Origin of the sequence: Polyangium sorediatum, from assembly GCF_029946465.1 — a bacterium.
In the GTDB taxonomy this organism is placed as follows: domain Bacteria; phylum Myxococcota_A; class Polyangia; order Polyangiales; family Polyangiaceae; genus Polyangium; species Polyangium fumosum.
In genome coordinates this window covers 1-56,911 of the sequence record NZ_JARZHI010000064.1, presented here as the reverse complement: position 1 = coordinate 56,911, position 56,911 = coordinate 1, and the positions used below count along the sequence as shown (strand labels likewise).

50 protein-coding genes and 1 pseudogene (1 of these 51 cut by a window edge) are annotated in these 56,911 nt (G+C 67.9%); 28 read left to right on the top strand and 23 right to left on the bottom strand.

Translation table 11 applies throughout. The annotated features are described in order from the left end of the window. The 7 genes from QHF89_RS39870 to QHF89_RS39840 form a co-directional block, all read right to left on the bottom strand. Positions 1-1,201: the 5' portion of a serine/threonine-protein kinase gene (locus tag QHF89_RS39870; protein WP_136971637.1), read on the bottom strand. Its footprint begins 281 nt before the window's first position; the window shows 1,201 of its 1,482 coding nt (coding positions 1-1,201); its start codon is at positions 1,199-1,201; its stop codon lies off the left edge, out of view. A gap of 219 nt (positions 1,202-1,420) precedes the next feature. Beyond that, positions 1,421-2,518: an STAS domain-containing protein gene (locus tag QHF89_RS39865; RefSeq protein ID WP_136971636.1), complete on the bottom strand. Its 1,098-nt coding sequence runs from the start codon at positions 2,516-2,518 to the stop codon at positions 1,421-1,423. A gap of 89 nt (positions 2,519-2,607) precedes the next feature. Continuing rightward, positions 2,608-3,513, bottom strand: coding sequence for an RpnC/YadD family protein (locus tag QHF89_RS39860; RefSeq protein WP_136971635.1), 906 nt, complete (start codon positions 3,511-3,513; stop codon positions 2,608-2,610). A 467-nt stretch (positions 3,514-3,980) separates the two neighbouring features. Further along, a complete protein-coding gene (locus QHF89_RS39855; protein ID WP_136971634.1) occupies positions 3,981-4,982 on the bottom strand; it encodes a hypothetical protein in 1,002 nt (333 codons plus the stop codon). A 338-nt stretch (positions 4,983-5,320) separates the two neighbouring features. Beyond that, a complete protein-coding gene (locus QHF89_RS39850; protein ID WP_136971633.1) occupies positions 5,321-6,307 on the bottom strand; it encodes a hypothetical protein in 987 nt (328 codons plus the stop codon). Between the two features lie 234 nt (positions 6,308-6,541). Further along, positions 6,542-7,000, bottom strand: a complete 459-nt coding sequence (locus QHF89_RS39845; protein ID WP_136971632.1) for a hypothetical protein — start codon at positions 6,998-7,000, stop codon at positions 6,542-6,544. After that, positions 6,990-7,835 carry a hypothetical protein gene (locus tag QHF89_RS39840; RefSeq protein ID WP_284721534.1) on the bottom strand — a complete coding sequence of 282 codons (846 nt, stop codon included), beginning with the start codon at positions 7,833-7,835 and terminating at the stop codon, positions 6,990-6,992. Before QHF89_RS39840 ends, QHF89_RS39845 begins: the two co-directional genes overlap by 11 nt. Positions 7,836-7,967: 132 nt before the next feature. Here QHF89_RS39840 and QHF89_RS39835 point away from each other — a divergent pair, with 132 nt between their 5' ends. Both QHF89_RS39835 and QHF89_RS39830 read left to right on the top strand, forming a co-directional pair. Then, positions 7,968-9,641, top strand: coding sequence for a DUF1592 domain-containing protein (locus QHF89_RS39835; protein ID WP_136971630.1), 1,674 nt, complete (start codon positions 7,968-7,970; stop codon positions 9,639-9,641). Next, positions 9,638-10,978 (top strand): DUF1552 domain-containing protein, encoded by a 1,341-nt coding sequence (locus QHF89_RS39830; protein WP_136971629.1) that lies wholly within the window; start codon positions 9,638-9,640, stop codon positions 10,976-10,978. Before QHF89_RS39835 ends, QHF89_RS39830 begins: the two co-directional genes overlap by 4 nt. Positions 10,979-10,985: 7 nt before the next feature. Here QHF89_RS39830 and QHF89_RS39825 read toward each other — a convergent pair whose 3' ends face one another. Then, complete coding sequence (locus QHF89_RS39825; RefSeq protein WP_136971628.1) at positions 10,986-11,558, bottom strand: hypothetical protein; 573 nt, start codon at positions 11,556-11,558, stop codon at positions 10,986-10,988. A 125-nt stretch (positions 11,559-11,683) separates the two neighbouring features. Between QHF89_RS39825 and QHF89_RS39820 the strand changes: the two genes are divergently transcribed. The 4 genes from QHF89_RS39820 to QHF89_RS39805 all read left to right on the top strand — a co-directional run bounded on the left by QHF89_RS39820 (position 11,684) and on the right by QHF89_RS39805 (position 18,624). Continuing rightward, the gene (locus tag QHF89_RS39820; protein WP_136971627.1) at positions 11,684-13,642 is read left to right on the top strand and encodes a L,D-transpeptidase; all 1,959 of its coding nucleotides are present in this window, start codon (positions 11,684-11,686) and stop codon (positions 13,640-13,642) included. Then, on the top strand, positions 13,635-14,264 hold the full coding sequence (locus QHF89_RS39815; protein ID WP_136971626.1) for a DsbA family oxidoreductase: 630 nt from the start codon (positions 13,635-13,637) through the stop codon (positions 14,262-14,264). Before QHF89_RS39820 ends, QHF89_RS39815 begins: the two co-directional genes overlap by 8 nt. A gap of 179 nt (positions 14,265-14,443) precedes the next feature. Next, positions 14,444-15,703 (top strand): MFS transporter, encoded by a 1,260-nt coding sequence (locus tag QHF89_RS39810; protein WP_284721533.1) that lies wholly within the window; start codon positions 14,444-14,446, stop codon positions 15,701-15,703. Between the two features lie 38 nt (positions 15,704-15,741). Then, positions 15,742-18,624 (top strand): COR domain-containing protein, encoded by a 2,883-nt coding sequence (locus QHF89_RS39805; protein ID WP_136971624.1) that lies wholly within the window; start codon positions 15,742-15,744, stop codon positions 18,622-18,624. Here the strand turns inward: QHF89_RS39805 and QHF89_RS39800 are convergent. From QHF89_RS39800 to QHF89_RS39790, 3 genes are all read right to left on the bottom strand, one after another. Next, complete coding sequence (locus QHF89_RS39800; protein ID WP_136971623.1) at positions 18,621-19,478, bottom strand: phosphoinositide-specific phospholipase C-related protein; 858 nt, start codon at positions 19,476-19,478, stop codon at positions 18,621-18,623. The two genes, QHF89_RS39805 and QHF89_RS39800, sit on opposite strands and share 4 nt — an antisense overlap. 71 nt (positions 19,479-19,549) lie before the next feature. Then, entirely contained in the window at positions 19,550-19,891 is a 342-nt protein-coding gene (locus QHF89_RS39795) for a helix-turn-helix domain-containing protein (RefSeq protein ID WP_136929187.1), read from the bottom strand. Between the two features lie 238 nt (positions 19,892-20,129). Then, positions 20,130-20,474, bottom strand: coding sequence for a helix-turn-helix domain-containing protein (locus tag QHF89_RS39790; protein WP_136929186.1), 345 nt, complete (start codon positions 20,472-20,474; stop codon positions 20,130-20,132). A 287-nt stretch (positions 20,475-20,761) separates the two neighbouring features. On the opposite strand from QHF89_RS39790, the gene QHF89_RS39785 reads away from it, so the two are divergent. From QHF89_RS39785 to QHF89_RS39775, 3 genes are all read left to right on the top strand, one after another. Continuing rightward, on the top strand, positions 20,762-21,184 hold the full coding sequence (locus QHF89_RS39785) for a SpoIIAA family protein (RefSeq protein ID WP_136971621.1): 423 nt from the start codon (positions 20,762-20,764) through the stop codon (positions 21,182-21,184). Positions 21,185-21,335: 151 nt separating this feature from the next. Beyond that, the gene (locus QHF89_RS39780) at positions 21,336-22,604 is read left to right on the top strand and encodes a hypothetical protein (RefSeq protein WP_284721532.1); all 1,269 of its coding nucleotides are present in this window, start codon (positions 21,336-21,338) and stop codon (positions 22,602-22,604) included. Further along, entirely contained in the window at positions 22,601-23,251 is a 651-nt protein-coding gene (locus tag QHF89_RS39775; RefSeq protein ID WP_136971620.1) for a solute carrier organic anion transporter, read from the top strand. Before QHF89_RS39780 ends, QHF89_RS39775 begins: the two co-directional genes overlap by 4 nt. A gap of 12 nt (positions 23,252-23,263) precedes the next feature. On the opposite strand, the gene QHF89_RS39770 is transcribed toward QHF89_RS39775, so the two are convergent. Beyond that, entirely contained in the window at positions 23,264-23,971 is a 708-nt protein-coding gene (locus tag QHF89_RS39770) for a hypothetical protein (protein WP_136971619.1), read from the bottom strand. A gap of 128 nt (positions 23,972-24,099) precedes the next feature. Here QHF89_RS39770 and QHF89_RS39765 point away from each other — a divergent pair, with 128 nt between their 5' ends. The 15 genes from QHF89_RS39765 (at position 24,100) to QHF89_RS39695 (ending at position 40,211) form a co-directional block, all read left to right on the top strand. Further along, a complete protein-coding gene (locus QHF89_RS39765; protein ID WP_136971618.1) occupies positions 24,100-24,927 on the top strand; it encodes a hypothetical protein in 828 nt (275 codons plus the stop codon). A gap of 317 nt (positions 24,928-25,244) precedes the next feature. Further along, complete coding sequence (locus QHF89_RS39760) at positions 25,245-26,075, top strand: hypothetical protein (protein WP_136971617.1); 831 nt, start codon at positions 25,245-25,247, stop codon at positions 26,073-26,075. A 104-nt stretch (positions 26,076-26,179) separates the two neighbouring features. Further along, positions 26,180-27,613 (top strand): NADP-dependent phosphogluconate dehydrogenase, encoded by a 1,434-nt coding sequence (gndA, locus tag QHF89_RS39755; RefSeq protein ID WP_136971616.1) that lies wholly within the window; start codon positions 26,180-26,182, stop codon positions 27,611-27,613. Between the two features lie 207 nt (positions 27,614-27,820). Next, a complete protein-coding gene (locus QHF89_RS39750; RefSeq protein WP_136929180.1) occupies positions 27,821-28,468 on the top strand; it encodes a cytochrome c3 family protein in 648 nt (215 codons plus the stop codon). Between the two features lie 10 nt (positions 28,469-28,478). Next, entirely contained in the window at positions 28,479-31,526 is a 3,048-nt protein-coding gene (locus QHF89_RS39745; protein ID WP_136971615.1) for a TAT-variant-translocated molybdopterin oxidoreductase, read from the top strand. 1 nt (position 31,527) lies between these two features. After that, entirely contained in the window at positions 31,528-32,877 is a 1,350-nt protein-coding gene (gene nrfD / locus QHF89_RS39740) for an NrfD/PsrC family molybdoenzyme membrane anchor subunit (protein ID WP_136971614.1), read from the top strand. A gap of 1 nt (position 32,878) precedes the next feature. After that, positions 32,879-33,475 (top strand): DUF3341 domain-containing protein, encoded by a 597-nt coding sequence (locus QHF89_RS39735; RefSeq protein WP_136971613.1) that lies wholly within the window; start codon positions 32,879-32,881, stop codon positions 33,473-33,475. Continuing rightward, complete coding sequence (locus QHF89_RS39730) at positions 33,472-34,086, top strand: c-type cytochrome (protein WP_136971612.1); 615 nt, start codon at positions 33,472-33,474, stop codon at positions 34,084-34,086. Before QHF89_RS39735 ends, QHF89_RS39730 begins: the two co-directional genes overlap by 4 nt. Continuing rightward, positions 34,083-35,267 (top strand): hypothetical protein, encoded by a 1,185-nt coding sequence (locus QHF89_RS39725; RefSeq protein ID WP_136971611.1) that lies wholly within the window; start codon positions 34,083-34,085, stop codon positions 35,265-35,267. Before QHF89_RS39730 ends, QHF89_RS39725 begins: the two co-directional genes overlap by 4 nt. A 1-nt stretch (position 35,268) precedes the next feature. After that, positions 35,269-35,649, top strand: coding sequence for a hypothetical protein (locus QHF89_RS39720; RefSeq protein WP_136971610.1), 381 nt, complete (start codon positions 35,269-35,271; stop codon positions 35,647-35,649). Positions 35,650-35,724: 75 nt separating this feature from the next. Then, positions 35,725-36,522 carry an SCO family protein gene (locus QHF89_RS39715; protein WP_136971609.1) on the top strand — a complete coding sequence of 266 codons (798 nt, stop codon included), beginning with the start codon at positions 35,725-35,727 and terminating at the stop codon, positions 36,520-36,522. Next, positions 36,519-37,610 (top strand): cytochrome c oxidase subunit II, encoded by a 1,092-nt coding sequence (coxB, locus tag QHF89_RS39710; protein WP_136971608.1) that lies wholly within the window; start codon positions 36,519-36,521, stop codon positions 37,608-37,610. The genes QHF89_RS39715 and coxB overlap by 4 nt, the downstream gene beginning before the upstream one ends. Then, on the top strand, positions 37,607-39,274 hold the full coding sequence (locus tag QHF89_RS39705) for a cytochrome c oxidase subunit I (RefSeq protein ID WP_136971607.1): 1,668 nt from the start codon (positions 37,607-37,609) through the stop codon (positions 39,272-39,274). The genes coxB and QHF89_RS39705 overlap by 4 nt, the downstream gene beginning before the upstream one ends. Then, positions 39,252-39,884 (top strand): cytochrome c oxidase subunit 3 family protein, encoded by a 633-nt coding sequence (locus QHF89_RS39700; protein WP_284721531.1) that lies wholly within the window; start codon positions 39,252-39,254, stop codon positions 39,882-39,884. Before QHF89_RS39705 ends, QHF89_RS39700 begins: the two co-directional genes overlap by 23 nt. 6 nt (positions 39,885-39,890) lie before the next feature. Next, positions 39,891-40,211: a cytochrome C oxidase subunit IV family protein gene (locus QHF89_RS39695; protein WP_136971606.1), complete on the top strand. Its 321-nt coding sequence runs from the start codon at positions 39,891-39,893 to the stop codon at positions 40,209-40,211. A gap of 10 nt (positions 40,212-40,221) precedes the next feature. Here QHF89_RS39695 and QHF89_RS39690 read toward each other — a convergent pair whose 3' ends face one another. Then, complete coding sequence (locus QHF89_RS39690) at positions 40,222-40,962, bottom strand: arginyltransferase (RefSeq protein WP_136971605.1); 741 nt, start codon at positions 40,960-40,962, stop codon at positions 40,222-40,224. A 154-nt stretch (positions 40,963-41,116) separates the two neighbouring features. Between QHF89_RS39690 and QHF89_RS39685 the strand changes: the two genes are divergently transcribed. Together QHF89_RS39685 and QHF89_RS39680 are read left to right on the top strand one after the other, a co-directional pair. Further along, on the top strand, positions 41,117-41,629 hold the full coding sequence (locus tag QHF89_RS39685; RefSeq protein WP_136971604.1) for a hypothetical protein: 513 nt from the start codon (positions 41,117-41,119) through the stop codon (positions 41,627-41,629). 4 nt (positions 41,630-41,633) lie between these two features. Continuing rightward, positions 41,634-42,497: a hypothetical protein gene (locus tag QHF89_RS39680; protein WP_136971603.1), complete on the top strand. Its 864-nt coding sequence runs from the start codon at positions 41,634-41,636 to the stop codon at positions 42,495-42,497. A 10-nt stretch (positions 42,498-42,507) separates the two neighbouring features. Here QHF89_RS39680 and QHF89_RS39675 read toward each other — a convergent pair whose 3' ends face one another. The 6 genes from QHF89_RS39675 to QHF89_RS39650 all read right to left on the bottom strand — a co-directional run bounded on the left by QHF89_RS39675 (position 42,508) and on the right by QHF89_RS39650 (position 49,421). Next, positions 42,508-43,134, bottom strand: a complete 627-nt coding sequence (locus QHF89_RS39675; protein ID WP_136971602.1) for a hypothetical protein — start codon at positions 43,132-43,134, stop codon at positions 42,508-42,510. Next, complete coding sequence (locus QHF89_RS39670; RefSeq protein WP_136929166.1) at positions 43,131-43,484, bottom strand: hypothetical protein; 354 nt, start codon at positions 43,482-43,484, stop codon at positions 43,131-43,133. Before QHF89_RS39670 ends, QHF89_RS39675 begins: the two co-directional genes overlap by 4 nt. Before the next feature lie 493 nt (positions 43,485-43,977). Next, entirely contained in the window at positions 43,978-44,565 is a 588-nt protein-coding gene (locus QHF89_RS39665; RefSeq protein ID WP_136971601.1) for a hypothetical protein, read from the bottom strand. 130 nt (positions 44,566-44,695) lie between these two features. Further along, positions 44,696-45,703 carry a hypothetical protein gene (locus QHF89_RS39660; RefSeq protein WP_136971600.1) on the bottom strand — a complete coding sequence of 336 codons (1,008 nt, stop codon included), beginning with the start codon at positions 45,701-45,703 and terminating at the stop codon, positions 44,696-44,698. 810 nt (positions 45,704-46,513) lie between these two features. Next, positions 46,514-47,572, bottom strand: a complete 1,059-nt coding sequence (locus tag QHF89_RS39655) for a hypothetical protein (RefSeq protein WP_136971599.1) — start codon at positions 47,570-47,572, stop codon at positions 46,514-46,516. Between the two features lie 58 nt (positions 47,573-47,630). Next, on the bottom strand, positions 47,631-49,421 hold the full coding sequence (locus tag QHF89_RS39650; RefSeq protein WP_136971598.1) for a M61 metallopeptidase family protein: 1,791 nt from the start codon (positions 49,419-49,421) through the stop codon (positions 47,631-47,633). A 110-nt stretch (positions 49,422-49,531) separates the two neighbouring features. Between QHF89_RS39650 and QHF89_RS39645 the strand changes: the two genes are divergently transcribed. Continuing rightward, positions 49,532-50,137, top strand: a complete 606-nt coding sequence (locus QHF89_RS39645; protein ID WP_136971597.1) for a hypothetical protein — start codon at positions 49,532-49,534, stop codon at positions 50,135-50,137. Positions 50,138-50,153: 16 nt separating this feature from the next. Here the strand turns inward: QHF89_RS39645 and QHF89_RS39640 are convergent, their stop codons facing one another. From QHF89_RS39640 to QHF89_RS39625, 4 genes are all read right to left on the bottom strand, one after another. Continuing rightward, on the bottom strand, positions 50,154-51,233 hold the full coding sequence (locus tag QHF89_RS39640; protein ID WP_284721530.1) for a DNA-methyltransferase: 1,080 nt from the start codon (positions 51,231-51,233) through the stop codon (positions 50,154-50,156). 61 nt (positions 51,234-51,294) lie between these two features. Beyond that, positions 51,295-53,550, bottom strand: a complete 2,256-nt coding sequence (locus QHF89_RS39635) for a TonB-dependent receptor family protein (RefSeq protein WP_136971595.1) — start codon at positions 53,548-53,550, stop codon at positions 51,295-51,297. Then, on the bottom strand, positions 53,535-54,959 hold the full coding sequence (locus QHF89_RS39630; protein ID WP_136971594.1) for an HTTM domain-containing protein: 1,425 nt from the start codon (positions 54,957-54,959) through the stop codon (positions 53,535-53,537). The genes QHF89_RS39635 and QHF89_RS39630 overlap by 16 nt, the downstream gene beginning before the upstream one ends. Then, positions 54,952-56,265, bottom strand: a complete 1,314-nt coding sequence (locus tag QHF89_RS39625) for an imelysin family protein (RefSeq protein ID WP_284721529.1) — start codon at positions 56,263-56,265, stop codon at positions 54,952-54,954. Before QHF89_RS39625 ends, QHF89_RS39630 begins: the two co-directional genes overlap by 8 nt. Positions 56,266-56,675: 410 nt before the next feature. Here QHF89_RS39625 and QHF89_RS39620 point away from each other — a divergent pair. Next, positions 56,676-56,911, top strand: a pseudogene (locus tag QHF89_RS39620) (hypothetical protein); the annotation flags it as partial.

Below are 56,911 nucleotides of genomic sequence, written 5' to 3'. Positions count from 1 at the left end.
CGCTCAGCGCGAGAACGATCGCTGCCGCCGCGAAATGCCGCACCAGGGCGCGCCGTGGCTTGGCGACGTGTGTCCCCGTCGACCCGCCGGCCACCGACGCGAGCATCGTTCCTTCGATCGGAGACGTCATGGGCATCCCCGCGCGTGTCCATGGCGTCGGCGTGCAGGTGATATCGACGGCGTGCGCGGGCTCCGGCGTTCGAGCCTCCAGCTCCGGGCGCTCGGGCGTGTCGGTCGTGTCGGCGTGTGGCTCCGCGGCGGTCGACATCGAAGCCGTCTTCGTCGCCATCGCGTACACGCGCTCGATGCGCGCGACGAGCACCGCCGGCGGGTCCGGCTCGGAGCGCGCGAGCGGCGCGAGGTCTCGCGCCAGGGCCACCACGTCCGGGTAGCGCAGCGCGCGGTCCTTCTCCAGGCAACGCAGGATCACCGCGTCGAAGGAGGCTTTTAGCTCCTCGCGCAGCGTGGAGGGCGGAGGCGGCTTCTTGTTTGCGATCTGCGCGAGGATCTCCAGCACGTTGTTCCCGGCGAAAGGGCATTCCCCCGTGACGAGCTGGAAGAGGATGATCCCCATCGCCCAGATGTCGCTGCGCCCGTCGATGTCGTGCGCGCCGTTGATCTGCTCGGGCGACATGTACAGAGGCGAGCCCACGATCGCGCCCGTGCTCGTGCGCGCCCTGCCTTCGCCTTCGTCGTGGAGGAGCTTCGACACGCCGAAATCGAGCACCTTGACGCAAGGCGAGCCGTCGTGGGCCTGGGTCAGGAAGAGGTTGTCGGGCTTGAGGTCGCGATGCACCATGCCGAGCGCGTGGGCCTCGGCGAGCGCCTCGCACGCGTGCAGCACGTACGCTGCCGCCTCCTCCGCGGGCAGCGGGCCGCGCTGCGCGAGCCGCGCGAGGAGCGTTTGTCCTTCGAGGTACTCCATGACCATGAAGGGCGCGTCGTTCGGCAGGCGACCGACGTCGTAGACCCGCGCCACGTGCGCGCTGCGGAGCTCGGAGAGGGCCCGCGCCTCGCGCAGGAAGCGCTCGACGCCGAGCGGCGAGCCGACCCCGTGGGGCCGCATCACCTTGATCGCGCGGCGTGTGCGCAGCGTGAGGTGCGTGGCCGCCACGACCACGCCCATCCCGCCGGAGCCGAGGAGGCGATCGACGCGGTACTTCTCGGCGATCACGTCCCCGATTGCGATCGGCAAACTCATGGCGCGCTCGCCCCCCTGCGTCGACGCGCTGTCTTGGCCAATTTCGCCCCGTCCGGCCCCACCCGCCTGACGCAAAATGCAGCGTCAGTATGGCATGGCCTCCCGATTCTTCAAAAGCGGGCGCTCAAAACGTGCCGCCATCGACCCGGACAGAGCCGCGTCGCCGAGGCGCGCCGTGAACACGAGCGCCTCGGGGGCGTCAGCGCCGGAGCAGCCGCATTACCGCCGCGCCGCGCGCGGGCTCGCGAGCGCGTCCCGCAGCGACCGCATCACCGCCGCGCCGGCGAGGTCCGCGCCGCTCTGCACGAGCTCCCTCGCCAGCGTCGAGCGCACGCCCGTCACCATCGGCCGCGCGCCGAGCAGCCGCACGGCGTTGATCAGGCGCACGAGCTGCGAGAGCCCCTCGCCCTCCGACGCCGTCGCGCCCGTCAGATCGAACACGACCACCCGCGCGCCGCGCTCCACCAGGCCGGGCAGCAGCCGCCGTTCGAGCTCTGCGCAGCGCGCCTCGGTCAAGGCCGCGATGATCGGCACGGCGACCACCCCTTCGGCCACGTCGAGCAGCGGCGCCGAGAGCTCCAGGATCTCGCGCTGCTGCGCCTCGATCAGCGCCTCGCGTTCCCGCCGCTCCGTCACGTCCACCTGGTGCACGACGATCGCGTGCTTCCCGGTGACCGGATCACTCGTCCGGCGCGCCTCCACGGCGTGCCAGCGCGGCCCCTCGCTCGTGAGCGCGACGAGCTCCTCGTCGAGCACCTCCTGGGTCTCGGCGACCTTCAGGATCCGCGCCTCTGCGCCTGCGTCCTCGAACCAGGCCGAGGGCGTGCTCGACCCGCCGAAGGCGTTCTCGGCGGCCGGGTTCCTCACGAGCACGGCGCCTTCGGGGGAGAGGAGCGCGACCATCGCGGAGACGTGCCGCAGGGCCTCGTCGCACCGCAGGATCCTCGGGTCTTGCGCCTCGGTCCGCACCTGGCCTTCGATGAGCTGGGCGAAGCGCCCGTCGTCGAGCTCGATGCCGGAGATGAAGCACCGCAGGTGCAAGGGTTCGCCGCGTGGATAGAACGTGAAGGCGTGCTCGATGTGCGCGTCGTGGCCCTCGCGGAGCCGGCGGAGGAAGCCCTCGTTGCGCGTGCGTGTCGCCGTGGAGGCGTCCGAGTAGTCCCGCGAGAGGAACTCGTCGAGGCTCGGCGAGCGCCAGATCGTCAGCGCGGCGGCGTTCCCCCAGGCCATGCGGGCCCGCTCCACGTCGAAGACCCAGACCGGCAGGCAGAGCCGCTCCAGGCCACGCAGGCGCTCCGCGAGGGAGAACTGAGGCATACGTCCCCGGCGGTATACCTCTGATCGGGGTGGGGTGTGGAGACCCTTGGTACCAGGCCTGCACGAGGCGTGGTTGCCGGTTGGCTACGTCACGCGAACACGTCGCGCGTGGTCTTCGCTCCGAGGACGTTCTCGACCCACCGATCGAGGGTCTCGGTGTCCATGCAGGCCTCGATGCGCGCGCGATCGTCCTCCGCGAGCGAGAGCCCGGCCCGCGCGAGCAGGCGGAGCAGGGCGTCGCGTCTGCCCTTGAGCATGCCCTTGAGCTCCCCCTTGAGCTCCCCCTCTTGCATGCCGCGGTCGAAGATCTGCTGTGCGAACGGGGGGAACGTGGCTTTTCCTTCGCTCTGCCGTTGCATGATCAGCGCCTCCAGGGCCCTCCGCATGGGCTCGCGCAAAGCATTGTAAACGATCTGAAAGTACACCGCAGCGTGTTCCCGGTCGAACCGCCCGAGCGCGCCGAGCGCCGTCAACGCCACGTCGAGCCCGTTCGGGCCGTTGCCGTGCGCCGCCGCCGACAGGATGGCCAACTCCGTCTCCTGCTCCGCCAAGGACGGGTCCGTCACCACGGGCACGCTGGCCGGGCCGAGCACGAGCGGCTCGATGCGCCCGCGCCCCAGCCCGAGATCGATCATCTCGGCGGCCCAGGCCGCCACGTCGGCGTCCGGCGCGACGACGAGCACGACGGTCGGGCATTCCTTCTGCGCCCGCACGACCCCGACGTACACCGGCCACGCGTACTTCTTGCGCGTGTCCTTGTCGCGCTGGACTTCGAGCACGATCGCGAACACCAGCGCGCCCCGCTCGTCGCGCAGCTCGAGCACGAGATCCGCGCGGAACTCCACGGGCACGAGCTGATCGAGGGCGGTCTCGACCACCGTGACCGTCGCGTAAGGCGGGAGGTCCATGCGGAAGAGCAGCTCGACGAGGTGCGGCGCGAGGGCCGGGTTCTCGCGGAACATGTCGACGAGACCGTTGTGCTCGAGCGTCGGCATCGAGCCACCCTAGCGCGGGGGACGCTCCGCGGGCAAACCTGGGGCCGACGCATCACGCGTCCGTTTGCGTTCGGCGCATCGCCAAGGAGCGATCGGAGCCGTCCTCCCCGCCTTCGGCGCCTCGCCAAAGAGCCCCCCGAGCGGTCGTCCCCGCCTTTGGCGCCTCGCCGAGGCGTCCCCGGAGCGGTCGTCCCCGCCTTTGGCGCCGCGCCAAGGCGTCCCCGGAGCGGTCCTCCTCGCGCTTGGCGCCTCGCCAAGGCCCCCCCGGACCGGTCGGAGCCGCCGTTGACGCCTCGCCAAAGACTCTCCGGGCCGCGTGGCCTAGCCGTTGACGCTTCGCCAAAGACCTCCGGACCGGTCCGAGCCCTCTTTGCCGCCTCGCCGAAGCCCCCCCGGCCCACGCCGACCGCTCTTCGACGCTTCGCCGAGCCTCGGGAGCCCCCGTCAGGGCGCCCTCTGCGCTCGCTTCAGCCGCCGCCGCCGATGTCGCCCCCCGTGTGCTTCGACCGCCAGACCACCGCGGCCTGATCCTGGCACTCTGTGTCGGCGGTGGGGCTGGTGTCGTTTTCGGCATTGAACACGGCGGCGATCTTGTATTTGCGCGCGCCGCCCCCGGTGTTCGTGGCGTTCGAGCGGAAGCGAGCGCCCTCGCCGAATGCGTTGAGTTCGATCGTGCTCTCTGCCACGAACGTCCCAGATGCGTTCGTCCGGTACAAGGTGACGTTGACCAGAACGCCATTGCCGTTGCAGCTCCCCGGCTGGCCCCACCGGACGGCCTTCGACGCGCAGATTGCCATTTCGCGTTCGTGACCCCACGCGGTCTCGCGCTCGCCGCCGTTCTCCCCCATGCTGCTCGTGACCGAGTACAGGGTGTCGGCGCCGTTCGAGACCATGATTGCGGATCCGGTGATCTGCGAGTTGGCGAGGAAGCCGCTCTGGAACGTCGAGAGATTGAAGCTGCCGTAGCCCGTGGACGCGGTGTAGGTGCCCGCTCCTGCCCAGCCCCAGCAGTTGACCCCCGAGCCATGGTTGCCGAAGGATTCGTTCGTGAAATACTGGACCTCGGGCATCACGAACATCGGCGCGAGCTTGCGCGGCACCGCAGGCACCGTGCCGGTCCGGGCGACGACCTCCGCGTGGTGCTCCACGAGCCGCGACGGGACGGGCGTCCCTTCCGGCGCGAGCGCGAGGAAGACCTCGAGCGCGGAGGCATTTGGCTCGTCGAGCAGGGACGAGATATCGACGTTCCCGATCTCCCAGAACCCGACGCCGTCGCCCTCGTCGACGAACACCACTCTCCCGCCGGACATCTCGAGCGTCGCAATCGTCGTGTCCACGGGGGCGCTTGCGGGCGACGCGCCCGGCATCTCGATGCCGTCCTCGACCTCCGTCGTCGAATCGACGACGCAGCCCGGGAGCAGGCAGGCGAGGAGGGCGAATGCGGGCACAGCAAATGTCTTTTTCATCATGGCTTCCTCAACTCTTTTTCGCGAAGGCGGATGTCCTTGCGACCCTCCGTCGCGTCGGGGGGTGACGAAGCCTCATCGCAATGCCGATGCCAGGCGGCGCGCGGGGGCCCATGCGGCCTTTCTCCGCGGCGCGGCGGCGCGCGCTCCCTCTCCGTGACACGGCGCCGTGACGGGTGTCATTTCCGCGTGACGCCCGCTATCACGGCCGCGTGACGCCCCGTCGATGCCTTACGGCTCGTCCCCGCCGCCCGTCGGCGCCTCGCCGACCCTCCGGAGCCCCCATCTGGGCCCTCCGCATCGGCCGGCTCGCGGAACCCACGGCGAACGCCGCGCCCGCTTCACGGGTTGCCGATGGAGCCCCCCGTGTGTTTCGACCGCCAGACCACCGCGACCTGATCCTGGCACCAGGTCGGGTCGACGCTTTGCAGGGTTTCGTCGTCCGTCGCGGAAAACGTGACCGTCGCGGTATACCGGCGCGCGACGCCGCTGCTGTTCGTGTAGTTGGAGCGGAAGCGAGCCCCCTCGCCGAAAGCAGAGAGGGTCACGCTGCCAGCGGACACGAGCGTGCCGGAATCGTTCGTGTACTTCACCTCGATCCACGCCTGGATGCCGTTGTCGTCGCAGCTCCCCGTATTGGGGAGGGCCTGCGACGCGCAGAACGCCATCGCGCGCTCGTGGCCCATCGAGGTCGATACGGCAGGCGAGCTCCCACCGGCCGCGGGCGAGCTCACGAGGGTCGCGCCATTCGAAACCTGCGCGACATTCCCGGTGATCTGCGAATAGGTATTTCGGAAGCCGGTCTGGAACGACGACAGGCTGAAGCCAGACAAGCCCGTCTCGGCGGTGTAGGTCCCGGATCCTCCCCAGCCCCAGCAGTCAGGACCCGCGCTCGTGAGAGGGTCGTTCGTGAGAGAATGGACCTCGGGCATCACGACCCTCGGCGCGAGCTTGCGCGGCGCCGCGGGCACCGCGCCGGTCCGGGCGACGACCTCCGCGTGGTGCTCCACGAGCCGCGCCGGGACGGGCGTGCCTTCCGGCGCGAGCGCGAGGAAGACCTCGAGCGCGGAGGCCTGCTGGGCGTCGAGCAACGACGTGAGATCCACCTTCCCGACCTCAAAGAACGCGACGCCGTCGCCCTCGTCGACGAAAACCACCTTCCCGCCGGACAGCTCGAGCGTCGCAATCGTCGTGTCCATGGGGGCGCTGGCGGGAGCTACGCCCGTCCTCTCGATGCCGTCCTCGACCTCCGTCGTCGAATCGACGCAGCCCGGGAGCAGGCAGGTGAGGAGGGCAAATGTGGGCACGGCAAAGGTCTTTTTCCTCATGGCATCGTCACTCTTTCTTTCGCGCGAAGGCGAAGGCGGAGGTCGCTTGCGACCCTCCGCCGCGTCGGGGGGGACGAAGCCCCATCGCAAAGGCGATGCCTGCGGTGTGTGGGGGCCCATGCGCCCCTTCCGCGGCGCGGCGGCGCGCGCTCCCTCTCCGTGACACGGCGCCGTGACGGGTGTCATTTCCGCGTGACGCCCGCCGTCACGACCGCGTGACGCCCCGTCGATTCCTTACGGCTCGTCCCCGCCGCCCGTCGGCGTTTGCGCCGAAATCCAATCCCGCACGCACGCGAGCTCGTCCGGCGTCAGCGTCGGCTTTCCGATCGGCATCGGCGACCCGCAGCTCGGCAGCGGCAATAACTTCTCGTAGAGCAGGCTGGACTCCGGGTCCACCGGGTCCACCAGGATCCCCGGGCAATCACGCCCCATCTTGTCGACGAGCCGCGACACCACGCCCGGCGCAATCAAATCGAGCCCCGCCGCCGGCTCGGCGCCCTCGTGGCAAATCGACCCGCCGCAGCTCTTTGGAAAGAGCTCCGTCACGACGTCCGGGCAGGTGAAGCCGCCGCCGTCGAGGAAACGGTCGGGGTCTTCGAGCCGCCCGGGGCAACCCGCGGCGAGCAGCGTGAGCGCGAGCGGAAAGAGCGCAGCGGCGAGCGCGCGCCGGAGGGCACGTGGGTTAGGGGGCATAGTCGATCCCAAGCTTCACTCCGCCGAATTGATCGAGCGCCCCGCCGGCCACGTACGCGTCGCCCGGGACGGGCACGAACGTCGAGAAGAACCGCGTGTACCCGAACGAGAGCGAGAGCTCGGCCCCCTTCGCGAACGCGAAGGCGACGCCGAGGTCCACGTCGATTCCGCCAATCGTCGCGTCGCGAAACCGCTCGTAGACCGCGCCGCCCGAGAGGGGCTCCAGGTATTCGAACGCCGCCACCAGCGCGATCGGCCCCGCGAGCCGGATCCGCCCGTCGAGGCCCACGCGGACGAGCCTGTAGCCCACCGTCGGGATCTCCGCCGCGAGCGGCCCTGTCTCCTGGAACGAGAAATCGAGCCAGCCATACCCCACGCGCGGCGCGACCACCGGCGCGCGCGCCCCGCGCCCGAGCCGGATCGGCACCCGGAGCCCCACGTCGCCACGATCCCAGCTCGTCTGGATGTCGCGCCCCTCGGTCACGGAGGACGTGAGGGACGGCGCGAACGTGTACGCCCCGGTGATCCCGACGTCCGCGAGCACCGGCACGCCGGTCCACCGCAAGGGCTGGAGCTCGCCGCCGAGGGAGAGCATCGGCACGCCGACGGTGTCGTAGGGCCGGAGGTTCGTGGCGACCTTCAGCGGGTCCGAGTACACGAACCAGCGCGCCGCGACCTCCACGCCGAAGTGCAAGTGGCCCCCGACCGGCGAGGCGGACGCGGGAGCGGAGGCGGGCGCGGAAGCGGGACCGGAAGCGGACGCAGGCGCGGAAGCGGTGGCGGCCGCGAGGGCGACGAGCATCCCAGCCGCGCGGCGATTTCCCCTGGAGGGCACGGCCCGCAGGGTAGCGATCTCTCCCTCGGCGTCGAGCCGAAGCACGCGTACGGCATCAGGAAAAGGTCGACGGCCGGCCCCCGTTCTTTTACGCTCGGAGGACCGCGGCCAAGCCCCCGCGGATCCTTCCTCATGATTCACGCTGTGCGCTTGCCCTGGCTTCTTGGTGGCGCCCTCGCCCTTGGTGCGGCGGCGTCCCTCGCGGCATGCTCGGGTCACATCGGCGACCCGCCGGGTGAAGGGATCGGGGAGGCCCCTGCCTTCCAGTGCATCGGCACGATCCCCGGCAAATCGCCCATCCGGCGCATGACGCGCTTCGAGTACAACAACACCGTCCGTGACCTGCTCGGGGACGACACCCAGCCCGCCTCGAACTTCGTGCCCGAAGAAGAGGCGATGGGGTTCGACAACCAGGCCACGGCCCTCGGCGTCACGCAGATCCTCGCCGAGCAGTACATGGTCGCGGCCGAGCACATCGCCGCCCGCGCCGCGAAGGATCTCGGCGCCCTGCTCCCCTGTGATCCCGCGACGGCCGGCGAGCAGGCGTGCGCCACCACGTTCATCCAGTCCTTCGGCCGCCGCGCGTATCGCCGGCCCCTCACGGACGACGAGGTCGCGCGCCTCCAGAACGTCTTCTCGTGGGGCCGCGGCGAGGAGGGTTTTTCCAAGGGGATCGAGCTCGTCCTCCAGGTGATGCTCCAGTCCCCGCACTTCCTCTACCGCGTCGAGTTCGGCATGCCCGACCCCGTCGAGGCCGACGTCGTGCCCCTCTCGCCCCACGAGATCGCCTCGCGCCTCTCGTACATGCTCTGGGGCTCCATGCCGGACGAGGCCCTCTTCGCCGCCGCGGACGAAGGGCGCCTCGGCACGAAGGAGGAGGTCGCGAGCGAGGCGCGCCGCATGCTCGCGGATCCGCGGGCGCGCGAGGCCGTGGCGAACTTCAACGCCCAGTGGCTCGGCCTCTCCCACCTCGACAACATCAAAAAAGACAGCTCCACGTACCCCAGGTTCTACGAGGGCATCCGCCCGCTCTGGCGGGCCGAGACGCTCGCCTTCCTCGAAGACGTCATCTTCGAGGGCGAGGGCGACATCGGGAGCGTCTTCACCGCGAACTACTCGATGCTGAACGCCGAGCTCGCCTCGTTCTACGGCGTCGAAGGTGGCCCGGCGACGCAGAGCTTCGAGCGGGTCGAGCTGGATCCGACGAGGACCTCCGGCATCCTCACGCACGCGAGTGTCCTCGCCGCGACGGGCAAGCCGAACCAGACCTCGCCCGTGCATCGCGGCAAGTTCGTCCGCGAGCGCCTGCTCTGCCAGATCCTCCCCCCGCCGCCGAACAACGCCGCCTTCAACGCGCCCGACATCCGGCCCGACGCCACGACGCGCGAGCGCTTCGCCGAGCACTCGGAGAACCCGGCTTGCGCGGGCTGCCACGTGAAGATGGATCCCGTCGGCTTCGGCTTCGAGCACTACGACGGCATCGGCCTCTACCGCGACACCGACCAGGGTTTGCCCGTCGACGACACCGGCGAGCTCGTCGACACCCGCGGCATCGACGGCCCCTTCGAGGGCGTCGTCGAGCTCGGGCAGCGCCTCGCGCAGAGCGAGGAGGCGCGCCAGTGTGTCGCCACGCAGTGGTTCCGCTTCGCCTACGGCCGCGTCGAAGGCGAGGACGATCGTTGCTCGATGAGCGAGATCCAGCAGACCTTCGCGGCGAGCGGCTTCAACGTCAAGGAGCTGCTCGTCTCCCTCACCCAAACCGACGCGTTCCGGTACCGCCGGGCCGTCGTGACGCAGGCACCATGAAACAGAGGACCCTGAGCCGTCGCACGCTCCTTCGCGGCCTCGGCGGCGTGGCCGTCGGCCTGCCGTTCCTCGGGGCCATGGCCGACGCGGCCCGCGCCACCGCGTTCCCGAAGCGTTTTGTCGTTTTTTTTACGGGCCTCGGCACGGTCCGGAACGCGTGGATCCCCACGGGCACCGAGACCGACTTCTCCTTCGGCCCCATCCTCGCCCCGCTCGAGCCCTTCAAGAAGAAGACGCTCGTCCTCGAAGGCGTCGACTACGAGTCCGCCTACCACGGCCCCGGCGATCCGCACCAGCAGGGCATCGGCCACGCGCTCACGGGCACCGAGCTTCAAGAGGGCTCGCTTTTCCCGTACGCGTGTAACCCCGGCAAGATGGTCGGCTGGGCCGGCGGCATCTCGCTCGACCAGTTCCTCGCGGACCAGCTCGGCCAGACCACGCGTTTTCCCTCGCTCGAGTTCGGCGTGCAGGTCCAGTACGCCAACGTCTCGGCCCGCATCTCGTACCGCGGCCCCGGACAACCCGTCCCGCCCGAGGACGACCCGTACCAGGCGTACACGCGTATTTTCTCGGACCTCGGCACGGACCCCGAGGCCCTCGCGCGCCTGCGGGCGCAGAGGAAGACCGTGCTCGACGCCGTGACCGGCGACTACAACCGCCTGTCCACGCGCCTCGGCGCGAGTGATCGGATGAAGGTGGACGCGCACCTCGAAGCGGTCCGCGAGATCGAAAAGCGCCTCGACGCGCCCGGCGTGATCGGCGGCTCGTGCAACCCGCCCGTCCTCGGCGCGCCCGTCGAGCCGCTCGAGAACGACAACTACCCGGAGATCGCCAAGACGCAGCTCGACCTGCTCGCGATGTCGCTCATCTGCGACCTCACGCGGGTCGCGAGCATCCAGTGGACCACGGTGCAGACGGGCAAGGTCTTCACGTGGCTCGGTCTGGACGAACCCCACCACACGCTCTCGCACTCGAGCGACTCCGACACGAAACGGCAGCAGGCGCTGATCGACATCGGCCACTGGCACGCCCAGCAGCTCGCGTACCTCTGCCAGAAGCTCGACAGCGTCCCCGAGGGGGATGGAACGGTCCTCGACAACACCGTCATCCTCTGGTGCAGCGACATCGCGCAGGGCAACACGCACGCGCGCCGCGACGTCCCGCTCGTCGTCGTCGGCGGCGCGGGCGGCGCGATCAGGACCGGGCGACACCTCAAGTATGCCGGCGCGTATCACAACGATCTGTTGATCGCGATCTCCCACGCGATGGGCGTGCCGGTCTCGACGTTCGGCAATCCGCTCTATTGCAATGGGCCGCTCGCGGGGCTGCTCGTGTAGCCATCCTTCACGCGGCCGCGCCGCGCGCCACGTCCGCTCGAATCGCGTCCACGCGCCGCGCCGCGAGGAGCCCGCGGACGAGCATGACCACCACGATCGCCTTCGCGAAGAGCCATGTGATCCCCGTGGCGGACAGGAACGCCAGGAAAAACTGGGCCGGCAGCGCCACGTAAACGAGGGTCTGCGTGACGAGCCAGAGCGCGAGCGCCACCACGAACGCCGCGTTCGGCGATCGCCGGGACCATGCCGCGCAGGTGATGAGCAGCAGGCCGAGGACCCCGTTGGGCAGCAGCGGGGCCGCGTCCGCCAGCGAATCGACCGGCGCCAACACGGGGTCGGCCACGAGCACGTAATAGATGATCAGCGCGACCACGACGTGGAGCGCTCCGAGGACGATCATCGCCGTCGCCGCCCGGCGCACGCTCTGCTTCGCCTCGCCGTACTCCGTGTGCGCGTGCTCCAGCCGCGCTTCGAGGTCGTCGCGCAGCGCCCGCGACACGGGCGTCTTGCAGGCGGGGCATGCCGCGTCCCGAAACGCGATGTCGGCACCACATGGGCACGGCACGCTCACCTGGATCATGCGCGCAGCCTCGCACGGCGCGGCGGCCCACGGAAGTACGTCGCGTCCCACCTCGGGCCGAGCGTTCTCCGTCCTCCCCGCACCTTCCCTTTGCATCCGGCCGCATCTTTTGGCATCCATCCCCCATGCTCCCGCGCGCTCGCCCCTCTGCATCCCTGCGCTCCGTGGGCTCGGATCGCGCGCGGTTCGTGGCCTTCACCCTCGCCGGCCTCGTGGCCCTCGCGGCCCTCGGCTGCAAGCGCCCCGGCGCGGCCGCGCAGGCCGACGGCGGCGTCCCCGACGACGCGGCCGCCCCGCCTCCCGTGGTGCAGGGCGAGAACTCCCACCCCGATCCCCCGCCGCCGCCGGACAAACCGCTCCTCGGCATCACGGCGTTCGTCACGACCGTCTACGCCGAGCCACGCGACACCTCGAAGAAGCTCGGCTACCTGCGCGTCGGCGCCAAGGTCGCCCGCTCGGACGAGCCCGTCGGAAAGGCCGGTTGTCCGGGCGGCTGGTACGAGATTTACCCCAAGGGCTTCGTGTGCGCCGGGGACGACGCCACGACGGACCTCGAGAGCCCCATCCTGAAGGCGGCGGCCAAGCGCCCGGACCTCAAGGCGGCGCTGCCGTATCGTTATGCATTCGTGCGGGCCGTCCTTCCGCTCTACGTCAAGGTCCCCACGGCCAAGCAGCAGTACGACTCCGAGTTCAAGCTCCAGGAGCACCTCGACTGGTACAAGCAGAACGAGGCCACGGTGAACCAGGTCGTCCTCGGCGCGCCCGACGTGCCGATCGACGACCGCGGTGTGCCCGTCCCTGGCAAGCATCTCGGTGAGATGGGCCTCGGGAAGAACTCGCAGGAGCTCGCGCTCGGCCAGCTCCTCGGCGGGGAGACCGACGCGGATCCCATTCCTTTCTGGCTCGAAGGCGGCAAACGCCTCGTCCCGAACATCAGCGATTTCAAGGTGCCGGATTTCGCGGTCTTCGCCGACCGCGCGCGCCGCCACACGGGCCTCTCGCTCATCGGCTCGTTCCCCACGGGCGAGGACAACCTCAATCGCCGCTTCGCGATCACCACGGATCTACGCCTCGCGCCGAATACCAAGATCAAGCCCGACCTCGGCTCGCCGTGGCACGGGATCGAGCTCACGGACGAATTCTCCCTCCCGCTCGCGTTCGTCCGCACGCAGGGCGCCAAGACGTACCGCATCTCCAAGGGCAAGGCCACGCCTGAAGGCGACGTCGAATGGCGCAGCATCCACGCGCTCGCCGGCACGATGAAGACCGTCGAGGGCGTGAAGTATTACCGCACGAAGGACAAACGCTGGCTCAGCCAGCTCGACGTCGGCCTCGCCGTCCCGCCCGCCTCGTTCCCGGAGGACGCCGAGAAGGGCAAGAAATGGATCGAGATCTCTATCACGAACCAGACCTTCGTGATGTGGGAGGGCAAGCGCCCCATTTACGCGACGCTCGTCTCCACGGGCAAGGCCGGCCTCGACGATCCCAAGAAGACCACGGCCACCGTGCGTGGCGTCTTCAAGATTCGCAACAAGCACATCACGGCCACGATGGACTCGAACGAGGGATCGAGCGTGGGCGGCGCGAAAATCACGACCGTCGCCGCCTCGCATTCGCCCGACGGCGGCGGCGGCAAGCCCGCGGCGCCGAAGGCCGGTGACAAGAACGCAAAGCCGGGCGGCAAGCCCGATCCCAAGGCGCCGAAGGGCGGCAAACCCGCCGCCAAGCCGGCCGCCCCGAAGCCTGGCGCGGCGAAGGCCAAGCCGACCCCCGCGGCGGCGGGCGCGGAGAAGATCCCGACGAGGGGCGACGGCGAATATGGCGTCACGCGGCGCCGCGGCGAGGGCACGTTCCAGCTCCGCGACGTCCCGTACATCCAGTATTTCGAGAGCGGATACGCATTGCACACCGCGTACTGGCACGACGTCTTCGGTACGCCGCGCAGCCACGGCTGCGTCAACCTCTCCCCCGTGGACGCGCATCGCGTGTTCCTCTGGACCGACCCGCCCGTCCCGGAGAGCTGGCATGCGGTGAACGCGGGGGAGGATTTCGGCGAGGGGACCACGGTGATCATTCATGAGTGAGCCGGCCCAGGGCTCCGCGTCGGGCGGGCCTTATCTCTTTTACGGCGACCTCAATTGCCCCTTTTGCCACGCGCAGAACGAGCGGCTCCTCGAGCTCGGCGCGGAGCGCAAGGTCGAATGGCGCGGCGTCCGCCACATGCCGCACCTGCCCATCCCCGCGAAGAACACGACCCCCGAGCGCGAGGAGCTCCAGCGCGAGGTCCTCTCGGTGCGGCAACGCGAGCCCGCCGTCAGCATCAGCATCCCGCCGGCGCGGCCCAACACCGAGCGGGCAACGCTCCTCGTCGCGGCCGCGCGCCGGCACGATCCGGGCCGCGCGGAAGGCCTGAAGACGCTCCTCTACCGCGCCTTGTGGGTTCATGCGCGGGACATCTCCGATTCGTGCGTGCTCGACGAGCTGCGCCGGGTCGCAGGTTTGCCCGAGCTCATCGTGGGGGAGGCCGATAAAAAGACCCTGGAGAGCTGGCAAAAGGAATGGGAGCAGGGGCCGTTCGAGCGGCGAATTCCCGTGATCGTCTCGCCGCGCGGGGCGCGTCTGCTCGGGATGGGCGAGCGAGGCCGCGTCGAGGTGTTCCTGCGATCCGGCCTGCTCAACGCGGACGGTGCGGGCCACTGCGATTGATCGTGGCTCGCCTCCGGGACGTCTTCCCGGGTGTCGATTTCATGGCGCAGCGCGGCGCCCCGGGGGACGTCGTGGTCGTGCCTCGTCCGCTGGCATTAGACATTTTCGCGTGACACGAGCGCGGCTTTCTGGCATGGATCGGACGCCCCCCCACGTCCCTCCCGATGCTCGAGACAGCCATGTCCACCGCTGAAGCGGCCTCGCGCGAGAAGGTGCGCGACCGCGTTCTGTTCGTCGTCGTCCTGACCGTGTTCCTCGACCTCGTCGGGTTCGGGATCACGATTCCGCTGCTGCCGTTTTATGTGAAGCCGATGGTGTCCGAGGAATGGGCGGGCATCATCACCGGATTGTTGATCAGCAGTTATTCGTTTGCGCAGGCGCTGGCGACGCCCGTGCTCGGGCGTTTGTCCGACCGGATGGGGCGTCGGTCGGTCATCGTGCTGAGCCTGGCCGGCAATGCGGCGAGCATGGTGCTCTTCGCGGCGGCGGTGAACTTTCAGGTGCTCTGGTGCCTGTTTGTATCGCGCCTGCTCGCGGGCGCGACGGCGGGCAACCTGGCTGCGTGTCAGGCGGCCATCGCGGACGTGACGGAGAAACACGAGCGGGCGCCGGCCATGGGGCGGCTCGGGGCGGGGATCGGGCTCGGGATGATCATGGGGCCGGTCATCGGCGGCGTGACGGCCAAGATTGCGCTCTGGGCGCCGCCGATTGCGGCGGCCGTGATGGCCCTCGCCGACCTCGTCCTCGCCGCGGCGCTCATGCCGGAGACGCGGCCCGTGCGCGAGCCCGAGCGCGCGGGGCACGACGCGTATCGTGGCCCCACGCGGGACGAGCGCCGGAGGGAGCCGTCGTTCGCGGAGATCGTCGCCGACAAACGGGTCGCGACGGTGCTCCAGATGTATTTCTTGACGTTCATGGCGATGACGGTCCTGAACGTCGCGTTCCCGCTCCTCTCGCATGATCGTTTCGGATGGACGGCGGAGCAGGTCGGCTACATGTTCGCGATCTTCGGCGTGTCCGGGGTCGTGATTCAGGGGTTTTTGATCAAGCGCCTCTCGGCCCGCTTCAGCGAGCTCGGGCTCGTCGAGACCGCGGCCGCGCTCATGCTCGTGGGGATGCTCTGTGCGGCGTTCTCGACGCAGCCGTGGATGATGGTCCTCGCGAACGTCCTCATCGGGGTGGGGGTGGCGATCAACAACCCATCCATTTCGTCGCTGGCGTCGAAGTATGCGCGCGAGGACCAGCGGGGCACGGTGCTCGGTTATGCGCAATCGACCGGGAGCTGGGCGCGGACGATTTGGCCTGCCACGTGGGGCTTCATGTACAACCGCGTGGCGCCCATCTCTCCGTTCCTCGGCGCGGCGGCCGGGGCCGCGCTGCTGCTCGGCGTCGCGCTGGTGCTCCACAAGCAGGATGCGCCGGCGTCCGAGCAGGGGTAGGGGAGCCGAGAGGGTAGGGACGTTCGGGGGAGGGGGACATGGCGAGTGAGGGGTTCGAGGAGGCGCGGCGGCGGATTCGGATTGCGGAGGAGCAGGGGAGCGAGTCGCTCGATCTTTCGGGTATGAAGCTCACCGCGGTGCCGCGGGACCTCGTGCGGCTCTTCCGTCTGAAGATGCTCGACCTTTCCCACAACCGCCTCAGCGAGGTCCCGACGCAGATCCTCGGGCTCTCGGCGCTGCGGGGGCTGGCGCTCCAGGGGAACAGGATCGAACAGATTCCCCGCACGATTGGCGCGCTTCGCAGCCTCCGCACGTTGATCCTTTCTAGGAACCGGATCGGAGTTCTACCGATGGAGCTCGGGGAGCTCACCGAGCTCGAGACGCTCGCGATCAGCCACAATGGTACGGGGGACATGGCCTGCGTCCTCAAACTCACGAGGTTGCGTACACTCATTTGCTCGTGGCTCGCGCGACGCGAAGCCCTCCCCAATCTCGCCGCCCTGAAGCGCCTCGAATCCCTGGACGTCGCCAGTTGTGGGATCGAAGAAATTCCGCCATGGCTTTTCGAGCTCACGAACCTGGTTGGCTTGCGCCTCGACGACAACCCCATCCGGCAGCTCGATGAACGGATTACGCGGCTGTCCTGCCTCAAGACGTTGTCGCTCCAGGGCGTCCCGCTAGAGAATCTGCCTGTCGAGCTGGCCACGCTCCCCAAGCTCGAAAAATTGCTCGTCGACGGCGCACCGCTCCCGCACCTCCCACCCGAGCTCGTCACCCAGGGCAACGACGCCCTGCTCACCTATCTCCGCGAGCAATACCGCGCCGGCGCGCGCCAATGGGTGTCAAAACTCCTCGTCGTCGGCGAAGGCGGCGTCGGAAAGACCTCCCTCCTCCGCGCCCTCTGCGACGAATCCTTCAACCCCGAAGAATCCACCACCCACGGCATCGACGTCCGCCCCCTCCTGATGCCGCACGCGAGCGAGTCCGGCATCACCATGCAGCTCAACGCCTGGGACTTCGGCGGCCAGCAGATCTACCACGCGACGCACCAGTTCTTCCTGACGAACCGCTCCCTCTTCGTCCTCGTCTGGAATGCCCGCCTCGGCTACGAGCAGGGCCGGCTCTACTACTGGCTCGACACCATCCGCGCCCGCGCCCCCGAATCCCCGGTCCTCCTCGTCGCCACGCAGGTCGACGAGCGCTCGGCCGATCTCCCGCTCAAAGAGCTTCGTCAGAAATACCCGCAGATCGTCGAGCAAATCACGGTCAGCAACAAGACCCGCGCCGGGATCGACGAATTGCGCCAAAAGATCCGCGAAGTCGCCGCCAAGCTCCCGCTCATGGGTGAACGCTGGCCCCGCGCCTGGCTCGACGCGGCGAACGCCGTCCGCGCCCTCGGAGGAAACCACATCACCCCAAAAAAACTCTGGCAAACCATGGCGCAAGAGGGCGTCGAGGGCGACAACGCCGCAATCCTCGCCCGCTGGCTCCACGAGCTCGGCGACATCCTCTATTTCCAGGACAACCCCGAGCTCGACGACATCGTCCTGCTCGACCCGCACTGGGTCACGGCCTCCATCAGCCGAGTCCTCGCCTGCGAGGGCGTCATCGAGCGCCGCGGCATCTTCACGCGCGAGCAGATGCGCGAGGTCTGGTCCGACATCGAGCCTTACCTCCGCGATCACCTCCTCCGCTTGATGGAGCAATTCGACCTCTCCTACCGCACCCTCGACAACCGCGACGTCAGCATTGTCGTCGAGCGCCTCTCCCACGACGAACCGCAAAGCCTCGCCCCGCGCTTCGGCGAGCGCCTCGGCGCGCCTCGCATCGCGATGCGCTTCGTCCTCGACGGCACCATGCCCGCCGGCATTCCCACCTGGTTCATCGCCCGCACCCACCGATTCACCACCGACACGCATTACCGCCAGGGCGCCCTCTTCGCCGACGGCCCCGACCAGCGCCACCTCGGCCTCGTGCAAGCCTTTCCGCACGGCGGCGTCGTCACGTTGGAGGTCCGCGGCCCCGCGCCGCAGAATTTCTTTACGCTGCTGAAGGACGGCCTCGAGCTCACCCTCGCGCGTTTCCCCGGCATGCGCATCACGCGACTCGTCCCTTGCCCTGGGCATGACGGCGCGCCTTGCAGCCACGAATTCAAGTACGAACAGCTCCAGAAGCGCCTCGAACGCGACCCGCCCCTCATCACCATCGAATGCCCCGAGGCGGCCGCCGACGTCGACGTCCGCCGCATGCTCTTTGGCCTGAGCCCCTCGACGCGTGACGACGTTTTCCACGAGCTCGACGTGCTCCGCGCGCGGGACGAGCGAAACCACGAGGACCACCGCGTGCACGTCCTCGCCCTCACGGAGCTCGTGCAGCGCGAGTTCCTCCGCTCCTTGCAGGCCGCGCAGCGCCTCGCCGAGACCCATGGCCCCGCGGTGTTCGTGCTCCGGCCGTACGGCGCGCCTCGCTGGCCCGAGGTGATCTTCGACCAACCGGTCGAGCTTCACCTCGTCTGCCAGGCGCCGGGCGCCTTCCACCTCGCTGCGGACGCGGGCCGTTATCGCACCACGGCGGAACCCTCTTGGCTCGTCGCCCTCGTGCCTTATGTCAAGCGCCTCGTCTCCGTGCTGAAATACGCCTCCCCGGCGGAAGCGCTTTTCCAGAACGACATCCAGCTCCTCGCGGAGCTCGTCCACAAGCTGCCGGACTTGACATCCGCGGTGCCCGTGCATCTCCCCTTCGAAGAGCGAACCGGCGCCGACAACCTGGAGCAATTCGAAGGCGTTTCCCTCCGCATCCTCCGCATCGTGCTCGACACGCTCGATCCGCAGCACGCCTGGGGCGGTTTGCAAAAGGTGCTCACCCCCGAGGGCCATTCCCTCTGGCTCTGCGAGCGGCACGCCTCGGCGTACCGGAGTTAAAACCCGTTCAGCTCGTCCACCACCTGGAAGAGCGCGCCGAGATCGTAAAAATCGACCGCGACGAAGTTCGGGATCTGCCCGCCCTCCGTCTGGCATTGTTGCGCCCGCGCCGACAGCACCTCGTACGCGTTCGCCGCCTTGCCCCGCTCGGGCGTCGGGATCGGGCCGATCCAGTGGTTCAGGAGAAACAGATCGTTCCCTTGGGTCCCCCGGTTCGGCGCGCAGTTGAAATCATCCACGCTCTCGAACGAATACGGCGTATCCCAGGCGATGTCCCAGAAGTGGTGATACCACGCGGGCGGCGGACGCTCGCCCTCGGCGCCCACGACGAGCTGCTTGCCGTCGAGCAAGAGCTCCCGCAACGTCGGCCACGGCGTGCCGGCCTCGTGCGCATACGTGCGACCTGCGAGCCCGCTCTTTTCGAACACGCCCTCCGTCTCCTCGGGCGTGATTCCATCCTGGATGATGAGCGTCACCACCTCGTGCGGGTGTGCGTCGAGGAACACGCGCATCTCGACGAGCGCGTCCACGAGCAGCGTATGACCGAGCTCGCAGATCGAATGGCAGAGATACAGATCGTCGTTCCAGCGATGGGTATCGATCAGCATCGCGCGGACGCCGTCTTCGAGCTGTCGTTTCATGCCGAAGTTCTGGTTCGGCGCGGCCCAGCCGAGCTCGAACGAGGACATGGCATTGTGCGTCGCGGGGAACGCGATCGTGTCGAAGGGCCGGTCGCAGAGCTCTGCGCGGCCGTTGCATTGGGAGGGCGGCGGGGGCTTCTCGGGCCCCGGGTCCGGATTCGCCGGATCCCCGGAGCCGCAGGCGAGGAGCCCGAAGGAAGCGGTCCAAAGCAAAGCGTGAAGTGAAAAGCGTGTCCCGTGCACGCCACCGAGCGTACACGGGATCGTCACTTGCGAAAAGCGCGCTAACGCGCCTTCTTGATGCCGAGATCCACCTGGAGCTGCCGGCGGATCTTTTTGACGTCGGCGTTCGAGAGCTGCCGCAAAAGCTCGGCCACGTGGGCGCGCTCGTCCTCGGCCGGGAACGTCAGGATGTAGAGCGGCGGCACGTCGAAGCCGATCGCCAGGCGCTCGATCGTCTGGATCGTGATGGCGGCGAGCCCATGCTCGACGCTCGAGAGGTGGCCTTTCGACAGCGCGCTCGCGTCGGCGAGGGCGGCGAGGGACAGGTTTCGCTCGAGGCGCAGCTCACGGATACGGGCGCCCACCTGCATCGCAAACGGATCGGGAACGGATCGTCGGGGCATGGTCCTCGTCTTTCTCGGGCCACAAAGAGCAGCCCGACCGGCGAAACACGCCGGCAAGTCGCAACGTTCGTCGAAATGGTCCGCCCGCGAGAATCGGCCGGATCACACGGGCCAGCTACTATGCACGTCCTCGGACGCACGGAGAACCGAAAAATGGTCCTCGATCGGACGTACTTCGTCCGACCGCGCCCGGCGCGCCATGACGCGGCGCGCGGGGCGCGGTCGGACGAATCTCGTCCTAGCTCCGCTTGACGCGGACGCCGGTCTCTTCCTGGATCCGGCGGCGGATCTTGCGCACCTCGGCGTTCGACATCTCGCGGAGCAGCTCCGCCGTCTTCGCGCGCTCGTCGTCCGCGGCGAACGTGAGCAGGTAGAGCGGGGGCACGCCGAAGCCGAAGGCGAGCCGCTCGATCGTCTGGATCGTGATCGCAGCGAGCCCGTGCTCGACGCTCGAGAGGTGGCCCTTCGACAGATAACAGGCGTCGGCGAGCTTTCCGAGCGAAAGACCGCGCTCCTTGCGCAGCTCGCGGATACGGGTGCCAACCTTCAGTGCAAACGGCTCGGGAACGGTTCGTCGCGGCATGATGATGTGGTTCTCGGGTCGATCCGAAAAAGGATCCCCGACCGGCCCTCCTGTGCCGGGATCTCGAGGTTTCACGAGGGCGTCCGTCCGCCCTCGATCCGAAAGACGTGATCGCGAGATCGGGCGCGCCGGCGACATCTCCGCGCCGCGCCGAACCCATCGAACACGTCCATCTTGCACCCATTGGACGAACTCGTCACGCGCGAATTGCAGGCGGTAGGACATTGTTGGTCATGGGTTCGCCCCTCCTTCCATGACCACGCGCCAGCGTGTAACCTCGTTCCAACGTGGCGAACATCGATGCCGCCTTCGTGAGGATGGGGGCGCATGCGTCCAAACGGGAAGGGGCGATCCTCATCGTGCGCTGGACCGGCGAGGTCACCCTCGACGACATGAAGGCGTTCTACGACCGCATCGACGAGATGAGCCAGGACGAGCCCCACGTCTATTGCCTCTTCGACAGCGCGCACTCGCTCGCGGTCACCCGCGAAGCGCGCGTATGGGCCGTCCGCGAGGCCAAGGGCGCCAAGGCGGTCCGCGGCATCGCCGTCATCGGGGCCTCCTTCTCCATCCGGATCCTCGGGACGATGCTGAACCGCGCGACGAACGCCATCCTGCGGCACGGCGTGCCGCTCGCGTTCTTCGATACCGCGGAGGAAGGCCGCGCCTACCTCGAAGCAGAGCGGAAGCGGCACGCGGCCCTCCGCTGATTTCGATATCTCCGCATTCGTTCGCGGCTCGGCTCGACCTCCCGGCAGTTGACGATCGGGGGGGCTCGACCGGAGGTTTCCCGTGGGGGCGGCGTAGCGGCCCGGAGGATCATGGCTCCTCCGGCTCGGCCTCGCGCCCCGGGAGGCCATCGTGGGGGAGCCGAGCGGCGCGCCGCCGCGCGGAGAGGATACATCCGCGCCGAGGCCGGAAAGCACCATTCGCATTGAATCGATCCGCGTCGATTCCGATCACGGCACGCTCCGCGGCTGCGACGAGCCGAGCGGCTGGCGCTGGTCCGATCGCGCCTGCCCCGAGCCCGAATGGACGGCCGCATCCCGCGTCCCGGTGAGCCATACGCTCGGCGAAAAGGTCCACCTCGCGCTCACCCTCGAGACCACCGCGGCGACGCCCGTCCCCGTCCCCCTGAAGGGCGAGGGGCCGGGAGGGATCCTGTTTCGACAAACCATTCCGGTCTCTCCCGGCACGTCCTCGGTCACCCTCGTCTCCGACCTTCCGCTGCCGCGCAAGCTCGACGATCTCTCGTTCGACGTGCGCTGGTCCGCGTCCGAATCCACGTCCGTCGTGCCTGCCGTCACCTCCCTGCCCCTGCTGATCACGCTGGGGCCGCCGCGATCCGAGCCCTTGGCGCCCTACAAGGAGGATGGGGCGACGCCGCGGAGGGTGGCGAAGGCCGTGGAATGGGCGAAGCGGGCGAACAGCCTGGATCCGCATGCGATCGTCGAGAGCTTCCTGCGCCGATTCCCGTATTACGCGCTCCTCCCGAACCCCGACGTGCCCGCGGTCTACGACCACCCGCGTTATTTCAACGACGTCGGCGGCGCCTGGCCGATGGTCGAGTACGTCGCCGCCTCCGGTGAATGCCAGGCCATCGTGCGTCTCGTCCGCGGCATGCTCGCGCAGATCGGCGCGCCGGGCGAGGCGCGCATGCTCGTCGTGTGGGCCGATCCGGACCAGGGCGGCGGCGAAAAGCCCCTCGTCGACGACTGGGAACGAAACCCCCGCGCGGGTTTGTCGAAGACGAGGGTCGTCGACGGCAAGCGCCTCTCCGCCGCGCTCGTGGACGGCCCCGTCGTGGAAGGCAAGAGCTACCCACCCTCGCATACCCGCCTGCCCGACGGCAGCGTGAGCCCCGGCCTCAACCGGTACGAGGCTTGCCTCGAATTCTCGCACGGTGGCATGACCCGCTATTATTGCGGCGGCGTCGGCGTCCTCTCCTCCAAGCACGACATCCTCAAGGTCTTCTGGGGCCTCGTATGGGTCGAGTTCCTCCCGGACGAGGGCTTTCGGGTCGAGAAGATCGTGCGGCGTTACCGGGGCGGCGAGGCGCCGCCCGAGGCCGTGTCCGGGCGCCACCCCATTCGCTCCTTTCTCCGTCGTTTCGCGAGGCGATTTGCATGAAATGGCTCGACGACATCAAAACCGCGCAATCCGAGGGCTTCGACGATCTCGACGGCCGCGACGACCTGCCCGGCCAGGCGCTCGCCGAATCGAGGCATTGGGCCCGCACCCTGTTTGCCCAAGGAAAAAGCCCCTACGACGCCGCCTGCCCCGTCCGGCGCAAGGTCCACCACGCCACGAAGGCCGCGCCCGATTTCCTGCGCCACGAATACGAGGTCGACGGCCTCCGCCTCTCGATCGTCGAGGGCCGCTCGTTCGCGCTCGTCCTCCTCGCGCGGTCGAGCCTCGACGTCCTCGCGCTCCCCAAGGACGAGCGCGCCGCGGCCATCTCGCGGGTCGCCGCGGCCCTCTTCCACCCCGTCTGCGTCTCCGGCGGCGTCTGCTTCCGTTTTCCCGCGCGTATCGAAGAGGGGACGTTTTTCTCCACGAACCCCGACCTCGACCCGCGTCTCCTCGGCGCCTGGCAGGATCGCCTCGACGCCGGGATTCATTGCGGCGAGCTCGTCTTCCTCGCCTACAAGCGTCTGCCCTGGATGGTCGGCTTCGCCGACCCGTTCGCGTGGCTGCGCGAGGGGGAGGCCATCGATCGAAAGCCGCGCTTCCGTTTCCCCTTCCGGAAGTCGGGCGCGAAGCGCAAGCGCCGCTGATCGTCTATGACGTCAGGGGTCGAGGAGCGAGGGCGCGCGAAGGATCTCCTCCAGAATCGCGTCGGCCTCGCGCGCCACGCCGTCGAGCGCCTGCCCGAGCCGCGCGTGATCGGCTGCGTCGAGCGGCGGGAGCCCGAGCCGCGCCCGCACCCCGGAGACGCGGAGCGCGATCCCCTCGCCGTATTGATATCCCTCGATCCACGGCCCCCGCTCGACCTCCGCGCAGAGCCGCTTCATGCGCGCATCGAACGTGGCGCGTTCCTCCGCGGTTCGCTCGAGCGCGCTGAAATGGTGCATCGTCGCCGCGGGACCGAGATCGCCCTCGACCGCTGAAAACCCTTCTGCCAGGGCCGCGCGTGTCGCCTCGAATCCCGCGCGCCGGAGGAGCGCGCCGTCCAGGCACATCTCCCAGATGACGTGCGCGAGCAGCCCCATTCGTTTCGCGCCGAGGGCCGCCTCCCGCATGCGCGTCGCGACGAGCTTCTCTCCTTCGACGAAGACCCGGTTCTCGTGAAACCAATGGTCGGCCGCCACGTGGTGCCGGATCCCCACGAGCACCTCCGCGAGCCGCCCACCGAGCGGCTCCTCGGCCTCGACGGCGTGGCGTGGCCGCACACGCCTGTCTGCCATTCGCCAGAGGTCCGGCAGCATTGCGCCCGCGCCGACGGCGCGTGAGCCGGTGTGCGCCTCTGCGAGGTGCCTGTGCAGCAGGAAGTTCACCCGTGCAGCCTAGCACGCCTCCGTTCTTGCTTCGGCTTTCCATCACGCCTCCTGCGTGCTAGCCCCTCGTTGCCCGTGCGGCCGGCCTTTGCCGCGACCCGGGCAGGAGACGACCCATGAAACATTTCGTGACTTCCTTGATTGTGCTGGCCCTCGCGGGCGCTGGCTCCCTCATCGGTTGCAGCGACGACTCGAACAATACGACCGGCGGCAACGGCGGCAACGGCGGCGGCGGCGGCGGCGGCGACGTCCTCATCCCCATCGACGACCTCGGCACCGCGACTGCTGACCTGTACTGCGGGCAGGTCTACTCCTGTTGCACCACGGCCGAACAGGACAAGGCGCTCGAGGGGATCACGCCCAAGCCTCAGAACGAGGCCGAGTGCGCGCAGTTCTTCAAGGGCTTCTATGACATGCTCGTGCTCCCGCGCCTGAAGAAGGCCGTCGGGGCGGGCCGCCTGGAATACGACCAATATCTCGCGGCGAGCTGTCTCGCCAAGCTCGATAAATCCTGCTCTGCGATCAACGGCGATCCTTTCGAGGCAGACGCTGAATGCCAGAGCGTCTTTCTCGGCAAGGTGGCCGACGGCGGCGATTGCAGTGGCGATGACGAGTGCGCGAGCGACGACTCCGTGTGCATCGGCGATACCGATACGGAGCTCGGCAAATGCCAGCCGCGTGGCGCGGCCGGGGCGGCGTGCGAGTTCGACGAGGACTGCCTTACCGGTTACTGCAATTTCGCGTCGAGCATGTGCGAGGAGCCGAAGGCCATCGGCGAGGCGTGCAGCGGCTTCGGCGGGTGCAAGGACTCGTATTGTGACAGCATGACGAACGTTTGCACGGCCAAGAAGGCCGACGGCGCGTCCTGCACGGGCCCCGACGAGTGCGAGGGCAACGACTGCGACATGGCGACGAGCACCTGCACCACGCCCGCGCCGATCTGCGACGGCATGTAGACGCCCCTCGACCTCGTCGGCCTCGGGGCGATCGGAGAAACCTCGCCCTCCACATCGAGCGGCATGGTTTTCCCATTGCCGTCGATCGCCGAACACACGCCTGTCTGCCATTCACCAGAGGTCCGGCAGCATTGCGCCCACGCCGGCCGCGCGTGAGCCCGTATGCGCCTTCGCGAGGTGCCTGTGCAGGAGGAAGTTTACCGCTACAGCCTAGCACGCCGTCGTGCCTGCTTCGGCTTTCCATCACACCTCATGCGTGCTAGCCCCTGGTCGCCCGCGAGACCGCGCTCGGCTGCGGCCCGGGCAGGAGATGACCCATGAAACATTTCGTGACTTCCTTGATTGCGCTGGCCCTCGCGGGCGTAGGCTCCCTCATCGGCTGCAGCGACGACTCGAACAATACGACTGGCGGCGGCAACAACAATGGCGGCGGCGCGGTCGCCCTCGACGACCTCGGGACCAAGACGGCCGAATTGTACTGCAGCCTGATCTACTCCTGCTGCACCATGGCCGAGCAGGCCCAAATGTATGAGGAGGTGACCCCCAAGCCCACGAACGAGGCCGAGTGCGTGCAGACCTTCGCGACCTTTTTTGACGGCTTCGTGCTCGGGGAGCAGAAGAAAGCCGTTGCGGCGGGTCGGCTCGGATACGACGGGGAGCTCGTGGCCGAGTGTATCCCCAAGCTGAAGGGGGTCTGCTCCGCGTTCGAGGACGACCTTTTCAAGAATGATGCCGAATGTAGCAAGATCTTCGTCGGCAAGGTCGCCGACGGCGGCGATTGCGCGAACGACGACGAGTGCGCGGGCGCCAGCTCCGTGTGCGTGGGCGATAGCGGCGACAACGAGTTTGGCAAGTGCCAGCCGCGCGGCGCGGTCGGAGCCTCGTGCGACTTCGAGGACGACTGCACCACCGGGTACTGCGACTACTTCACGAACGCGTGCGGAGAGCTGAAGGCCATCGGCGAGGCGTGCACCGGGAGCGATTGCAAGGACTCGTATTGTAACTCCACGACCAGTGTATGCACGGCCAAGAAGGCCGACGGCGCTGCGTGTATGTCGTACGACGAGTGCACGAGCGGGGAGTGCGACACCGAGACGGACACCTGCGTCGTCCCGCCCGTTCCGGCTCCGTTCTGCGACGGCATGTAGACGCCCCTCGCCCTCGTCGCGGAGCCGTCCTCCACCGGAGACACCTCCCGGGCGACCTGCTAGAGTAGCGCCGCCCGGGAGGGAACCCGGAATCGGAGGCGGACATGGAAGCGGCGCAAGCGAAAATCGGCCTCATTGGCCTCGGGGTGATGGGAGAAAACCTCGCCCTCAACATCGAGCGGCATGGTTTTCCCATCGCCGTCTACAACCGCGAACCCCACAAGGTGGACCACCTGCTCGCGACGCGCGCGAAGGGCCTCCGTTTCGTCGGGGCACACAACCCGGCCGAGCTCGCGCGTGCCCTCGAACGTCCGCGCAAGATCATCCTCCTCGTGAAGGCGGGCTCGCCCGTCGATTGGACCGTCGAGCAAATCCGTCCGCACCTCGAACCCGGCGACATCATCATCGACGGCGGCAATTCGTGGTACGAGGACACCGAGCGCCGCCAGCGCGAGCTCGGCGCGTCGGGCATTCGTTTCCTCGGCTCCGGTGTCTCCGGCGGCGAAGAGGGCGCCTTATGGGGCCCCTCGCTCATGCCCGGCGGCGAGCGCGCGGCTTACGAGGAGATCCGGCCGATCTGGGAGGCCATTGCGGCGAAGGTCGACGACGGCCCCTGCGTCACGTACATCGGCCCCGGCGGGTCGGGCCATTTCGTCAAGATGGTCCACAACGGCATCGAATACGGCGACATGCAGCTCATCGCCGAAGCCTATGACATCCTCCACCGCGGCCTCGGCTTCTCCGCCGATCGCCTCGCTGAGGTCTTCGCCCGCTGGAACGAGGGCGTCCTCTCCTCGTTCCTCATCGAGATCACTGCGAAAATTTTCCGCGCCAAGGACCCCGAGACGGGCGCGCCGCTCGTCGACCTCATCCTCGACAAGGCGGGCCAGAAGGGCACGGGCCTCTGGACCTCCAAGGTCGCGCTCGACCTCGGCGTCGCCATTCCCACGATCGACGCCGCCATCATGGCGCGCCTCCTCTCGGGCCGGAACAACGAGCGCATCGAGGCCGCGAGGATCCTCGAAGGCCCCCGGGCCGGCGCGTTCCAGGGCGACGAAAACGAGATCGTCGCGGCCGTGCACGACGCTTTGTATGCCGCGAAGATCTGCTCGTACGCGCAGGGAATGGCCCTCCTCCGCGCCGCCTCGGACACCTTCCACTGGGACCTGCCGCTCGGCGAGATCGCGCGCATCTGGAAGGGCGGCTGCATCATCCGCGCCCAGTTCCTCGACGGCATTCGCGAGGCGTACGCGAAGCGCGCCGATCTGCCGAACCTGCTCCTCGACGATCGGTTCCGCGAGGCCATGGCGAAGTCGCAGCCGGGCTTCCGCAAGGCCGTCGCGTTCGCGCAGGGCCTCGGCATTCCTTGCCTCGCGTTCTCGTCGAGCCTCGCCTATTACGACAGCTACCGCTCGTCGCGCCTCCCGCAGAACCTGACCCAGGCCCAGCGCGATTATTTCGGCGCCCATACCTACGAGCGCATCGACAAACCCGAGCTCGGCGCCGTGCACACCGACTGGCCCTCCCTCGTCGGCTGAGACGGCGATCGGGGTTTTCCCCGCGTCCGTCCGTTCGTCCCGCCGCTCGCTTTCGCTCCTCCCCGCTCGCCCGCCTGCCTGCTCGCTCCCCATAGCGGCCGCTCGGCTGCCTCGGAAGGCAGCAACGTCGCCCCCTCGATTCCCATCGAATGCTGCTGGATGCGCCCGCGGCGCGCTCGCCGTGCGGACGTCCGAGAAGGCACGAGGATGGCGGCTCTCTTTCGTCCCTGGACCAATACGGCCTTCCGGATCGCGCTCATCGGCCTCGTGGGCGGCGCCGGCGCGCTCCTCGTCACGCCCATGATCTGGGTGCGCACGCCGAACTGGCGAAGGCAGTTCGATCAGGTCGACCAGCCGGTCGAGTTCGATCACCGGCACCACGTGCAGGACGACGGGATCGATTGCCTCTTCTGTCACAGGGAGGCGACCGTATCCTCCACGGCCGGCATCCCCTCGACCGACCTCTGCATGGGTTGCCACAACCAGGTCTGGAACAAGAGCCCCATGCTCGAGCCCGTCCGGCGGAGCTACTTCTCGGGTTTGCCCATTCCGTGGAATCGCGTCCACGACGTCCCCGATTTCGTCTACTTCAACCACGCGATCCACATCAACAAGGGCGTCGGGTGCGTCAGTTGCCACGGGCGCGTCGACGAGATGGGCCGCGTCTTCCAGGTCGCCGATCTGAGCATGAAGTGGTGCCTCGATTGCCACAGGCAGCCGGAGAAGCACGTCCGGCCGCTCGATCGCGTCACCGACATGACTTGGAGGGCCGCGGATCAAAGCACCCTCGGGCCCTACCTGGTCCGCGAATACGGCGTTCGAAGCGTCACCAACTGTTCGGCCTGCCATCGATAGGAGAGCACCTTTGGGCAACGACGTACGCGCGCTCTGGGAGAAGATCCTCGCAGGCAAGACGGGCCGCGACTACTGGCGCAGCCTCGCCGAGCTCGTCGCCGAGGGGGCGCCTCCGGAGGACAGGCAAAGGGAGTTTCCCGAGGGAGCGGACGAGCGTCCGGACGAACCTTCGCGCAGGAGCTTCCTGAAGCTCCTCGGCGCCAGCATGGCGCTCGCGGGCGTCACGGGGTGCGTCAAGGATCCCGTCGAGAAGATCCTGCCGTACACGATCCGTCCGCCCGAGGTCACGCCGGGTCTGTCCAAGTATTACGCGACGAGCATGACCCTCGACGGACTCGCGACGGGCCTGCTCGTCGCGAGCCGCGAAGGGCGGCCCCTCAAGATCGAGGGCAACCCCGAGCATCCGGCCAGCCTCGGCGCGGCGGGCGTCCTCGAGCAAGCGTCCATCCTCGGGCTTTACGATCCCCACCGCGCGCGGGCCATCACGCGCCTCGGCGCGCTGCAATCGTGGGATGCGCTCGCGACGGAGCTCGCACGTCCACGCACCGATCGGGGGGCCGGGCTCCGCATTCTGATCGAGCCCACGGCGTCGCCGCTCCTCGGGAGCCTGCTCGGCCGTCTCCTCGCGGCCTATCCGGCCGCCCGTATCACCGTGCATTCGGCGATCGACACGGGCGCTGCGGCGCAAGGGTCCACGCTCGCCTTTGGCCGCCCGCTCGTCCCGCAGCTCGACCTCCGGAACGCCTCGGTCATCGTCTCGCTCGATTCGGATTTCCTCGACGGGCAGGGCATGCATTTGCGGCATTCACGCCATTTCGCCGAGCGTCGCCGCCCGGGGTGGCCCGAGCCCTCGATGAACCGGCTCTACGTCGTCGAGAGCCTGCCGAGCTGCACGGGCACCGTCGCGGATCACAAGCTCCGCCGGCGATCGAGCGAGATTGGCACGTTCGCCGCCGCCCTCGCGGCCGAGATCCTCCTCGGCGGCAAGCCGCCCAAGGCGGTTTCGCCCGAGATCGTCACGGCGCTCCGCCCCTTCCTCGGCCGTGAGGAGCGCGCCCTCGTCGGCGCGATTGCGAGGGACCTCGTCCGCGCGGGCCCCGGCGGCCTCGTCGTCGTCGGCGAGCGGCAACCCGCGCCCGTCCATGCCCTGGGCGCGCTCATGAATGCCGTCCTCGGCGCCTCCGGCTCCACGGTCTCGATGACCGAGCCCATTCTCTGGAATCCCGGCACGGCCGGGCAGGACCTCGCCGCGCTCGTCGCCGACATGCGCGCTGGCGTCGTCGACACGCTCGTCATCCTGGGGAGCAACCCTGTGTACACCGCGCCGGGGGACCTCGATTTCGCCGCTGCGCTCGGTCATGTCCGGCAGAGTTTTTCCCTCGGCCTTCATAGGGACGAGACCGGCGCGCAGACGACCTGGTTCGTCCCGGAGGCACATTACCTCGAAGCCTGGGGCGACGGCCGCGCGGGGGACGGCACCGCCTCCGTCGTGCAGCCGCTCATCCGCCCGCTCTTCGGCGGGCGCGCGGCGTCCGAGATCCTCGCGGCCATGCTCGGGGACACGTACCCGAGCGCGCACGCCCTCGTGCGTGACCAATGGCGGACGATGCTCGGCGAGGCCGATTTCGAGGCGCAGTGGGAGGCGACCTTGCGCCGTGGCTCGTTGCCCGGCTCCGAGGCCCCGCGGGTCCAGGCCGAAATCACGCCGCCCGGAATCGTCGCCGCCCTCGCGACCCTCGCTGCCGTGCCCGCGCTCGCGCCCGGTCGGTACGAGCTCGGGTTTTACACCGATCCGAAAGTGCACGACGGCCGGTTCGCGAACAACCCTTGGCTCCAGGAATTGCCCGATCCCACGACGAAGATCACCTGGGACAACGCCGCGCTCATGAGCGTCCGCACGGCGAGCGAGCTCGGCGTCGCGAATGATGACCTCGTCGAAATCACCTTGCCCGGGTTCGATCCGACGATGCAGGTGATCACGACGAGCCCGCCGCCGGCCACGACCGTCGTCTTGCCGGTGTTCGTGATGGCGGGTCACGCCGATCGGGCCATCTCCTTGCGCCTCGGGTATGGCCGCGGCCCGGGATTGCCCGTCGCCGAGGGGGTCGGGAAAAACGTCCAGCCCCTCCGCCAAAAGGGCCGCTCGTTCCTCGACGGCGCGTCCCTCCGGCCCACGGGCGAGAAACACGTCCTCGCGCAGACGCAAAAACACTGGGAGCTCCACGACCGGCCGATCGCCCTGTCCGCGACCCTCGAAGCCTACCGCGACACCCCCGGGTTCACCCGCGGGCAGAAGGGCCCCGTCCTCTCGATCTTGCCCCCGGTCGAGTTCAAGGGCGAGCAGTGGGCGATGAGCATCGACATGTCGATCTGCACGGGCTGCAGCGCGTGCGTCGTCGCTTGCCAGGCCGAGAACAACATCCCCGTCGTGGGCAGGGAGGGCGTCCTCCGCAGCCGCGAAATGCATTGGCTCCGGATCGACACCTATCACACGGGCGAGGTCGACGCGCCGGAGGTCCTGCACCAGCCGATGTTGTGCCAGCACTGCGAAAAGGCGCCCTGTGAGTACGTCTGTCCGGTGAACGCCACCGTCCACAGCCCCGACGGCCTCAACGAGATGGTCTACAACCGCTGCATCGGCACGCGGTTCTGCTCGAACAACTGCCCCTACAAGGTGCGGCGGTTCAACTGGTTCGACTGGATCGAGGAGAAGCCCGGCTACAACGCCGACATCCGTACGCTCCAGAAAAACCCCGACGTCACGGTCCGCGAGCGCGGCGTGATGGAGAAGTGCACCTTCTGCGTGCAGCGCATCCGGCGCGCCGAGATCGACGCGAGCATCGAGCGCCGCGCCATTCGCCCGGGCGAGGTCACGACGGCTTGTGAAGCCGCGTGCCCGACGCGCGCCATCCGGTTCGGCTCGCTCGTGCACAAGGAGACCGACATGGTCCGCTGGCGCGACGAGCCGCGCAGCTTCAGCGTCTTGCACGAGCTCGGCACGATTCCTCGCATTCGATACCTCGCCATGATCAAGAACCCGAACCCGGAGGTGGGTTGATATGGCCACGGAGCCGGTCTTCATCGGGCGCCCCACGGACGCCGAGCTCTCCGACCAGCTCCTCTCGACCGCGTGGCGGCCGTGGAGAAGGCTCGGGAAAATCGGCTTCCTCGTCGCCATCCTCGGCACGTTGTCCCTCTTTACCGGGATCACGCTCACCGTGATGTACGGCATTGGGATGTGGGGGAACAACATCCCGGTCGGCTGGGGGTTCGGCATCATCAACTTCGTCTGGTGGGTCGGTATCGGCCACGCCGGCACCTTCATTTCGGCCGTGCTCCTGCTCTTCGAGCAGAAATGGCGCACGAGCATCAACCGCTTCGCCGAGGCGATGACGCTCTTCGCCGTGCTCCAGGCCGCGATGTTCCCGGTCCTCCACCTCGGGCGGCCGTGGTTTGCCTACTGGATTTTCCCGTATCCCTCCACGATGGCCGTCTGGCCGCAATTCAAGAGCGCGCTCCCCTGGGACGCGGCGGCCATCTCGACGTATTTCACGGTCTCGCTCGTCTTCTGGTACACGGGCCTCATCCCGGATCTCGCGGCCGCGCGGGATCGCGCGCCCACGCGGGCGAAGCGTTTCCTCTACGGCATCTTCGCGCTCGGGTTCACCGGCGCGTCGAGCTCCTATCGCCATTACCGCGTCGTGTATGGCCTGCTCGCGGGCATCTCCACGCCGCTCGTGCTCTCCGTGCACTCGATCGTGAGCTCGGACTTCGCGATCACGCTCGTGCCCGGCTGGCACTCCACCATCTTCCCGCCATTCTTCGTCGCTGGCGCCATCTTCTCGGGGTTCGCCATGGTGCTCACCCTGGTGATCCCGGTGCGCAGCCTGTTCCGGCTGGAGAATGTCATCACGAAGAGGCACCTCGACAACCTCGCCAAGATGGTCCTCGTGACGTGCTGGGTCGTCACGTATTCGTACATCCTCGAATTCTTCATCGCGTGGTACAGCGGCGACGAGTACGAGATCTACCAGTTCTTCGAGGCGCGCCCGTTCGGGCCCTGGGCCTGGATCTTCTGGATGATGATCATCTGCAATGCGGTCGTCCCGCAGATCTTCTGGTCCAGGAAGGCGCGGACGAACCTCGGCGTGCTCTGGGCCGTCTCGCTCCTCGTCAACGTCGGCATGTGGGCCGAGCGCTTCGTGATCATCGTCATGGGCCTGCAGCGCGATTACCTGCCCTCGGCCTGGGACGTCTTCGTCCCGACGTACGTCGACTGGGCCATTTTCCTCGGGACCATGGGGTTCTTCCTGCTGCTCTTCCTGCTCTTCTTGCGCTTCGTCCCGTTCGTTCCGCTCGCCGAGGTGAAGGAGCTCAAGCACGAACTCTCGCACGAGGAGGGACATTAAAATGCGCAGGACGCGACAGGGCGGGATCGTGGGCGCGTTCGATACGCCCGAGGCGATCATCCGGGCGGCCCACGAGCTGCGCAAATCGGGCTACCGCAGGCTCGAAGGGTACACGCCCTATCCCCTCCTCGACCTCGAACGGGCCATCGGGCGCGGGCGCTCGCGCATCGGGTTCGTGGTGTTCCCGTTCGCCATCGCGGCGGCGGCCGTCGCCTACCTCGTGCAATGGTGGACGAACGCCGTCAATTACCCCCTGAACTCCGGCGGAAGGCCCGCGCACGCGCCGCCCGCCTTCGTCCCCGCCACGTTCGAGATGGCCGTGCTCTTTTCGGCGCTCTCGGCCTGCGTCATCCTCGCCGTCTGGTCGGGCCTGCCGGCCCTCTGGCAGCCGATCTTCGAGGTGCCCGGCTTCGACCGCGCCAGCATCGACAAGTTTTTCCTGGCCATCTCCGACCGCGACCCCGCCTTCGACCGCGAGGCGACCGCGCGCAGGCTCACGGAGCTCGGCGCGACCCGCATCGAGCTGCTCGGAACGCATCCGGCGACCGACGCGGAGCTCGACGAGCGGCTCAATGGAAAGGGGGGAGAGGAGTCGTGAGACCCATCGATGTGCTCCCGCCCTTGTGCGTCCTCGCCGTGGGCCCTCTCCTCGCGAGCTGCAACAGCTCGGGCACCGAGCGTGATTTCGAGCGCATGGTGAACCAGGCACATTACGGGTATTACCAGGAGACCTCGTTCTTCGAGGATCGCCGCGTCATGCGCGAGCCGCCCCCCGGCACCGTCCCGAACGACCGGCGGCTCGGCCCCTCCGAGATTCTGCACGGAACGGCCTCCGGGAAATTCGTCGAGGCCATTCCGGTGCCGCTCTCGCGGCCGAGGATGGACGAGGGCCGGAAGCGTTTCGAAGTCTTCTGCGCGCCCTGCCACGGCGTGGGCGGCGACGGCGTGAGCGTCGTCGCGCACAACATGGAGCTGCGCAAGCCGCCGAGCCTCGTCGCGGCGCCGGTCCTCGACTACCCCGCGGGGCGCATCTACCAGGCCATTGCCCAGGGCTATGGGCTCATGCCCTCCTATGGCCAGGACTTCAGCGTCGAGGCGCGCTGGGCCATCGTCGCCTACGTGCGCGCGCTCCAGCTTCGTACGAATGGCGTCGCCGTCGACGCGCTGCCCGAGCCCGTCCGCGTGCGGATGCAAAAGGAGCTTCGATGAACCCCGAACCCAGCATATTCACCGGAGGAGGTCGGCTCATCATGGGAGGCGTCCTCGCTTTCCTCGCCGGCGCCATCGCGCTCGTCGTGGGAGGCGCCGCGCACGGGCGGGACGCCTTCTACGCGTACCTCTCGGCCTATACGTGGCTCGTCTCGCTCCTCGTCGGCGGGCTCATTTTCCTGATGATCGTCCACGCGATGGACGCGAAATGGCCCGTCGCCCTCCGGCGCGTCGTCGAGGGCGTCACGGGCGTCCTGCCGCTCGCGGTGATCGGGTTCATCCCCATCGCCATCGGCGTCTCCACGATCTATCCCTGGACGTCGCCGTCGGCGATCGTCGATCACGAGGCCCAGCGGCTCGTCGAGCACAAGCTCCCGTACCTGAACACGCCGTCGTTCTTCGTGCGCGCGTTCCTGTACTTCGGCGTCTGGCTGGGGACCTCGTATTTCCTCCGGCGCTGGTCCTTGCGCGGCGACTGGGCCCCGGAGACCACGGACAAACCGCGGTTTCGCGCGTTCTCGGCGCTCGGGCTGCCTCCGGTCGCGCTCGCGTTCACCTTCGCGGGCTTCGACTGGCTCATGTCCCTGACGCCCACCTGGTATTCGACGATGTTCGGGGTGTACTGGTTCGCCGGCGGATTCCTCGGCGCGATCGCGCTGCTCGTGCTCGCGACCTACGGCCTGCAGCGCGGGGGCATGCTCACCCGGGTCGGCAGCTCTCATTACTACGCGCTCGGCCGGCTCCTGCTCGCGTTCACGATCTTCTGGGCCTACATCGCGTATTTTCAGTTCTTCTTGATCTGGATCGCGAACAAGCCTCACGAGGCGGCATTTTATGCGCCCCGCATGAAGGGCGAATTTGCCTCCCTGAGCATCCTCGTCGCGGCGGGCCGCTTCGTCGTCCCGTTCTTCGCGCTCTTGCCCTACCGGGTCAAGCAGCAGCCGGGCACGCTCGTGCCGATCGCGATCTGGATCCTCGTCATGCACTGGGTCGACATGGAATGGCTCGTCATGCCGTCCGTGCGCGCAGAGGGCCCCGTCGTGCATTGGCTCGACGTGGCCGCGCTCGTCTGCGTCGGCGGGGCCGCGCTCGCGTTCGGCACGTTCCGACTGCGTGGCCGCCCGATCGTCCCGAAAAACGACCCCTCGCTCGAAACCGCCTTCCGCTACGGGAGCGTTTGACATGAGCCATCCCGCAGATCCCAAGCGCCACGGATTCGTGAAGCAAGAGGAGGACGTCCTCCCGCCGCGCCTGATCCTGTATGCCGTCCTCGGTTCCATCGCGTTTTCCCTCGTGCTCTCGGGGATCTCCTACGGCATTCAACGGTCCCGCGAGGCCGCGCTTCGGCCCTCCGGCGTCTATCCCGAGATGAAGCTCGGGCCGATCGAGGAGCGCTCGAACGTGCACGAGGAGCTCTTCTCGAACCTCGGGCAGGGGCAGGTCCTCGAACGCAAGCAACGTCAATCGCTCCAGCAATTCGAATGGCTGGGCGAGGATCACAGGAAAGTGCGGGTCCCGGTGGACGTGGCCATGGACCTCGTCGTGAGCGGCGTGGGTCGCTGACGGCATTGAAGGAGCGCCGCGCCCTCGGGGGGCGACGCTCGGGGGGAGCATTCGGTGAGACGATTCGGCTGGGCCATGGCCCTCTCCATGATGCTCGCGGGCGCGCCGGCGGACGCCGCGGAGGAGACTCGCGCGCTCCCCGTGGCCGCGCAACAGGCGGACGTCGACGAGCGCCTCGGCGGCTTCGTCCCGCGTGATATCGTCCTGCGCGACGAGCGCGGCGAAGACGTGAAGACGGGCGCGCTCCTCGCGGGCGACGTCCCCGTGGTCCTCGTGCTCGCGTATTACCGCTGCCCGATGCTCTGCCCGCTCCTGCTGACGGGCGTCTCGAAGGGCCTCGCGGAGGCGGGATATACGCCCGGCGAAGACTATCGGCTCGTCACGGTCAGCATCGATCCGGAGGACACCCCGACCGACGCCGCGAAGCGCAGGGACGCGCTCGCCGAGAAACTCGGCGCGAAGCCCTCGAATCTCAGGTTCCTCGTGGGGACGGCCGAGGCGACGCGCGCCGTGGCGGACGCCGTGGGCTTCCGGTATGGCTACGACGCCTCGACGGATCAATATGCGCACCCGGCGGTCGTCACCGTGCTCGCGCCGGACGGCCGCATCTCGCGGTACCTCTACGGGCTCGAGCCTTCTTCGCGGGATCTCCGTCTCGCCCTCGTCGAGGCCGCCGCGGGCAAGGTCGGCACGATCGTCGATCGTGTGCTCGTCACCTGTTATCGCTACGACCCGGCGACCCGACGCTATGGCCCGTACATCACCGGGTTTCTCCGGATTGGATCGCTCCTGATTCTCTGCACGGTCGGAACGACCCTGGGCATGTTGTGGCGCCGGGATCGGCGCCGGGGACGAGGGGGTGAGCCCCGATGAACGAGCTACTCCGCACGCTCCTGTTTTTGCCGCGGCAGGCGTCCACCCTCGCCGAGGAGATCGACACGCTCCATTACTTCGTCATCATCATGACGATGGGGGGCGCCTTGCTCGTGACCCTCATTGGCGGGTATTTCCTGGTCCGCTACCGCCGCACGGCCGTCCAGAAAGAGCCCGCGCGGCGCATGCCCGGGACGACGCCCGCGATCTGGCTCGAAGTCGTGGTCGTGGTCGGCCTCTTCGGCATGTTCATCGTCTGGTGGGTGATCGGATTCCGGCAATTCATGGCCATCCGCACCCCGCCGGAGAACACGCTCGAGATCTACGTCACGGGCAAGCAATGGATGTGGAAATTCGCGTATCCCCAAGGCGCGAACTCCATCTCGACGCTCTACGTCCCCGCCGGGCGCCCCGTGAAGCTCGTCCTCGCCTCGCGCGACGTCATTCACAGCTTCTTCGTCCCGGATTTCCGGCTGAAGGAAGACGTGGTCCCGGGGCGGCTCACGACGCTCTGGTTCGAGGCGAAGGAGCCGGGCCGGCATGACATTTTCTGCACCGAGTATTGCGGCGTCAGCCACTCGACCATGCGCGGCGAGGTCATCGTGCTCCCGCAAGAGGAATACGAGCGCTGGCTGCAAGGCCAATCGCCGGGGCCGGCTGTCGCGGGCCCGGTCGACCTGCGCCCGTCCGCCGTCACGGACTACGCGCCGCCGGAGCCCCTGAGCATGGTTCGTCAGGGCGAACGCGCCGCGGCCGAGCACGGCTGTTTGCGCTGCCATACCCTCGACGGCACGCCGCACCTCGGCCCGACCTTTGCGGGCCTCTACGGCACCATGGTTCCGCTCGAAGCGGGGGGCAACGTGAAGGTCGACGAGGCGTACATCACTGAATCGATGATGGATCCGCTCGCGCGTATCCACGCGGGATACCAGCGCATCATGCCGAGTTACCTCGGCCAGATTCGCCCGGCCGAGACGAGCGCCATCATCGAGCTCGTGAAGAGCCTGCGTGACGTGCGCCCGAAGCCCGGTGCGTCGGAGCCCTGGGGCACGGTCACCGTTCCGGAGTTGCGGGAGGGGGGGCAATGAGCCAAGCGACCATCGACGCCGATTCGAAGCCGGATCCGCTCGGCGTCGGCGCGGATCATCCCGATTATCTGCGCGCCGATAGCGGCCTGCGCTCGTGGCTCCTCACGAAGGACCACAAACGCATCGCGCTGATGTTTTACGTGGGCGTGATCCTCTTCCTCGGGCTCGGCGGCATCTTCGCCCTCGTGCTCCGCACGGAGCTGCTCACGCCCGAGCAGACGTTCATCGACGCGAGCACCTACAACCAGATGTTCACGCTCCATGGAATCACCATGGTCTGGTTGTTCATGATCCCGGCCATTCCGACGGTCTTCGGCAACTTCGTCCTGCCGATCATGCTCGGGGCCAAGGACCTCGCGTTCCCGCGCATCAACCTCGCGAGTTTTTACGTCTACGTCCTCAGCGCGCTCATCCTGCTCGGCGCCATGCTCGCGGGCGGCGCGGACACGGGCTGGACGTTTTACGTGCCTTACAGCACGACGTCGCCGACGGCCGTCACCTGGATGGGGATCGGCATCTTCGTGAACGGCATTTCGTCGATCATGACGTCGGTCAATTTCATCGTCACGACGCACACGATGCGCGCGAAGGGCCTGAGCTGGCACCGCATGCCGCTCTTCGTGTGGGCCTCGTACGCGACGAGCATCATCATCCTGTTCGCGACGCCCGTGCTCGGCATGTCGCTCATCCTGCTCGCGCTCGATCATGCGTTCGGCCTGAGCCTCTTCAATCCTCGGTACGGCGGCGACCCGGTGCTCTTCCAGCACCTCTTCTGGTTCTATTCGCACCCGGCCGTGTACATCATGATCCTCCCCTCGTTCGGGGTGATCAGCGAGGTCGTCTGCTCGTTCTCGCACAACCAGCCCGCGAGCTACCGCGCCATCGCGTACTCCTCGCTCGGCATCGCGTTCATCGGCTTCTTCACCTGGGGCCACCATATGTTCGTGGCCGGGCTCAGCGAGTTCGACGCGGGCGTCTTCGGCGCGCTCTCGATGTTCGTCGCGATCTTCTCCGCGATCAAGGTCTTCACCTGGGTCGCGACGATGCGCGGCGGCTCGATCAGCTTCGCCACGCCGATGCTGTATTTCCTGTGGTTCCTCTTCCTGTTCGTGTTCGGCGGGATGACGGGCGTGGCCGTGGCGACGCAATCGCTCGACGTGCACTGGCACGATACGTATTTCGTCGTCGCCCACTTCCACTTCATCATGGTCGGCGGGACGCTCACGTCGTTCCTCGCGGCCGCCCACTACTGGTTCCCCAAGATGTTCGGCAGGCTCTACGACGAGCGTGTCGGCCTCTTGACCTCGGTCGCCGTCTTCATCGGGTTCGTGTTCACGTTCCTGCCGCAGTTCCTCCTCGGCAACGGGGGCATGCCGCGGCGGTATTTCACGTATCCCGAGCGATACCAGTGGCTCAACGTGCTCTCGACGGGCGGCGCCTGGCTGCTCGGGGCGGGGCTGCTCCTCGCGCTCGGCAACCTGCTCATCGCGCTGAAATGGGGCAAGCGCGCCGGCCCGAACCCGTGGGGATCGCGCAGCTTCGAGTGGATCACCGCGTCCCCGCCGTCGAAGCACAACTTCGAGGAGACGCCCGAGATCGAGCGTTCGGCCTACGACTACACGCTCTCCGAGGAGGTGGCCCGTGAGCGCGCAAAGGCTCGTTGAGCAATTCGAGTCCCTCGAAAAGCAGGACCACGCCGCGCGGCTCGCGATGTGGATGTTCCTCGGCAGCGAGACGCTGCTCTTCGGGGCCCTCTTCGCCGCCTACGCGTACTACCGCGGGATGTACCCGGACGAATTCGTCCAGGCCCTCCACCACAACAGCGTGGCGCTCGGGACGACGAACACGGTCGTGCTCATCACGTCGAGCTTCACCGTCGCCCTGGGCGTTCATTTCATTCGCGAGAGCAAGGCCCGCCTCACGGCCGGCCTCTTCCTCGTGTCGACCCTGTTCGGCGCCGTCTTCCTCGTGGTGAAGGGCATCGAGTACAGCCACCACATTCACGAGAACGCGCTCCCGAGCGGGATGTACACGTTCATCGACAAGCCGCCGGCCGGCGTGGTCCTCGGATACACGCTCTACTGGTTCATGACGGCCCTGCACGGCCTGCACGTGATCGCCGGCATGATCATGCTCGCCGTGGTGGCCGTGCTCTGCTTGAAGGGGAGATACGGCGCCCATCGCAACGTCGCCGTCGAGAACGTCGGTCTTTACTGGCACCTCGTCGACGTCGTCTGGATTTTCCTCTGGCCCCTCTTCTACCTCACGGATTGAGGCGACATGATCAGCGCGCACGTCACCACCCCAAAGCTCGTCGTCTCGTGGCTCGCCCTGCTCGTGCTCACGTTCCTGTCCTTCGGGACGTCGCGCCTGGGCCTCGGGGAAGCGGAGCTCGTCATCGCGCTCGCGATTTCGGTCGTGAAGACGCTCATCGTGCTGTTCATCTTCATGCACCTCGTCGAGCAGCGCTTCGCGAACCGGCTCATCGTCATTCTGACGTTCCTGTTCATCGTGCTGCTCGTCACGCTCACGGTCGCCGATCCCCTGACGCGCAAGACGTTCCCGCCGCGGCCCGACCCCGCCGCGAGCCCCTATCCCTGAGGCGCCGGATTCACTCCTCGTCCGCCCGTATCCAGCGCGGCGGCTCGCCCTCCTCGGGCAAGCGGGGCAAGACCTCCTGCGGGTGGAACGACGCCTTGTAACGCAAGGACGGGCAACCCGCGACGCGATACCCGAGATAGACGTACGGTTTGCCCTGGGCGCGGGCGATCTCCACGATCGTGAGCACGTTGCCCACGCCGGGCGAGCGCCACGCGTAGGCGGGGTCGTAAAAACAATACACCGCGCTCCAGGCCTGCGGGGTCTCGTCGCAGATCCCGATCGCCACGAGGCGCCCGTCGGCCTCGTCGTCGTAATACGCGATCTCCCGCGCGGACGGGTGCGGGAACGCGAATTGATAGAAATAATCGCGCGAGGAGAGCTTGCCCGGCGTCCATTCGCGCGCAAGCTCCCGGTCGCCGTGCCACGTGTGATAGAGGGCGAGCCGCTCCGCGTCGACGCGCGGCGGCCCGACGACGACACGAAACGCAGCTCCGCGATTGCGCGCGCGGCGCTGGCTGCGGCTCGGCTTGAACTCGTCCGCGAGGATCCGCGTCGGCACGCACGCCGCGCAGGAAGGGCACACGGGGCGGAAGTAATCAGGGCCGAAGCGGCGGACGCCACGTTCGAGCAGGGTGTCGAGCTCCTCGGGGTCGACGTCGAGCAGGATGTGATGTTCGAGCGAGGCGCGCTCCGGCGGGATGTACGAGCAAGCGCGCGGCGGTTCGACGATGTGCTGGATAAGGCGGGCCATGGACGCGGTCGAGCTCGCGTGCAGTGTCGCACGGACGGATGGTGCTCCACCAGAGGCTGGTCACGCGAGGACGCAGAACCGTTCGACGGTGCGGCGTTCTGCGGGATCGCGCAGGGATCTCGCCTTGGGGAACCGCCCCTGATAGGTTTCCCGCATGACTGGCCTGAACGGGAGGGTTGCCCGGATCGTTCGGGCAGCGGTTCGGAGAGCATCCGTGATCATGACCGCTGCCATGGCGGTGATCGCCCTCGAGGGCTGCACCTTCGGCGATGAGGCCGAGCGAGCATACCGCGTCGATGGGCTCATCGATGACAATTGCGTGCCCATGGAGTGCTTGTTCGTATGTTGCCAGGGGTGGGCCTACAAACCGGAACCGCGTCTCCGCGGAGGAAACTTGCCTGGTCATGTGTGCGAGGAAGTCAGGAAGAAGCATCCCGATTACTCGGAGTATATCTATCTGATGGGGCAGCCCGAGAACCTGTGCGCTAACGACTTCAAGTACTTCGAGTCGGGGTACTGCTATGACATCCAGCCTCCCGACGCCATAAAAGAGTTCAGCCCCGATGGCCAGCCGCTGCACTCGGGGTTGAGCTTTTCGGTCTGCCCGCCCAGGGGGCAGGAGGCGGCGCACCCCCTGGAGGATCTGGAGTTCATTTACACGGAGTGAGGTCATGGCTGCGCTTCTTGCCGCGGTCGCCATCTTCGCCTCCGCCTCCGTCTTCGCGTCGAACGTCTTCGCCCAGGAGGGGCCCTGCGCCGCCCCCGAGCCCTTCCACGGGTTCTGGGGCGGGGGGCAGGTCCAGGTGCGGGAACGCGTGGCGGGGGTTCCGATCCTCGCCACGACACGCATCTCGTACAGGCAGATACGGTACACGCCGTGCGCCACCGGCACGCCCGTGTTTCCTCCTGGGGTCGGCGAAGCGAGCATCAGCGTGGGTGTGCCGCTCTTCGACAACCGGCGCGGCGGGTGGCTCCTGCAAATGGCCGCGCGCGGGCAGGGCTCACAGCGGCCCGGCGAGCCCGCGAGCGGCCTCGTCACGGGCGCGCCCGCCACGGCCGGCCACCTCAACCTCTGGGGGACACCGCTGCCGTTGATCCAGCTCACGGGGGCGGCGTCGGTGACCATCGTACCGCAATCCCCGGACGTTCCCCTGTCGATCACGTATCTCGGTGGTGTACGCGTCTACGCGCTTTACGCGAAGCACGCGCAAGCGAACCTGGGGGTCATGATTGGCGGCAGCAATACCTTCGTCGACATCGTCCCCTCGCTCGTGTTCCGGGTCAGCGATCTGGAGATATGGAGTTACAGGATGGCGATCGGCGTCGAGATCCGCTCCCCCGTCGAGCTCTCGGGCGGGCCGGTCCCCTTTCGGTGGCGGCTCTGGGGCGCCTTGACCTTCGCGCTCGACAAGGTCGACGAAGGCAGGATCGACCGCGTGCACGATGCGCAAACGCACTCCCCTTCCGTCGACCTGGCCCGTTCATCCCCCGAAGTGGCCCCGCCCGCCCAGACGGCCTGGGAGATGACGTTGTGATCACGTCCGCTCATTCAGGGGGTAGCGCCCAGATTCGACGACACTCGAGGCGTATTCTCTTCATCCATCCGGTCACATTTCCCCTTGTCCGCGCTGCATAGCTCATTTGCGAAAGCGCAACGCGATCCTTTTCACTTTGCGTCAGCTCGTCGTTGTCCAGATGGGCGGGAAACTCATGGAACTCGGCGCATTTGTCGACGCTGTCGAGAAGGTGTTCTCCAATTCCTGGAGGATTCACGCACGACCTGCCGGAGACCAAGACGTCATATAAGCTGAAGTGATCACTGATGGCTGCGCAAACGTAAGCATTCTCCAACGTCTCCCGCACCCTGCATTCCTGGACCTCTCGCCGGAGAGCCTCGACCTTGGCCACCTCCTCCGGCGCGGCGTCTTGCGTCACGACGACGGGCGGGGCGATCTGCTCCTTCGCGAGCTGTCGCAATTCCTTTCGGCACGCCGCGATCTCTTTTTTCACCTCCTTCGCGGAGACAGGCTCCACGCTCTTCGATCGGGCCGCTGGCCTTCGCTCCCGGGTCGCCCAGCCGACCAGCACGCCACCGCCGAACACGAGGCCGACCACGGTCAGCGCGACGAGGAGCCGAAGGACGAGGCCAGCACGCTCGGGGCGCTCGCTCATAGGGGCACCTCCTCGCGCTTGCGCGGTTTCGACCCATTCACCCCCGGCGGGTACTGCGGGGGCGTCTCGGTGCACGTGAACACGAACTCTTTCAATCGACGGAGCAGCTCGTCCTCCGTGAGCGTCCGATGGATCCGGATCGCCTCCGCGACGAGGCTCGATGGCTCCTTCGTGAGCTCGTCCGCGCCAGAACCGGGTGGAACGTCTGCAAACACGGCGCAGCGCTCGAAGTTCTCCTCGACGAGATCCGCGGCCCGCGATTTGGGCCCGCACATCAAGCCATCCTTGGGCAAGGCCAGGAGCGCGTGGAATTGACGGGCCGCGGCGACGCAGACCTCCGCGCTGGTCAAGAGTTCGCGTTTCTTGCATTGCGAAAGCTCCCCTTCCAGCGCCTCGACGGTGGCTGGCCTCTCGGCCGCGTCTCGGTTCCCGTCCTCGGGAGGAGCCGCTGCGTCCGAGGGGGTCGCTCGGGTTTTCGAACGTGCCGCCAGTTTTTCCTGACACGCCGAAAGCTCTGCCTGTGTCGTGCGATCCGCAGGCGGTCCCGCGGGCTTCTCCGCGGCACCCAATGGGCTTTGTTCCGGAATCGACCTGCCAGCGAAAATGCCAGCACCGAAGACAGGAACCAAAAGAACGGCCGCTGCAAGGAGAGGAACCGGGGAACGCGGCTTCTTGGCACCTTCCGTCATGGGTCGATCTCTTACGCCCGTGCGGAGATTCACACGTTTGACGCGTGTCCGTCAAGGGAACATGCCGTACACACACGTGTATGGTAGCGCGCGACGTGCCCACGTCGGCCCGGAATAACCGCTGCGACGCAGCGCGGGCTCGACGACGGAACCGTCAGGGGAGCGTGCCGATGAGCTGCACGCCGCACGCGTCCTTCGCGAGCGGCGGCGTGATGATGATATTCAGTGGAGGTGGCTCGGGACGGCTGACAAGCCCAATGATGAAGCCCGTCAGCGAGAGCCCCGTGAGGATTCCTCCAACAGCGGCGACCCCCGTCCATGTCGCTGCGCTCGACTTCGAGTCACCGTTGTTCAGCTGGCCGAGACCCATTGCGAGCGCACTGCCCCCCAAGCCCATCCCGACGCTGCTGGCCATCATGAGGTTCTTGGGCCACGTGGGCGGGTCGTTCGTCGGCGGTCTCGAGATATATGCGTGGACCGGAGTTTTCATGGGCGTCGCCGGGAACGCGACGTAGTGATTTTGGACCCGCTGCTGCATCGCGATATCGAGTGCCTGGGCTTCGTGGAGGAGCCGCAGCGCCGACGGGAAGAACAAATCTTGCGCTCGATTTGTCGCGTACGACGAGCCCGGGATTTCGAGGGGCTCGGGCTTGGGAGGCTCCAGGGAGGGCTCGTCCGCCAGCGCCGAGGACGAGACGGAAACCACGAGGAGGACCGTGCTTGCGAGCTGTAGGTACTTCATGCGGCCCAACCTACACCCTGGATCCTCGGTCGGTCAAGACGAACCCCTCTCCTCGGACGAACCATGGATGGTCGTGGGCAAACGCCTGGTTCGTCCAGGACCCACGGCCTTCCCCTTGACCGCGGAACCATCACGGGATCGTGCCGGTGAACTGCACGCCGCCCGCGCCCTTCGCGAACTGCGGCGTGATGACGAAACTCGGGGGAGGCGGCTCGGGACGACTGGCGAGCCCGATGATGAGGCCCGTCACGCCCAGCCCGAGGAGCAGGGCTCCCGTCGCGGCGACCCCCGTCCATGTCGCTGCGTCCGACTTCGACTCCGCGTTGTTCACGAAGACGAGACCCGTCCCGAGCCCCACGACCCCCAAGCCCATGCCGACGCCGCTGGCAATCATGAGGTTTCGAGGCCACGTGGGCGGGTCGTTTGTTGTCGCTGTCGAAATGTTCGCGTGAATCGAAACGTTCATGGGCGCCGCCGGGAACGCGACATAATGACTTTGGATCCGCTGCTGCATCGCAATATTGAGGACCTTCTGCTCTCCCGCCTTGAGCTCGACGGTCGTCTCGTTGAAATAATACCCGTTGGCGATCGCCTTGATGGTGTGCTTTCCGGGCTCCACGTAAAACTCCTCGGCAAAGGGCCAATCCGTGACCTGCTCGCCATCCACGGTGAGGCGAACGCCGGGGATGTTGACGCGCGGGAGGATCGTCCCGAGCCGAGCCTTTACGGCCTTGTGGACGGCATGGATCTCTTCGTCCGTATGTACGGTCCTGTCCTTCGCGTATCCAAGGGCCAGGACCTCGGCCAGGTTCCGAGCGGCCGGCAGGTAGAGGCCCATGCGAGCCTGGGCAAACGCGAGCTCGGTTTGCACGTCGGAGAGGCGCTGGCGATCGTAGGCGTCCTGGTACTTGTCGAGCGCCGCCTGCGCCTTCCCTTCCTTTTCGAGGGCCTGGGCTTCGCGGAGGAGCCGCATCACCGTCGGGTAGAACAATTCGTGCGCTCGAGCTGACGCGTACGACGAGGGCGGGATGTGGATGAACTCGGGCTTGGGAGGCTCCGGAGAGGGCTCCTCCGCCCGCGCCGAAGAGGAGACGGAAACCACGAGGAGGACCGTGCTTGCGAGGTGTCGGTACTTCATGCGCACCAACGTACACCCCGGATCGTCGGTCGGTCAAGACGAACCATCTCCGCGGACGAACTCTGGATGTTCGTGGGCAAACGCTTGGTTCGTCCAGGACCAACGGCCTTCACGTGCCGGGCTCCCCTCCGAAGGTTCGACATCGTCCGTCGGTCGGTGCGCGCCCTCGGACAACGTTCTGCATCACCCCCGGAAGGTCGTCGTCGTTCCTGTCCCTTCGTCGGATTCGTCCGGGGCTCGTCCTCGAAACCGCCTCCACGCTCTCGCAACGCGCCCGAATCCGTGGCCCGCCCGATTCCCCTTGGTTGGAACGTCCCCCGCCTCCGCGCCGAGGTCGATTCCTCCTTCGCGGAACGCGCGCGGAGCCGTCTCTCGAGTCGTTCCCCTTTGTCGGAACCCCCTCCGCCTCGCCTCCGGGAAGCTTCCCCTTTCTCGCAACGCAGAGCGATGCTGCCCCCGTGCCTCTTCCCACGCCGTGCAAGGCGCCGGGAGCCGCTTCCGGGGACGTTCCCATCTTTGGGAACGTGCCCCGCCACGGGAGGGGGCGCGTTCCCACGTTCGGGAACGAGCGTTTCGTTGTTTCCGGGGGGCTTCCGAGGGTTGCGTACGCGGAGGAGAGGACGTGCGCCCGCGCTGCGACATCTCGATCCGGACGAGCCGATCCACATGCGCACCAAGAAAGAGCGCGACGACCTGATCCTCGAGGCCGTCCGAAGGCTGTCCTCTCCCGCAGGAAGGGAAGGCGTCAGGGGGGCGACGTTCGCCGCGCCCTCCTCCTCGATGCACGAGGCCGGCGGACCATCACACCCATCACTCGTACAGGCAAATCGGCTTCTGGAACCCGAGCCATGTGCCGCAGTCCTCGGGACACGTGCAGATGTCCTCGTAGGGACCACAAAGACCATTGCCGCAAGCATCGCAGTCCGCCGGGCACGAGGAGGCGGACTCCTTCTGGCCGCAGTAGCCATTTCCGCAGATGTCGCAGTCGGCCATACAGCTCGCTTGGGTCTCCTTGGGCCCACAATAGCCATTCCCGCAGGAGTCACAGTCCTTGAGGCAGTTTTGCATGTTCTCTCCCGCCTGACAGACGTTGTCGCCGCAGACGGGGCCATCGAAGACACAACACGCGATCTTGAGGCCGCTCATCGCCGTGTCGTCGCCGGAGCCGCCGCCTTGTGAATCCTCGAAGCGGACGGATAGCCCACAGATCGCGGTCCCGGCCGGACACTCCGTGAAGTCGCTCCACGAGCCCCACGCGTTCGCGCCGGGCACGCTCAGTTGCTCGCCGTTCGTGCAGTGGAATTCGGCGTCCGTGGCGCCGGTGTCGTCCTCGTATTTGAAGGGGCCCCAGGCCGAGCCCTTCGGGCCCTCGCCCCGGAGCCTCGCCATCTTCATGAAATTCGTTCGGTTCGACGTGCTCGTGTTCGTGCAAGAATCGGGCGTCTTCCACTCGCCCCAGATCCCGTCGTGCGAGATGACGGAGTCGGTGGAGGTCCCGTTTTTCGAGACGCAATGCAGTCGAACCGAGTTGAGGGCCGTGTCGTCGTCGTTCCCGCCGCCCTGCGACCCCTCGGAACGGATGTTGTAGCCGACGGCCCACGTGCCTGCCTGGCAGTACATCATCTGCCGCCAGATCCCCCAGTGTCCACTGCTGACCGTCAACGTCGCGGCGACGTCGGAGCGCGAGGTCGTGCTGGCCTGTTCGGCCGTCCCCACGGCTTCCTCGTCCGAATCGGCTGCGCTGGGATCCGCTTGCTCCACGTCCTCGGATTCCCACGCGGCGTCACTCGGATCGCCATACGCCCCGCAGTTCAATACGAGGGCGAGGGCAAAAAAAGAGGCAAACGTATAACACGTCGATGATCGCATAGGACCTCCAGGCCACGAAGGATTTCACGTCGCAACCGGGCGGGCCAAATGGGCCGCTTTATTTGGTGCACTTCTCGTCGGGCACGTCCTTGCGACGCGACCAGCCGCGGCCGCTCGCGGAGGGCCCCGCAGGCCGGTATTTCGCCGTGATCCGGTCGTCCCCACGCTGCACGACGATCGTGACCGGCACGTCGCTCCGCCCGGCCGAGGTCAAGGCCTCGACGAGCTCGTCGCCTTCGCGCAAGCCCGCCTTCGCCGCCGGTCCCTCGGGACGAACGCCGACGAGCATGGCCGGGATCTGCGCGCGCGTGGCCACCTCGTCGAAGCCGAGGTCGTACCGCTCGTAGCGCCGCGTCTCCCGGCGAAAACAAGGCCCGAGCGCGCTCTCGGGCAGGTCGAGTTTCCCTCCGCGCTCGATCACCTCGGCGAAGACCTCGGCCTCGGACGGGCCGATCTCGGCCTTCATCGCGTCGATCCACGCCGCGACGGGCAGCGGCCCGCGCCGCTCCTTCGCCTTCGTGTAGAGCGCGCGCAGGACCTCCTGGAGGCTCCGCTGGCCGCCGCTCTTCGCGCGGATCGCCGCGTCCACGTGGAGCGCGTAGAGCGCGCCGCGCGCGACGAGGAGCGGCACGACGCCGGGCTCGCGGAAGCTCTTCGCGAGCGCCGTGTTGCCCTCTTTGCCGCGCGGCGAGGTCGTGATCACGGACTCGAGCCCGTTCACCTCGTCGGCCACTTCGAGCGGCGTCACGAGGCCAAACCGAAAGAGCATGTCCCGCGCGAGGTGACGCACGACGCCCTCGGCGAACCACGCGCCCTCGGCGTGAAGCGCCGGATCCTCGGGCCCGATCCAGAGGCGCTCGCCGACCCACGCGCGGAGCATCTCCACCGAGGTCGCGATGCGCAGCGGCCCGGACCAAGGCTCGCCCACGGCGACGTGCAAGAGCACGCTGCGCGTGCGCCGCGCCGCGACGAACCTGCCGAGGGGGCCGGGCTCGGGCACGATGAGGAACGTCTGCGGCGTGGGGCTGCGCTCGCCGAAGAGCTCGCCCGCGGCGGTGCGGAACGCGGCCGTGTCCGCGGAGACGGGGCGCGGATCAAAGGCCGTGTAGCCGAACCACGCGGCCTCGTCGTGCCCTTCGAGCGTGTCGAAGACGGCCGTGCCCATGCGGCCCGCGAGCATCACCGCGCCGCGCAGCTCGTCGACGGTGACGAGCACCTCGCGCGACGCGCCGATGCCGAAGCTCGTCGCCGCGCCGCTCACGGAGGCGCCGCTCTCCAGCGTTCCGTAGGGGCTCAAATCGATGTCGAGCTTCGCCGCGAAGCGCAGCGCGCGCGCGGCATCCGGCAGGAGGAGCGCGTCGCCCGTGACCTCGAGCCGGTCCGGATCCGAGAGCAGGAAAGGGAGCTTGCCCGGCGTGACGCGCGACGCGACGTTGTACGTGAGGCGAAGCTCGCCCTCGGGGGCGCGCGCGAGCTCGACGGCGACGTGATCGGGGCGCGTGTCCTCGCGCGTGTCGATCGTGCCGCGCGCGTCGCGCGCCTCCTTCATTTGAAAGGCCTTCGGATCGGGCGTGCGTATCGAGAAGACGCGGCCGGGGAACGTGCCTGCGCCGCGGAGCGTGAGGGAGACGTCGATCGAGGCGGCCGCGAGGACGGGGCGGATCGTGACGTCGAGGCCGGGGCCTTCCGGCGCTTTCGCGGCCGCCGGAGGCGCGGGGAGGGGCTTTGGGGTCGAGGGGGCCGCGCGAGGGTTCGTCGGGTCGGGGCAGCGGAGAAGCGCGTTCGTGGGGGGCGTCGTGCACGCGGCGGCGGCGAGGGCGAGCGCAAGGACGAACGAGCGGGAGGGCATAGGGGAAAGCGAGAATAGGGGTTTTCCCCGGGGTTGGGGAGGGCCGGCGCGTGCTGCCGCGTGCTCCGGGCTTTTGCCCGGCGAGGAGCTGTGCGATAGTCGCGGTGCGCATGAGCCAGACGAAAACGGACGCCCTTTCCCTCGGCGCGGCGGTGGTGCTGCTCCTCCTGCCGCAGCGGCCGCCGCTCTTGCTCGTGGATCGGATCGATGGGTATTCGCGTACGCCGCGCCCCACGCTGCACGCGTCGCGCGCGGTGAGCGTGAACGAGCCGTTTTTCTCGGCGGAGCTGCCGACGCCGCCCATGCTGCCGCGGGCGCTCGCGCTCGAGGGCATCGTGCAAGCGGCGAACATCCTGCAAATCTTCGTGGCGGTGCAGCGGGATCTCGAGGCAATCGGCCGCAACCCGGTCGAGCTCGTGTCGGCGCTGCGCAACACGGACCTCGGATACCGCCTCGAACCCGGCTTCATGCCAGGCCTCGGCGAGGACATCCTGGCCGCGATCACGATGGCAGGGCCCGCGCGCACGGGCGCGCTCGGCGCGAGCCAGCTCCGCTTCCTGCGCAACATGTTCCCGGGCGACGTGCTGACCTACGAGGTCCGGCTCATCCGCGAGGGCGCGGACGTGCAGCATTTCGAGGCCGATGTCGAGGTCCGCGGGCAGACCGTGGCCCAGGGGATGTTTTCGTTATCGAAGGTGGAGGGGATCCTGCGCTGAAGCGCGGGGGCGCCTCTCAGGCCACGCGGCTCCGGTCGTCGCGCGCGCCGGTCGTTCGGGCCGCGTCCGCGCGCGCGAGGGGTTTCGGCCGGCTCTCCGTGCAATCGACGATCTCCCAATCGATCGCCTCGCCGAACGCGCGCCCGAGGCGCTCCTCGACGACGCGCTTCGATTCGGGGCTCCGGTCGATGCCGAGGAAGCGGCGCCCGAGGCGCGTGGCCACGCTGAGCGTGGTGCCCGAGCCGCAGAAGGGATCGAGGACGACGTCGCCCTCGTTGCTCGCGGCGAGGAGGACACGTTCGAGCAACGCCTCGGGCTTTTGCGTCGGATACCCGAGCCGCTCCTTGCCTTTCGCCGCGATGACGCCGACCTCCCAGACGTCCGAGAGCGGCGGGCCTTTCGTCTCCTCGTCCGAGGTGCCCGGCTTGCGGTGCCCCGCGGAGAAGTCGGCGCGCTGCTTTTTCGTGCCAAACGTCTTTTTCGTGGACTCCGCGAGCTCTTCGTACCCGTAGAGCGTGTGGAACGTGTGCTCGTTCGAGGGCTCGCGCGTGTAGAAGAAGAGGACGTCGTGCATGCGCTGGAAGCGGCGCGCGCGGGTGGGCCAGCGGCGGTAGCGCCAGACGATCTCGTTGCGGAAGCACGCGGGGCCGAAGACCGCGTCCATCAGGATCTTGAGGTAATGGCTGGCGGTGGGGTCGCAATGCAAGAAGACGCTGCCCGTGGGGCGGAGGACGCGGCGGATCTCGACGAGGCGGGGTGCCATCATGGCGAGGTAGGCCATCGTGTCGCAATTGCCGAGGAAGCCGTGGAGGCCCGCGAGCGCGCGTCCGACGGGCTCGTCCCGGGCGACGAGGGCCGCGAGAGCGCGCGCGGCGGTCTCGCCCCAGGTCCAGGTGTCGTCGAAGGCGACGGCGCCGGGTTCGTCCGCGGTGACGCCCGTGTAGAGGTGGTAGGTCCTGCCGCTTTGAAACGGAGGATCCAGGTAGACCAGATCGACCGAGGCAGAGGGAATGCGGTCGCGCAGGACGTCGAGGTTGTCGCCGACGAAATACGTGCCGCGGCGCGCGGGCGGGAGGGGCGAAGGGAGGCTCGACATGAAGGGGCGTACGGCTCCTAGCAGGGGGCGCGGACGCGGGCCAAGATGTCGGCGGGGACGGTCAGAAGTCGACGCGCGCGCCGGCCTGGAGCCACCGCGGCGCGCCCGGGCGCGCGCCATAAGGACGGCGAGAGGCGATGTAAGCGGTGTCGAGCAGGTTCCGGCCGAGCGCGTAAATCGTCAGCCATTTGAGGGGGCGGACGTTCACGGAGGCGTCGAGGAGGAAATAATCGTCCGTCGCCGTCCCGGGCGCGGGGTCGCCCTGGGAGGCGACCTCGCGCATGCGGCTGGTGTACGTGCAGCCCACGTTCACGCCCCAGCGCGGCGTCTCGACGCCGACCGAGGCCGCGACCTGGTGGCGCGGGACGTAGGGGAGCTCGTCGCCGGCCTCGACGTCGCCGAAGATCGGATCGGCCGAGGGGAAGCTGTTCGTGAACTGCGCGTCCGTGTACGTCCAGCTCACGCGCCCGGGGAGCGCGAGGTTGTCTCGGAGCTTGATCTCGCTCTCGGCATAGGCCTCGAAGCCAAGCACGCGCGCGCGTCCGCCGTCGGTTTGCTGGTCGAGGTTCTCCTGGACGCAGCCCGTGGAGAAGGAGCAGAGGTTCGTGAGGTTCTTGTAATCGCTGTAGAAGCCGATGATCTCGGCGCGGACGCGCTTCGGCGACCAGCGGACGCCGGCCTCGTAGTTCCAGCTCTTCTCGGGGCGCACGATGTCGTTTTGCCCCGGCGGGACGGGCGAGAAGCCCTGATGGACGCCGGCGAGGAGGCCAAAGTCGCGCGGCAAGGCGAGGAAGAGGCCCGCGCCCGGGACGACGACCTGCTGGATGGTGAGGTTTTGCTCGCCCGTGAGGTGATTCTCGAGGACGCTGCGGATCGATTCGAGGCGGGCGCCGGCCGTGAGCGTGAGCGGGCCCCAGGTCGCGGCGTCGGTCGCGTACATCGAGATGGCGTGGGTGTACGCGTTGTTGTCGGCGGTCGTCTCCGTGGGGCGCCCTTCGGGGATGGGCGTGCCGCCTTCGATCAGGAAGCCGTCCTGGGTATGCAGGCGGCGGATGGAGTCGTAATGGAGCCGGACGCCATACTCGATCCGGTGGGAGATGGGGCCGGTCTTGGGGCGCCAGGAGACGGTGGACTGGAGGCCTTGCGAGACGAACGACCGGTCGTTCGGGCCGATCATGAGCGTCTCGGCGTCCGTGCTCGGGGAAACGGTGCCCGTGAGCACGCCGTAATAGAGGGCATTGCGCGGGTCGTCCGGGTTCGCGAGGACGTTCGCGACCGAGGTGCCGCGGAACCCGTTCACCTTGCGCCAGGCCCTTTGCAGGTCGTGGCGATAGAGGGTCGTCGTGACATCGAGGTTCGGGCTGAAGCGCGCGCGGTGCGTGAGCTGGAATTGGGTGCGGTTCCAGTCCATGCGATCGAGGCGGCTCGCTCCATACCGGCGATAGGGCGTCGCGCGGAAATCCTCGTCGCTGAGGCCGAGGTACGTCTCGTTCGAGCCTTCGTTCTGGTAGCCCACCTTGAGCTCGAGCTCGTTCACGACGGAGCCGACGGGATCGAAGGTGTAGCGGCCCTTCATCATGATGTCGGTGCGGGCAAACCCGGTGTCGCCGCCGCCGTCGAGTTCCTTGAATCCGTCGTTCGCGAGGTGCACGGCTTCGAGGAGGACGCCGTATTTGTCGTCGGCGAGGCCTTGCCGGATGTGGACCTTGCGGAGCATGTACTGGCCGAACGAGACGTCGAGCATGCCGCGGCGCTCGGAGGGGATGGCCGCCGTGGTCATGTCGATGGCGCCGCCGACGGTATGCGGGCCGTAACTGATCGCCGAGGGGCCCTTGACCACGCGCACGGAATCCATGCGGCCGATGAGCGGGAAATAATACGCGGCGGGCGCGGAGTAGGGCGCGGGGCCGAGGAGGACGCCGTCCTCCATGAGCGTGATCTTCTTGCTGCGGTCGGAGACGGCGCCACGAATGCCGATGTTCGGGCGCAGGCCAAAGCCGTCTTCCTCGCGGACGTAGACGCCGGGGACGCCGAGCAGGATCTTGTGGGGGTCGTCGTACTTGAAGCGCTGGAGTTGCTTCGTCGTCACCACGTGCGCCGAGCCGCTCGTCTGCTGGAGGCGCGTGCCGACGACCGAGATTTCAATGGGGGGAGGGGGCTCTTCGCTTTTCGCGTTCGCGTCCTCGGTCGCCGTGGGCGGCGGCGCGGCGGCGGGCGGCGGGGGCGGGTCGCCTCCGGTCTGGGCGAGCGCCGCGGGCGAGAGCGAGAGCAAAAGGAGCGTGGGGAGCGTCGAGCGTCGAATCAGGGGCGATGCCATGCCAGGGACTCGAGGTGAATGGGAGGTGCTTGCGGGACGGGCCGGATCCAGGTGGCCCTGGCGAGCCCGTCGGAGATGGTTGCGAGGTCGACCGTCGGATCGAGGAGCAGCTCCGCCGGACGGCCATTGAGCGAGACGGGCGTGTGTGCCCGGACGATCGGGCGTACGCCCTCGCGGGCCTCGAAATCACGCGCGATCTGGTGCGCGAGCCGCAGGATGAGGTCCGGTTGCGTGGAGAAATCACGCTCCTGGCGGCCATTCAGGAACTTGCGCGGGGGGACCTCCTGGGTGCGGCCGGTCCGAGGGTCCGTCACGAGGTAGGTGACGCTGCCATTTTTTTCGCGGAGCATGACGCGCCAGGAAAAACGGATGCCTTGCTCGTGCCAGAGGACGTTTCCTCCATAGAGGTGCGTCCGGAGGGGCCAGAGGAGGTGGAAGGCGCAATAACACGCGACGAGGGCGAGACGCGCGCCGAAGAAGCGGGGGAGGGGCGTGGGCGCGGGCGCGGGCAGGGCGGGGGCGGGCGCGGGGGCGCGGCGCCGGAAGAAGGCGACGAGGTTGCGTGGCCAGCTCGGCGAGAAGAACACGAGCGCGGCGACGACCATGATCACCGGGAACATGCCGATCGGGAAGAGGAGCTTCGTCGCCGTATGAAAGAGGAGGACGACGGCATAGGCCGCGACGCGGGTCCGCGGCATGAGCAAAAAGGCCACGACCGTGAGGTCGAAGAGGCAACCCGCCCAGCTCATGGCGAAGGCGACCCAGCGTTCGCCGAGGAGGGGGCCGACGATCGGGAGGTAGGTGCGCGACGAGAGCCAGATGTTGAGCGGCTGGGCGTGGAGGAGCCAATCGCTGTTGACCTTCGCGAGGCCCGCGAAGAAGTAGACGGCGCCGACCTGGAAGCGGAGGAGGTACGTGCACCACGCGGGCAAGGTCGCGCTGCGGAGCTTGGGGAAGAGCCACGCGTCCACCGAATACGCGCGGTGGAGGGGCATGAAGGAGAGGAGGAGCGCGAGCAGGCTGACGAGGTAGTAATGGTTGAGGTAATTCGTGACGTCGAGGAGCTGGACGTACGTGAAGCCGACGAGGAAGAGGACGATCGCGGCGCGATAGAGGAAGCCGACCGCGACGCACGCGCTCACGACGGCGAGCGCCACGAAGAGCGCGTGCATTCCGCGGGCGGAGAGCGGCGCGAGCCAGTCGAAGCCCCAGTACGAGAGGAAGAACCGGGGTTTTACGAAAAATTCGTCCACCCAGCCATACGCGAGGAAGCGGAACGCGCTCACGCAGCCGAGGACGCCGAAGCAGAAGCGGAACGCGGCGAGCGCCGCCGCGTCCTCCCGGCGGAGGAGGAGCGACGCGAGCCGCGCGAGGCGGCCCGAGGGGGCCGCGTCGGCTCGTTCAGTCATTGTCCCCTTCCACGGTCTGCGGGAGCTCGAGATCCAGGACCGTGACAAACTCGGTCTTGAGGCTGTCCGTGATTCGCTTCACGGCGTCGTGGAGCTGCTTGACGCTCTCGGGGTTCTGCGCGAGGGCCTGGGCGAGGTCGTCGCTCGGGACGGCGTCGGCCGCAGCGATGGCACCGTTGACGTCGGCGCTCATCTTCTCGGCGAGCGCGGTCGCGCCGAGCGCGGTGAGGACGTCGTCGAAGCCCACGCCCTCGCCGTCTTTGCATCCGCTCATGAGCATGCGGAAACCGACGAGGTTGTTCCGCACGTGCACCCTGGAGCGGCCGGCGAAGCGTGATTCCACGGCCTCCGGGCAGGTCGCGTTGGCGCAATCGAGGATGCCGAGCGGGCGCGCGAGCTTCTGGTCCTTCACATGAATCTCGACGTGGAACATCGCGTCGCTCACCGCATTGAGGGCCATTTGCTCCGTCGTGTACGCCGAGCCGCTCTTGCCTGCGTTCCTGAATTGCGTGTCGAAATCCCCCTCGCCCGGGCGCCACGCGCCGAGGAGCTTGCCGGCCATCGCGGCGATGCCCGAGGAGACGGAGGAGGCATACGCGGCCTTGCGCGAGGCGAGTTCGTCCGCGCTGAGCGCGGCCCACGAGCCCGAGGTGTTGATGGCGGACGCGGGGTTGCAGGCGTTGTCCGTGCCCGTGTAGAAGAGGAGGTATTCGGCCGCGGCGAGGCCACGCATGTTGATGAGCGCGGTGGTGCCGAAATCAGCGGCTTCGTACGCCTTCGAGACGATGTTTTGCTCGACGAGGCAGCGGCTGACGAGCGGCCAGGAGTAAAGGGTGTCGCGCAGGCCCTGGCCGCCGGGCGTGTTCGTGGGGCCGCCGGGGCCGAACTGGAAGGGCTCAGCGCGTTGCCAGAGGTCGATGGTTTTGCTCCAGGCGGCCTGCGCCTCGGCGCGGGCCTGGGGGTCGGTCTGGGCTTTGGCCGCCGCGGTGGAGAGCTCCTGGGCGGCCTTTTGGAAGGTGTCGAGGAGCTCGAGGTTGCACGTGGCAATGGCGTCGATCAGCGTCGCGCGGGTGACGGTCCCCATCCCGCCCGTCGGATCGCCGCTGCTGCCGCCGCTCGAGGACGAGGCGGTCGTGGAGCCTTCATTCGAATCGGGCGGGGGGCGGCCCGTCGAGTAGAAGGCGATTCGCTCGCAGCCTGCGACGAGGCCGAGGGCGAAAAGACCACCGAGGAGCGCGCGCGCGACGCTCCCGCCTTGCAGCCACCTCCTGGGAGGCGGAGGGCTCACCTGCGAATGATTCTGCATGGACATCCTCTTCCCTATCCGAAGCTTGGTCCCGAGCAGGGGGGCGGATGGTAGCACGCTTGTCGAAGTTGAAAACTACTTTCAACTTCGCTCGTGCTGAAAGATGACCCCCGGATGGAAACCGAGGTGGCGTCGAAGACGATTGGTTCGTTGGGGCACCAAGGATCCTCGGGGGCGTGGTAGATTTTGTTAATTTGAGCACAAAGAAACGCGCGGTCCGTGTGGAACAGCTTGCTTCCCGCGGATCGAGCAGAGATCGGGGTGCGGTTTCCGGTTGACACCATGCAGGCCGTGCATTACCCACCCCTCGCTGTTGAAAATGTTTTTCATTTTCTATTTCAAGTGAGCGCACGTAGTTGCTGGGCGCCACATCGGACTCGACTGGAAAATAACGTAAGGAGAAGCATAAAATGAACGCGAATACGGGAGCCATCCGCCGCGCTTGGGCGCGAACCACGTACCTCGTGCCCCTCTCGGCCTGCGTGCTGCTCGGCGCGCTCGCCGCCGGCTGCGGGGACGACACGGGCGGGGGAGGTCAGGGGGGCACGGGCGCGACGGGCGGCACGGGCGGCACGGGCGGCGTCGGCGGCACGGGCGGCGTCGGCGGCACGGGCGGCGTCGGCGGCACGGGCGGCATCGGCGGCAC

What these genes read in the sequence shown, in the direction of transcription:
- QHF89_RS39865 (WP_136971636.1), bottom strand. Translation starts at nt 2,518, where the DNA reads ATGCCTCAGTTCTCCCTCGCGGAGCGCCTGCGTGGCCTGGAGCGGCTC.
- QHF89_RS39860 (WP_136971635.1), bottom strand. Translation starts at nt 3,513, where the DNA reads ATGCCGACGCTCGAGCACAACGGTCTCGTCGACATGTTCCGCGAGAAC.
- QHF89_RS39855 (WP_136971634.1), bottom strand. Translation starts at nt 4,982, where the DNA reads ATGATGAAAAAGACATTTGCTGTGCCCGCATTCGCCCTCCTCGCCTGC.
- QHF89_RS39850 (WP_136971633.1), bottom strand. Translation starts at nt 6,307, where the DNA reads ATGAGGAAAAAGACCTTTGCCGTGCCCACATTTGCCCTCCTCACCTGC.
- QHF89_RS39845 (WP_136971632.1), bottom strand. Translation starts at nt 7,000, where the DNA reads ATGCCCCCTAACCCACGTGCCCTCCGGCGCGCGCTCGCCGCTGCGCTC.
- QHF89_RS39835 (WP_136971630.1), top strand. Translation starts at nt 7,968, where the DNA reads ATGATTCACGCTGTGCGCTTGCCCTGGCTTCTTGGTGGCGCCCTCGCC.
- QHF89_RS39830 (WP_136971629.1), top strand. Translation starts at nt 9,638, where the DNA reads ATGAAACAGAGGACCCTGAGCCGTCGCACGCTCCTTCGCGGCCTCGGC.
- QHF89_RS39825 (WP_136971628.1), bottom strand. Translation starts at nt 11,558, where the DNA reads ATGATCCAGGTGAGCGTGCCGTGCCCATGTGGTGCCGACATCGCGTTT.
- QHF89_RS39820 (WP_136971627.1), top strand. Translation starts at nt 11,684, where the DNA reads ATGCTCCCGCGCGCTCGCCCCTCTGCATCCCTGCGCTCCGTGGGCTCG.
- QHF89_RS39815 (WP_136971626.1), top strand. Translation starts at nt 13,635, where the DNA reads ATGAGTGAGCCGGCCCAGGGCTCCGCGTCGGGCGGGCCTTATCTCTTT.
- QHF89_RS39810 (WP_284721533.1), top strand. Translation starts at nt 14,444, where the DNA reads ATGTCCACCGCTGAAGCGGCCTCGCGCGAGAAGGTGCGCGACCGCGTT.
- QHF89_RS39805 (WP_136971624.1), top strand. Translation starts at nt 15,742, where the DNA reads ATGGCGAGTGAGGGGTTCGAGGAGGCGCGGCGGCGGATTCGGATTGCG.
- QHF89_RS39795 (WP_136929187.1), bottom strand. Translation starts at nt 19,891, where the DNA reads ATGCCCCGACGATCCGTTCCCGATCCGTTTGCGATGCAGGTGGGCGCC.
- QHF89_RS39790 (WP_136929186.1), bottom strand. Translation starts at nt 20,474, where the DNA reads ATGCCGCGACGAACCGTTCCCGAGCCGTTTGCACTGAAGGTTGGCACC.
- QHF89_RS39775 (WP_136971620.1), top strand. Translation starts at nt 22,601, where the DNA reads ATGAAATGGCTCGACGACATCAAAACCGCGCAATCCGAGGGCTTCGAC.
- QHF89_RS39760 (WP_136971617.1), top strand. Translation starts at nt 25,245, where the DNA reads ATGAAACATTTCGTGACTTCCTTGATTGCGCTGGCCCTCGCGGGCGTA.
- gndA (WP_136971616.1), top strand. Translation starts at nt 26,180, where the DNA reads ATGGAAGCGGCGCAAGCGAAAATCGGCCTCATTGGCCTCGGGGTGATG.
- QHF89_RS39750 (WP_136929180.1), top strand. Translation starts at nt 27,821, where the DNA reads ATGGCGGCTCTCTTTCGTCCCTGGACCAATACGGCCTTCCGGATCGCG.
- nrfD (WP_136971614.1), top strand. Translation starts at nt 31,528, where the DNA reads ATGGCCACGGAGCCGGTCTTCATCGGGCGCCCCACGGACGCCGAGCTC.
- QHF89_RS39735 (WP_136971613.1), top strand. Translation starts at nt 32,879, where the DNA reads ATGCGCAGGACGCGACAGGGCGGGATCGTGGGCGCGTTCGATACGCCC.
- QHF89_RS39725 (WP_136971611.1), top strand. Translation starts at nt 34,083, where the DNA reads ATGAACCCCGAACCCAGCATATTCACCGGAGGAGGTCGGCTCATCATG.
- QHF89_RS39720 (WP_136971610.1), top strand. Translation starts at nt 35,269, where the DNA reads ATGAGCCATCCCGCAGATCCCAAGCGCCACGGATTCGTGAAGCAAGAG.
- QHF89_RS39715 (WP_136971609.1), top strand. Translation starts at nt 35,725, where the DNA reads ATGGCCCTCTCCATGATGCTCGCGGGCGCGCCGGCGGACGCCGCGGAG.
- coxB (WP_136971608.1), top strand. Translation starts at nt 36,519, where the DNA reads ATGAACGAGCTACTCCGCACGCTCCTGTTTTTGCCGCGGCAGGCGTCC.
- QHF89_RS39705 (WP_136971607.1), top strand. Translation starts at nt 37,607, where the DNA reads ATGAGCCAAGCGACCATCGACGCCGATTCGAAGCCGGATCCGCTCGGC.
- QHF89_RS39695 (WP_136971606.1), top strand. Translation starts at nt 39,891, where the DNA reads ATGATCAGCGCGCACGTCACCACCCCAAAGCTCGTCGTCTCGTGGCTC.
- QHF89_RS39690 (WP_136971605.1), bottom strand. Translation starts at nt 40,962, where the DNA reads ATGGCCCGCCTTATCCAGCACATCGTCGAACCGCCGCGCGCTTGCTCG.
- QHF89_RS39685 (WP_136971604.1), top strand. Translation starts at nt 41,117, where the DNA reads ATGACTGGCCTGAACGGGAGGGTTGCCCGGATCGTTCGGGCAGCGGTT.
- QHF89_RS39680 (WP_136971603.1), top strand. Translation starts at nt 41,634, where the DNA reads ATGGCTGCGCTTCTTGCCGCGGTCGCCATCTTCGCCTCCGCCTCCGTC.
- QHF89_RS39675 (WP_136971602.1), bottom strand. Translation starts at nt 43,134, where the DNA reads ATGAGCGAGCGCCCCGAGCGTGCTGGCCTCGTCCTTCGGCTCCTCGTC.
- QHF89_RS39665 (WP_136971601.1), bottom strand. Translation starts at nt 44,565, where the DNA reads ATGAAGTACCTACAGCTCGCAAGCACGGTCCTCCTCGTGGTTTCCGTC.
- QHF89_RS39660 (WP_136971600.1), bottom strand. Translation starts at nt 45,703, where the DNA reads ATGAAGTACCGACACCTCGCAAGCACGGTCCTCCTCGTGGTTTCCGTC.
- QHF89_RS39655 (WP_136971599.1), bottom strand. Translation starts at nt 47,572, where the DNA reads ATGCGATCATCGACGTGTTATACGTTTGCCTCTTTTTTTGCCCTCGCC.
- QHF89_RS39650 (WP_136971598.1), bottom strand. Translation starts at nt 49,421, where the DNA reads ATGCCCTCCCGCTCGTTCGTCCTTGCGCTCGCCCTCGCCGCCGCCGCG.
- QHF89_RS39645 (WP_136971597.1), top strand. Translation starts at nt 49,532, where the DNA reads ATGAGCCAGACGAAAACGGACGCCCTTTCCCTCGGCGCGGCGGTGGTG.
- QHF89_RS39640 (WP_284721530.1), bottom strand. Translation starts at nt 51,233, where the DNA reads ATGTCGAGCCTCCCTTCGCCCCTCCCGCCCGCGCGCCGCGGCACGTAT.
- QHF89_RS39635 (WP_136971595.1), bottom strand. Translation starts at nt 53,550, where the DNA reads ATGGCATCGCCCCTGATTCGACGCTCGACGCTCCCCACGCTCCTTTTG.
- QHF89_RS39630 (WP_136971594.1), bottom strand. Translation starts at nt 54,959, where the DNA reads ATGACTGAACGAGCCGACGCGGCCCCCTCGGGCCGCCTCGCGCGGCTC.
- QHF89_RS39625 (WP_284721529.1), bottom strand. Translation starts at nt 56,265, where the DNA reads ATGCAGAATCATTCGCAGGTGAGCCCTCCGCCTCCCAGGAGGTGGCTG.